We start from the raw sequence: 40919 nt of genomic DNA on the forward strand, positions 1-40919 counted from the left end.
CCACACCCTATTCTCATTCCTATGCCGATTATACAACCAAAAGTCCTTTGAATTCTCCTGTTCAATAGATCCCCACTTCTGCAACAGCTTCTGCTATCCAACTTACGCCTTCTGGTCTCTGTTCTATGTTCTATGTTATGTCCTTAACCACTGGCTTCTGATCCCTGGTCTTTGTAATACCTTCTGACCTCTGTTACGCCTTCTGACCTCTGGCTTCTGCCTTCCGATCGCTGGTAAGCTTTGTCTCCCTTCGAAACGCCATCCAGATCAAGATCAAGGACATTAACAAAATGACCATAAAATATGAAGCCACTAAGGCATTCGCCAAGTGACCATCCACCTTCTGTAATTTATACAAGTAGATCTGAATGGTCTCATAGTTATCTCCCACTAACAGATTAGCTAGGACAAATTCTCCAAACAAGACGGACACTGAAATCAACGCCGCAGAAATAACTCCCCTCAGTACATTAGGAAAGATTATCTTAACAAACGTCTCCAACTTGCCACACCCCAACATTAGCGCAGCTTCAGTCAGGGCTTTGACGTTGATTGTCCGGAAGCTGTTTTTCGTAGCCTGATACATGAACGGCAAAATTAAGACAAAATAGGAACCAATTAGGATCCAAGGAGTATTCGTGATTCGTATTGGACCTCTGGAATACATCTGAATCATCCCGATGGCTAGAATAACTCCAGGCATCGCAAACGGTAAAATTGACAATAGTTCAAAGAGTTTCTCTAAACGCGGGTAATAAACGATCGCTAAGTACATCGACGGAATAATGATCAGAATTGACAGGATAATAGTTGCAAAGCTCACATTGACGGTCCTCAATAAGGCTTGCATGAACTCTGGACTGCTGAATAGTTGTTGATAATAGGATAGAGTATACCCTTCAGGCAAGATGGTTGTACTCCACCTTGTCGCAACTGAGAATAGAAGGGTAGCCACGATCGGGAAAAATAGATAGGCGAAGATAATCACCAGAACCAGTTTAGAAACAATCCCTCGTTTCATTGTCCCACCCCTCCGCCGTTTTTCTTAAGCCTCTCATTAATAATAATGGACGCTACCAAAAAGCCAGCCATAATGACTGCTAAGGCACTTGCCAAAGAAGGATCCGGGAAAATATCCCCTGTGACTAGGTTAGCGATTGTTATTGAAACAAGGCTGTTGTTCGAGCTTGTCAAGGCGTAAGCTGTGGCATAAGCTCCTAGGGAATTGGCAAAAAGCAGCGTAAAACTGCCCAACATGGAAGGTAACAAGATAGGTATCCCAATCTTACGCCAGAAATGAAAACGGCTGGCCCCTAAAATTCGAGCCGCTTCTTGAATATCCTGCCTAAGGGCATAGACTGCAGGATACATCAGCATAAAGGCCAAAGGTACGCTAAAATAAATATAAACTAGGACGATCCCCGTCCAGCTGAACAGGTTAAAACCCATGCCATACAGGTCCAGCCCCATTTTTTCCTTCATTAAGACCGTTACAAGGCCATTGACTCCCAAGAGAACGATATAGGCAAAGGCCAAAGGCACTCCAGAAAAATTCGAGGTCATATTAACCAACGTCAAAAGTTTTTCTCGCCAGGCTTCTCCTATTGAACGCAAAGATAGTGCGCCAATTGTACCAATGACCAAGCCGATAACTCCTACGGCCACGGATACTAATAAACTGTTTTTCAAGGAAACCACGTAATATTTACTCTGAAAAACTTGGGCATAGCTTTGAAAACTAATTCCAGTCGAGGTATGTACACTGCTGTAAATAATATATCCCATAGGGAGGATTTCGAAGGCTAAAGCGAAGATAATCAAGGGAATAAGGGGAACCCAAAGGATTCCACCTCGCCGCAACTCTTGGCCGAGCCGTTTAACTAAGTTATTCTTCATTTTATAAGGCCTCCTCGCCGCAAACGACTTTGGAACAGTTTAAATACTGAGGAAAAGCCTGACTTGATAACAATCTGTATAAAGACCGATGTCCCGTCAGGCTTTTCCCTATAGTAAGGAGCAGAGAGAGTGAGTGAACATTATTGCGAGACTATTACATTATTTCTCCACAGATCGGGGATTGTTTTCATATTCTTTTCCCAAGCCGCGAAGTCCTTAATTGGTTTAGCTGATACATATTGTTCTTTCGGTACCATCGTTTTCGCGATATCCGCAGGAATTTGTACTTTGTCTCGAATTGGGCGAGCAAACCCTTTGGCTAAAAGAACTTGTCCTTCGTCACTTAAGAGGTAATCTTGGAAAGCTTTAGCCGCATTGGGATGTGGCGCGTATTTATTAATGATCGAGACATAAGCACTTGCTACAGTACCATCCGCAGGGATAACAACCTGGTAATTTTCTTTATCCGCCAAGCGAGAGCGATAACCAAGCGCGTTGAAATCCCAAAGGATCCCTACAGGAACTTCACCCTTTTGGAAGATGCTGAAAATATTATCACTGGGTTTGAGATTACCAGCTTTGGCTAACTTCGCGAAATAGTCAATCCCTGGCTTTAAGTTGTTTTCATCCCCACCGTTAGCAAACGCGGCTGCCAGAATTGCAGCTTGTGATTGGGCAGCTTTTAAAACATCCCCCGTGACAACGGCACCTTTATATTCTGGTTTAAGTAAATCAGCCCAGCTCTTGGGAACCTCTTTAACCAGCTTGGTGTTCACTAAGAAAGCAATTGTCCCAACGTATTCCCCTGTCCAAAGACCATCTTTATTCTTGGCCCAATCTGGAATTTCGCTCCAAGTCGGTCCCTTGTGTGCTTGGACGACATCGCGGGCTACAGCAACATTACCGAACGTAATGCCTACATCCCCAATATCAGCGACAGGGCTGCCTTTCTCAGCGTCGAACTTAGCAATTTCCTCGGCACTCGTCATATCTGTGTCAGAGTGAGTAACCTCATTTGACTTGGTGAAATTACCCCAAATCTCGCCTAGATTTGCCCAGGCATCTGGCATGCCATAGGAAACAACCTTTCCTTCTTTTTTCGCAGCGTCTTTTAGCGCTTGCCCGGTCAATTCACCGGCAGGCTTCGCCTCTTTAACCGGATCAGCTGCAGGTTTCGTTCCACACCCAGTCAAAAGGCTGCTCATTAAGAATGCGCCAATCATAACGCACGTAAGGGATTTCCTTGTCCTATTTAACATTGTCGTTCCTCCTCATAAACAATATTCTTGTGAAGTTCCTAAGTACATGACTTGTCCAATCTTTCACAGACCTAGTGAGAAAGCCTCTCACCTCCTCCGCAACGTTTGTTTACAATGTTATTTACGTATATCCATTCACTGTCCCTGAAGTCAAATCCCAGTATAGTTTTGTTCTCGGTCTAACCTCAGAGTCATGATGAAGGCCAACGAAAGGAAAACTGAGGAATCGATGCCTGCTCATCCGAAGTATAGTTACTTAATCCGGCACTTTTCTAAATAAAGCGCTCTGGGTAATTTGTGATCGCCATATCAGCACCGGAAATTGCAACACGTTCCATCTCCCAGGCCTCGTCCACTGTCCAAGTATGGATACCGATTCCCCGCAAATGACTTTCTCGTACTAATTCTGGGCTGACAAAGGCATAGTGGGGGTGCAAATGGCTTGCCCCTAAATTCTGAGCATAAAGCCAAGGCGAGATTAACCCGCAGTCATAAATTAAGCCAGTTTTCAGATGCGGATAATTTTCAATTACTTCTACTATTGTCTTATGTTCAAACGAAGAAATTATACTTTGGGAAGTCACTCGATACTTTTCTAATAAGCCCACCACTTGCCCGACAATTCCCGGGTATTCGATCAAGCCCGTTTTAATCTCAACATTAAGGATCAGTGGCCTTCCTTTCAGCATTTCCAGCAGTTCCGCTAAAGTCGGAATTGGTGCGTACATCCTAAATCCAACTCCAAAATTTAGTTTCTTAAGTTCCTTAAGCGTAAAGTCCTTAACCCAACCAATCCCATCACTGGTCCGATCGACACGTTCGTCATGACAGATGACGACTTCTCTGTCTCGTGACAATTGTACATCAAACTCAAAGCCATCCACCCCAAATTCAAGGCCCTTGGCAAAGGAAAGCAACGTATTTTCTGGAGATGTACCCGCAGCTCCCCGATGGCCCAAAATTTTCATACTATCTCTCCTCAACCTCTCTAACCTAATGGTTTGTAGATTTTCGTAATCTCTGAATAATCCCTCATTTTATCATAACACTAAACTCTTACTTTTGCTCATTTCAAAAAACCATTTAATGCCGCTGTTTCGCCCAAACGTTACACCTCCGTAATCTTAAACAATTCCCATGACTACCTTGGCAATATTTACTGTGTGCTCATCTACTTGATATAAGAGATTAATTAAGTCTAACGTAAAATAACGGAATTTCTCTTCAATCTTCAGATTGCTTTCTAGTCCGCTTTGCTGAGGGCCTTGAGCAAGAAAACCGAACTGCAAGTCTCTCTGTACACGAGCAGTCTCAGGATGTTCACGAATCACTTCTGCTGCCCTTTGGGAATCCCACTGAGTTAAGGCCTCCAGCACGGTCGCAAAATGACCCATTACCTGCTGATATAAATCATCGAGATGCTCCCAATTTTCAGCTGGAACCCTCAAATTCTCACGATGCAATTTGTTGGTTAATTGCACCATAGCCATAATTGCATCCCCAATATATTCAAATTCTTTGGCAATAAACTGAAGGTTCATGCTTTCTTCTGCTTGCTCATCTGTCAGTCCTTTCTGAGATAGGACCGCTAGAAAACGCATAGTGTGTCGATAATACCAATCCACACCCTCTTCAACCTCAGCCACCTTATCGGCCAAATCTTCACTACTCGATAAGAGAGCTTCTGGAACTTTTTGTAACATCTTCGTAAGGATGAACTTGCCCAAGGCACATATCTCTCCGTGAGCTTGTTTAAGGGCAACAGCCGGAACCTCCAAGGAAACTTCATCAATGACTTGGAACTTCAAGGGAGTATCTTTGCCGGCACGATCCGGAACCACACGTTTTAGTCCTTGGGCAATAATGTGGTTCAGGGGGAAAAATAAGATAACCATTAAAACCGCAAAGAGCAAATGGGCATTGGCGACCTGTCGTTGTACATTACCCGTTGTCCATTGGATAAGCTGTGCGAATTGTGCCAAAAATGGATACACTAGAACCGCTGCTACTACTTTATACCCTGTATTTGCTATCGCCGTTCGTTTAGCATCCGTCTTTTGCGCAGTTAAACTTGTAAGTAATGTGGTAACTGTACCTCCAATATGAGCTCCAAGAACCAACGGAACAATAGCTGAGAGACCCAATAAATGTTGCCCCGCCAGAGACATCATAATTGCGAAAACTGCCGTGCTACTCTGAATTACGGTGGTTAAGATAAGCCCCACGATGATCGCCAGAAAAGGCTGGCTTCCCAATTGAGAGAGAAAGATATAAACTTCAGGAATATTACGAAGGGGAGCCGTAGCGTTCGACATATTAGCCATCCCAACAAAGATTAATCCAAAGCCAATTAAAGAATGTCCTAAATGCTTCCACTGTTTCTTACCAGAAAAATAAAGAATGACACCCATAAATATGGCCCCTAATGCCACATCCAGAATTTGAAAAGCGATGAGTTGAATGGAGATCGACGTCCCCACTGCCGAGCCTAAAACAATGCCTAATGCCTGCCCAAGATTCATCATTCCTGCATTGACAAACTCTACAACCAAAACAGTTGTTGCAGCACTGCTTTGAAAAGCAACGGTGATGACCATCCCCAACAAAACAGCCATAAAGGGTTTCTTGGTAAGCGATTGGAGAATTTGTTTAAGACGATGTGCAGCAAACTTTTGCAGGGCATCTGACGTTGTTTGAACGCCATACATAAAGAGACCCAACCCGCCCAAAAACACTAAAACAGTCCCGACCACTTATCTGCATTCAACTCCTTTTGGCCCCAAAAAGTCTGGCAATGAAAAGTAGAAAAAAGCCGCAAACAAACCTGTTAAAAACAGATAAATTTGCGGCTTTCTCTATAACTCCAGCCTTAAATATCAACTTTTGAGTGATTAATTTATACCTATTATAGTTATGACTATAATATACGCATTTTCAGAATTAAGCAATTACTTTTTAGTCTGAACCACCAAATCCAGCAACTCCCTGAGAAGTCTCGAAACAGAGCGAAACCTTTACGAGCGTTCCCCGCCAAACTTGTCTTGACCTGCGACTTCTCGCTCTCCCCTAATACCTCTTCCTAACCGACGTCGCCGAAATCCCTAACTCATCCCGGTACTTGGCAACGGTACGCCTGGAAATCTCCATATCTCTGGCCTTTAGTAGGTCTGCCAATTTTTGATCCGAATAAGGGTTCTTGGGATTTTCCGTAGCAATAATATCTTTAAGAACCAGTTTGATGACATCGGTCGTTATCCCTGAGTCGTTTTGATTTCCTCGCCCCATACTATTGGCAAAGAAGAACTTGAACTCGAAAATCCCCTTAGGGGTTTGAACATATTTATGGGCAGTGGCTCGGCTGACGGTGGATTCATGAACTCCGATTTCTTCCGCAATATCTCTTAATGTGAGTGGTCTGAGATGGCGTATCCCGTGGCGGAGAAATTCAGTTTGCCACTTTACAATGGCATTAGCTACTTTATAAAGGGTGAGACGCCGTTGTTCAATACTACGAATCAGCCAAGCTGCTGCGTTCAACTTCTGCTCGACAAATTTACGGGTTTCTGTTCCCTCGTCTTGACCTAACGCATCGCGGTACACTTTGTTGATTCCTAGGCGGGGTACCGTAATATCGTTAACCAGGATTATAAACTCCCCTTGAATCTCTTCAATCACCACATCGGGGACGACATAGCGCACTTCTCCCGGGCTGGAAAATCTCAGGCCTGGTTTAGGGTCTAACTTTCGCACCATATCTGCCAGTTCCTGAACCCGATTTAAGGAGATTTTAAGCATATGAGCAATTCTTTGTAAACGTCCGGCTGCCAAGTCCTCTAGATACTTCAAAAACTCTGTTAATTCTGGTGGATTATCTGGAAGGAGAGGCAATTGTAAGCGAAGACATTCCTCTAAATTCCGAGCCCCTACTCCCAATGGATCAAGAGTCTGAACTAGTGACAAGGCTTCTTCGGCCGTTTCAAGCGAGACCTTCATTTCATCGGCAATCTCTTTTGTGGATAGTGCGAGATATCCATTATCATTTAAATTCCCCACTATATATTCTGCCACGGATAAAGAAGCCGTGGCCTTTTGAACATGAAGTTGTTCCAGTAAATAGTCTAGAAGCGTAGGTGCTGCGGCAGTAAACGGGTCAAATCGTTGATTGTCCTCCAGCGTCACACGTTCCTGGCGCACACGATTTTCATCCTGGTCCTGAAAATACTCTTGCCAATCCACTTCCCATTTTTCATCGGGAGCCTTCTCTTCCACCACAGGAGGCTCTACTTCTCCCTTGGTTTCTGGATTTTCCTCAAGATTTTCTAGTAAAGGATTTTCTAAGAGCTGCTCCTCAACATACGTGGATAGGTCAAGTGCGGACAGCTGTAAAATTGTAATTGCTTGGCGTAATTCCGGAGTCATAATTAGTTTCTGAGTTTGCTCTAGATTCAAACCATACCCTAACCGCACCTTTTTCCCCCCATATCTCCAAATTTTAGGTTCCTGTCATGGTTTTTACTTTAAAGTTCCCATCTTTGGCCCCGCATACGCTCAGCAAACTCATCTATTTTTCGCATGCGATGATTAACGCCGGATTTCCCGACCTTTGGACGGAGCATTTCTCCAAGCTCTTTTAAACTGGCGTCTGGGTATTGAAGCCTAAGCTCCGCCATGTTCCGCAAAGTGTCTGGCAAAGCCTGCAGACCCGTTTTCTCCTGAATATATTGAATATTCTCCAATTGGCGCACTGCAGCATCCACAATTTTATCGAGATTCGCGGTCTCACAATTTACTAAGCGATTGACCTGATTACGAACATCTTTGAGTACACGAGCATTCTCAAACTCTAAAAGAGCATGATGTGCGCCCATAAACCCGAGAAAATCTACGATATGTTCACTTTCTTTGAGATATATTACATACCAATGCTTGCGCATGCTAACTTTAGCGCCTAATTTAAAACGATTGATCAATTGGCATAATGCTTTAGCATGTTCGGGGTCATTGCTAACAATTTCGAGGTGATATGTACCTTCAGGATTATTCATCGACCCCCCAGCCAAAAAGGCGCCTCTTAAATACGCTTTTTGGTCACAACGCTTTTTGATAAGATTGGGGGCGATGCCGGGATAGATTTGCCCCTCTTCGTCTACCAAACCGATGTTTTTTAGATCTTCTAATCCACGAAGGTAGATTTTAACTAAGTAGGAGTTATTCTTACGTAATCTAAGTTTACGTCGAACCACGATTTCCAGCGGGCGCTTAAGCACATCCTTTGCAAGACGATAAATCTTGCGAGCCACTGGAGCACTTTCTGTCATAACATTTAAGGTATACTGCTGGTTGGTACTGATTTGGAGTGTGCCGTCCATCCGGATTAGAGCCGCCAGTTCAGATAACTCACAACAAGCTTTTTGATTGCTCAAACGAGCTAATTCTTCTTTTGTAATCGCACTAAAAGACAATTCCCCACCCCCTTCTCGTGGTTCGAGGTTCGAAGTTCGTGGTTCGAATAACTCAAATCGTACTCCGTACCTCACGCTTCGCGTTTAATCTTAGCGGAGCTTCTGAGTGAGCAGATAAGCATCGACTAAGGCAATGCGCTCTCCCATGGGTTTCAAACGGAAAAGCAAGCGTATAAGTTCTTTTGCCAACCGATCCGAATCGTGGCGCACAACATTTCCCTCTTGCACTAAATTTGCCTCAAAATACTTGGCACCCAATTGCTGAACGACCTTAGGATCCGCAATCACCGGAACGGCTTCTTCCACGATGTAGCGCTTGAGAAGTGTATCCGTAATCTCTCCCTTAGTAGCCAGTACCGCATCGACGAAGCCCGCTCCGCAGTGGTCCAGAATCGCTCTAAGGTGATCAGACACTCGATAACCGTCCGTCTCACCTTTTTCTGTCATGACATTACATACATAGACACAAGGGGCGTTCACTTCTCGAATTTTATCTCTAAGACCTTTGACGAGTAAATTCGGCAGAACGCTTGTATAAAGGCTACCCGGACCTAAAACAATAAGATCAGCTTCCTCAAGTGCCCGCATAGCATCTGGTAATGGTTTGCAATCACTCGGTTCAAGGTAAACTTTATTGATTTTTCCCTCGGTCAACCGAATTGAAGTCTCTCCTGTTACTCGAGTCCCATCCTCTAAATCTGCCATAAGTACCACTTGGTCTAACGTCGAGGGGAATACCTTACCACGTAGAGCAAACACTTTGCTAACCTGTTCAATCCCTTTCTGAAAATCTCCAAAGGTATCAGTTAGCCCTGCCAAAAGCAGGTTACCCAAGCTATGCCCTTTAAGCTCACCGCTATCAAAACGGTAAGAGAAGAGAGTGTCCATAATATCTTCAGTATCAGCCAAGGCCACCAGACAACTGCGTACATCTCCGGGGGGTTGGATACCCATTTCATCCCGTAATTTCCCTGAGCTACCACCATCATCCGAAACAGTGACAATCGCTGTCAGATTACATGTATAGTGCTTAAGTCCGCTCAGAAGGGCTGAGAGCCCAGTCCCACCACCTACTACGACAATCTTTGGTCCTCTCTTTAAATAATGACGAGCATATATTACATCTACAATTCTTCCTTCGTTTTCAGGAAGCACCGACGAAATAATAGAGTAAAGCATTCGTTTAAAACCTATAATAATTAAGAGGATCCCAAAAAGACTGACAACAACACCCGTTGGTACGGCTATATGCCTAGTGCTACCCGTTATACGATATATGACTTCACGGAACTGTAACTCAGCATAGCCAATGGCTACCCCATCATTCATAACAGAAAACCCTGTTGCGAAAAGGAAAATTCCAAGAACTGCCAGCATAAACCAACGTTTTACCCTTAAATTAGGGTAGAGCCATTTTAAAAATCTTGAAAACCTCTCACGATTTTCAGTTTTCATCGCGCCGTTCCACCCTTTTGATTTATTGTGGCGTCCCGATGTTTAACGGTGATGGCGTAATTCCGCTCCCTAAGAAATTGCCCCACTCTATCCGCAATAGCTACCGAGCGATGTTGTCCTCCTGTACAGCCAATTCCAATTACTAAGTGGGTTTTACCCTCTTTGATATAGTTAGGGAGGATATATTCAAGCAGGGCCAAGTATTTTTCCATAAATTCTTGGGCCATTTGATTGCCAAAGACATAGTCTCTCACTAACGCGTGCTCACCAGTCAGGGAACGTAACGTTTCAACATAATAGGGATTCGGAAGAAAGCGTACATCCATAACCAGGTCCGCGTCCATCGGGATGCCATACTTAAAACCAAAGGATATCACAGAGACAGCCATTTGATCGAGCCCCTGAGACTTACAAAAAAGTTCTGCTACTTGAGTCCGAAGTTGCTGGGCACTTAAGCAAGACGTGTCGATTATATTGTCAGCCCGGATTCTCAGCTCCTCAAGCTGCTGTCGTTCGGCTTGAATTCCATCTAATACTCGTCCATGTGGAGACAAAGGATGACGCCGACGGGATTCTTTATAACGACGAATTAATGTTTCATCGGATGCATCGAGAAAGAGAACTTCGAGACGAAAGCCTTCCTTTTCAAGATTGGCTAAGGCCTCACTCAATGAGGAAAAGAATTCCCCTCCACGCAAATCACAAACAATCGCGGCTTTAGAAACTTTTCCTCGGGACTGGGCACAAAGCTCAGCAAATTTCACCAGAAACGTAGGGGGTAAATTATCAACACAGAAAAATCCTTGGTCTTCAAGACTTTGCATGGCCTGAGTCCTTCCCGCTCCTGATAACCCTGTGATGACAATGAGTTCCAATCCTTGTTTATTCACTAGTATCACCTCCTACTTTAGTCGATTATGGCAGTTCGCTTTTGGCTAAAATCTTTCCAGCCTGTTCTTGGGCACTGACCAGAGCCTCTAAAGGAGCTACGTTGCCAGTTAAGGCATTACTCCACGCCGAATCTTGTAGTGGAATCAGCTTCCATTCTAGAGCATCTCCGTCTAAGGCCCATGCCTTGCTAAAGGCCAACTTCGCCTGCGGAAAAACCCCTTTCTGTGCTTCTGGCCGTTGGTAGAACCCTGTATTGGCAGGAAGAAGACGTCCTGCTTCCTGCATTGCCCCTTCGACCTCTGGTGTGAGCAAAGCTTTTTCCACGATTTGAATTGCCGCCGTCATCGTTTCATTCGTTTTAATGGCCGAATTCGCGATCCCGAGGGTCGTTCCAAGCAGTGGCTGTCCCTGTCCATTGACTAAATCAGAAAGCAGAATACATCCCCATGGGACATTCAGTTGAGTCAACGATTTTGCAACACTTGCCCCTGCTAGCATATAAGGAGTTTGACCACTGGAAAACGCAGAAAGCGCTGCCGGATCAATCCGCAGAGCATTAGCACTCTTCCAGGTCAAAAGCTGTTGAAGAAATGCTACATTGCTAGGATCATCTAAGACTGGAACTCCTCCATTCATCAACCTTCCACCCTGACCATTCCACCATGCTGAAAGTGTGGCAGTATTTGAGGCAGCGACGGAAACCCCTCCTTTCGCGGAGAATAAGTCCGTCAAATTGACTGGAACCCCAACTGTATCTGTCCTGAAAAAAAGCAAAGGAACATCGGTTAACCAAGGAAGGCCATACCCCTTCCCACCAAATCGAAAACCTTGCGAAGCTGCAGGAAACCCCTCTTGATCCTGGTACGCAGCGGGTGCCAAGGCCCCCTTTTCATAGAGCTGATGGATAATCTCCCGAGAGGCAATGAATAGTTCCGGACCTTCTCCTCCCGCTTCTGCTTGATAGGAAGTGGCAACAAAATTTTGCTCTGGAACGTAGCTAAGTTTAATGATCACCTCAGGATGGGCCTGCGCAATCATTTGAGCTTGAGCTTGTAACGCCTGGGCTTCTGTTCCTTGCAAGGAATGCCAGACGTCCACCACGTCAGGCGCCGGCCCACCTGGTTGTCCTGTCTGAGGTGCCCTTGTACACCCCGCAACCAAAAGGGCTATAACCAATATACAAAACCAGCGCATGATCGTCTGGTATAAACTAGTTTGGGTTGTCATTGTACTGCACTCCATTCAACCTTTGTACTGGTAAGCCTTTACGTTCCCCTGTTGATAGTAGAAAAGATACCAGCATGGTCTTGAGGATTGACCGACATGCACTATATCAGTCGTGAAATAGGCGACTGCCGTGTTGCGGATCCACTGCCGCCGGTCCATTTGACCGAGCTCCGGAATTACTGTTTTCCAATAAGCATCTCTTCGAATCTCTTCCTGAATTATTCTCCAGGAATCTGCCGTATCTCCCCACTCCAGACTGTATTCTAGGTCAAGATAGTCGGGAATGAGGTTCGGACGTTCCCACAGATAGTAATCAAATCGTAGGGCATCTCGAATTTTAGACCAAGAAAGGCCTTCACAAGGATCTTTTTGAGTTTGGAATTTCTGAAGAAATTCCCAAAGTTTATCAAAGAGGGCTTTGCCCTGCCACTGACGCTTAAACCAACCACGTTGCTGCCAAAGTTCTGCAAACTCATGATAAAAGTCAAACGGTGTTGGGAATAGCTCAGTGATTTCGCGTAAGGCGTGTAAAAACTTCCCTGAATTATAATATTTATCGAGGACCTCTTCGATGCGATGTAATTGAAGTATTTCGCTATGTGACAAAACCGAGGTCTCTAAAATTGTATAAGGTGGATCTGGTGTAAATACGAGACCATAGCGCTCGCTTTGCTGACGTAGCCCAGATCCTTTAAGTACTTTTAAAAATCCTAGCTGAAGCATATCTGGCTTAACTGTGTAAACATCGTTAAACGAGGTTCGGAAGTTTGTCCAGTTTTCGAGGGGCAACCCAGCAATCAAATCAAGGTGAAGCGGAATCCCCATGGTTTGAATTTTGGGGATGAATTTGTTCCATTTTTCAAAGTTTTGAGGTCGTGATACAATCTCCAAAGTCGGTGGGTAGGTTGACTGTACGCCAATCTCTAATTGGAGCAATCCTGGCGGGTAGTTTCTAAAATAATCCAGCCATTCTTCATTTAATAGATCCCCTGCCATCTCACAGTGAACCCTTATTTTTAGGGCATCCGGGTGCTTCTCACTCTCTTCTCGTACAATGTCCAAAATGTGCATAGCATGATGTTGATGCGCATTAAACGTTCGATCTACAAACTTAATAATACGGGCGCCCTTTTCCAGCAAGTGCCGAAACATCCAGCGGAACCTCTCGGGTTCCAAAAATCGAACCCCCCGGAAGGTTGAGGACAAGCAGTACTGACAGTTAAAAGGACATCCTCTCGTTGTTTCAACATAGACAAGCCGTCCTGTAAAATCTTCTACCTCCGCATAGGGAAAGGGTAGCTCGTTTAGATCGAGAGGATTTGCACAGGTAGCATTAACAACAACTTTCTCAGGCTCTCTCCATGCTATGCCTAGAACACTAGAAAGATCACGACCCTCTTGCCATGTCTTTAGTAACTCTAAAAAAGCTCGTTCCCCTTCTCCGAGAACAAGGGCATCCACCTCGGAATGCATGGATAGAAACTCTTCGGCCCCGAACGAAACTTCCGGGCCACCCATCACAAACTTTACATCTGAACAGACCGGGCGGAGTTTCCTAACGACCGCCATGATTTCCTTCAGATTCCAAATATAACATGAAAAGCCAACGACATCGGCCTTGGCTTCATAGATTTCCCCTGCAATTCGATCTAAATGATCGTTAATGCTAAATTCCATGAGCAAACTATCAGGAAAATCAGCGCGTATCCCTTCCCGCAAATAGCGAAGGGCTAGATTTGTATGGACATATTTTGCATTGAGGGCCACCAAGAGAATACGCAATAACAAAAACCCCCTTCTCCTTAAGTATAGCGGTTTAGCGCCTCTAATGCAATTCTTGTGCCAGTTAGCACAAGTGAAGCAACTTTCCTGTTTCCTATAACCTAGATGATCATAGTCTAGCAGTGCACTTCGGAAGAACTACCCTTATCCAATTATTGTATATAACTTTGAATAGTTATATACAATGCAGGTGCTTCCCCCATTAAAAAGATACCTATAGAATCTATAGATATCTTTTTAAAGAGATACAATTGCAGACAACTTAGCTATTAAATCCACCCGGAAAAAGGATCGGAGCAACCTTTTGTGTAATTACCCCGAAGGAAAAACCCTGCTGTTTGAGGTAATCAACAATCTTTGGTAGAGCATCAACGGTAGTGGTCTTAACTCCGGCATCATGCATCAAGATAATGACCCTCGATTTACCAGGCACTTGGGTTTGGATATTTTGAATAAGTTGGTCTGCCGGGACGAGAGGGGCTGCTGCATCTCCACTGCTAACATTCCAGTCATAGACTAAGTAATCTGCAGCATCGAGTGTGTTGTAATAATTCACATGGAAATGCCCTTGTGTTCCTCCAGGCGCGCGAACAATTCGTGGGCGAACTCCAATCGTCTTAAAAATAACTTCTTCCGATTGTTTAATTTCTGCTAGGAAAGTTTCCGGACTACGATAAACCGAGTGATAATCATGGCTGTAGCTATGGTTACCAATTCCCTGTCCTTGCTCATATTCTGCTTTCAAGAGGTCAGGATGCCGCGCTACTTGACTTCCCAATACAAAAAATGTTGCTTTGATATCCTCATCCTTTAGAATCTTAAGGATGCGGGGGGTCGTTTCTGGATAAGGACCGTCATCAAACGTTAAGTAAGCAATTTTTTCTGGCTCGACATCAAACACTCTCAAACGCATAGCTAGCCCTGGTGCACTCGGCGGAGTTCCATCTAAACCATAAAACGGATGAATTGGAGTATCGGGAGGGGACTTAGGAGGCACGGGGAAGGTCGGGGTTTCATCAGCCTTTTTCTCTGTTATTGGTTCTGTTGTTGGGGCTGGTGCTGTTGTTGGTGCTAAAGATTCAGGAATAGCTGTATCCTTCCCCTCATTTGTTATCCCTGGCTCTTGGGGAGATTTAGCAGCCTTTCCTAAAGAGGGAACTGAATCCATAGTAAGATAATCCTGTTGGCAACCACTAAGAAATAGACTCATTAAAATCATCAGCATCACGAGGGTTACGTGCCACACTCGCCAATGTATTGTCAGCACTTTTCGTTCCCACTTTCTCGATATTCGAGGTTCGTTGTTCGTTTACGTGGTTCAACTTTCGAATATAGCGTCATCGTGCATCTAACCCTAATTAGGGCAACCTATATTCCATGGTGTACGGCTGACGTGAATAGCTTCCTCTAATTCTATTCTGTCATTCGCGAATAGTGCTTGGACCGATATTTTTTATTATTAGATCAATACAGCACATCCATGTTAATATCATCAAGCGTTGAACAACCCGTAAGAATCATGGCCTGTTTTAGTTCATTGGACATTCTCCTAAGAACTAAGGAGACTCCCTCTGCGCCTCCACCATACCCAGCAATAACTAGAGGTCTTCCGATCATAACTGCATCTGCGCCTAATGCTAACATCTTTAAAATATCAACACCCGTTCGGACTCCCCCGTCAACGATTACCGGAATTCGTCCATCCAAAGCCGCAGCGATTTCTGGCAGAACTTCAGCAGTTCCAGGAGTATGATCGAGTACCCTTCCACCATGATTAGAGACTACAATCGCCGCAGCTCCGACTTCAAGTGCTATTTCCGCTTCGCTCACCGTCATGATTCCCTTAATGATAAACGGCAAAGAGGTACTGGAAATAATTTCTTTCATTTCTTCTTTACTCTTTGGGCCAACTTTAATAGTGACTAGGCCGGCAGCATCTATATCCATGCCCACAGCCAAAGCTCCTGCCTCCTCAGCTCGACGGAGAGAGTTAAGAATCTCATCCTGATTCCGCGGTTTCATGAAGGGGATGCCTTGTCCTTGAGCTTTTGCAATAACATCAACCCCTGCCAGATACATCGCCGGATCTGGTGCATCTCCAGTACACCCCAACGCTCCTGATGTTAAACAACCCTGAATCATAGCTTCAGCCCATTCATCTTCGTTTAGGGCTCCACCCATGTTGAAATTATTCCCAGTAATAGGTGCCCCGAGAATTGGAGTTTTAAGTTCTTGACCAAAGAGTCTGATCTGTGTATCGGGATGTGTGGCACTATGCAACGTCCTCATATTAATGCGAAAAGCTGCTAAAGCCTCAACATTGTTTCTAAACGATGCCCCCGTTCCCATTCCGCCCATGCCTGGCACCTCCCCAGCACAGGCCTTACCATTACACTCTGGACAAACCCGACAATATCCCTTGAGCTTTTCCCGTGCTGTTTGGCGAAGAGTTTTTATATTCATCCGATAATCCTCCGATCAATTTCGATGTTCGATATTCGAGGTTCGAAGTTCGATTTTACTAACTCACTACTTATAAACCTTCAACCATCCATTCCGAGCACATATCGTTCAATGGCCTCTGCCACTCCATCTTCTTCATTTGAAGCAGTAACGATATCCGCCAGCTCTTTTATTTCGACGCGAGCATTTCCCATTGCTACACCCATACCCGCATATTGAATCATTTCTAAATCATTAAAGCTATCCCCAATTGCCATAACCTCCTCTTGAACGATTCCGAACTGTTTTGCCAAAGCGGCTAAAGCAACGCCTTTATTGACTGAGCACTCGGTTATTTCTAGAAAATGGGGTTTCGATTTTGTGATATGGACCTTTTTACCGTAGCCTTGCTTCAAATAAAGAGCCAACTGGTCAAGCACGGCTTCCTCTCCAATCAGAAGAATCTTCTCCACACCTTCGGGTTCTTGGGAAAGCAAAACTGATAGATCCCTCTCTTCAATGTGGACACTTGCGATCTTAGCATACTCGCGAGACCATTCATTCAGTTGTGACGCAACAACACGGTCTTTGAGGTACACTTGACCATAAATACCACGTTTTGCAACATCCTCGACGATTTCAGCAGCGAGTGCACTTGGAATAACTCTCCTAAACAGGATTTCACCACTTAAAACCTGCTGGATCATCGCCCCGTGGTAGGTGATGACTGGAACATCGACCCCTAGTTGCAGAGCGTAAGGGCGTGTAGAAATGGGCATTCGCCCGGTAGCAATCGTCATTTTAACCCCTCGTGCTTGAGCTTTTTGAATGGCTTTTACTACTCTTGGGGAAATTGTCCAATCATCCCTAAGCAATGTGTCATCAAGATCCATGGCGACTAAACGAATCGTCAAAACTCTTTCACTCCTTAAGTAATACCGAAGAACGGCAATTATTTCACGAGTCTAGGTGTACAAACCTTACCTATCCACTAATCTAAATAACGTTTTAAATACTGCCCTGTATAAGATGCTGGGAAAGCAGCGACATCCTCTGGGGTCCCCACTGCCAATACCTCTCCCCCCCGATTTCCGCCCTCAGGACCGAGGTCAATCAGCCAGTCCGCTGTTTTTATTACATCAAGATTATGCTCAATCACGAGCACAGTATCTCCCCCATCAACTAGACGGTGCAACACATGGAGGAGTTTATCAATATCAGCCGTGTGCAGGCCTGTTGTAGGTTCATCAAGAATATAAATCGTCTTCCCCGTACTGCGTCGGCTTAACTCCGAAGCCAGCTTAATGCGCTGAGCTTCTCCTCCAGATAAGGTAGTTGCGGGTTGACCCAGACGGATATAACCAAGCCCTACATCTTGGAGAGTCTGGAGTTTCCGAGCAATCTTCTGAACTACTTGGAAGAACTCCACCGCTTCGTCCACGGTCATATCAAGAACTTGGGCAATGGTTTTCCCTTTATAGTGTACTTCCAAGGTCTCCCGATTATAGCGTTTTCCCTCACAAACTTCACAGGGAACATAAACATCTGGCAAAAAATGCATCTCAATCTTGATGATTCCGTCCCCACGACAGGCCTCGCACCGACCGCCTTTGACATTAAAGCTAAACCGCCCTTGCTTGTACCCCCGCATTTTTGATTCCGGAGTTATAGAAAAAAGCTCTCTAATAAAATCAAAAACACCTGTATAAGTTGCAGGATTGGAACGAGGAGTCCGCCCGATGGGAGACTGATCAATATCAATCACTTTTTCTAGATGCTCTAGCCCTTTCATGTGCCCAAATGCCCCAGGCCGAACCCGAGCACGATTGAGATTGGAGGCAAGGCTCTTATAGATAATTTCATTGACCAAGGTACTTTTGCCTGAACCCGAGACTCCTGTCACACACGTAAATAAGCCCAAAGGTATCTGCACGTGGACATTTTTGAGGTTATTTTCTCGTGCATCAAAAACCTCAAGCCACTTTCCATTCGGTTGCCTACGCTCTTTGGGAACAGCAATCTCTTTAGTACCGTTCAGATATTGTCCAGTTATTGATTCCTTATTGGCCTTGATTTCCTCAATAGGTCCTTCAGCAACGACTTGCCCCCCATGAGCCCCAGCTCCAGGTCCGATATCAATAATATGGTCTGCGGCAACCATCGTATCTTCATCATGCTCTACAACGATCAGAGTGTTCCCGAGGTCCCGTAAGCGTTTTAGCGTAGAGAGCAAACGGGCATTATCCCGTTGATGAAGTCCAATACTCGGTTCATCTAAAACATAGAGTACCCCCATCAGACTTGACCCAATCTGAGTCGCCAAGCGAATCCGCTGGGCCTCCCCTCCTGAGAGCGAACCAGCTGCCCGTGCCATAGTCAGGTAGTCCAATCCCACATTCATTAAGAAGCCAAGTCTCTCTCTGATTTCCTTGATAATTTGGTGAGCAATCGTTTCCTCTTTAGGCGTGAGAATGAGTGAATTGACAAAGTTTATGGCTTCTGAAATCGATAGGCGGGATAAATCATCGATCGAGATCCCACCTACCTTGACTGCTAACGCTTCAGGTTTCAGACGTTTCCCCTGACAGTCCGGACAAGGGTGTTCGCTCATATAGCCTTCGATTTCAGTTCGAACCATATCTGAAGTTGACTCCCGATACCGGCGGCCGAAATAGGGAATTAGGCCTTCGAAGTTGGTGTTATAGGTTTTTAGCTGATCAAAAATATTTTGATATTGAAAGCGTATCGGGGTCTCGGTTCCATAGAGCAACCCCTTCCATTGGCGTTCATTCAAATCTTCTAAGGGGGTATCCATATCAAAGTTAAGATTTTGGGCCACGGCTTCCATCATTCTCGGATAATAACTAGACGTTGATTTAGCCCATGGCGCAATGGCTCCTGCCCCTAGAGACAGGGCACGATTCGGGATCATCAGGTCAATGTCTACGACGAGATTTGCTCCTAAGCCTGTACACGCCGGGCAAGCCCCATAAGGACTATTAAAGGAAAATAGACGTGGGGAGATCTCTTCAAGGGCGATCCCACAATCCGGGCAGGCAAAGTTTTCACTAAAGCGTAACTCCTCACCCTCCGTAATATCGGCAATGACATTCCCCTCTCCAAGTTTAAGCGCTGTTTCCAGGGAATCTGCCAAACGTTCAGCACTCCCTGGTTTTAGAGAAATGCGGTCAATCACAACTTCAATAGAGTGTTTTTTAGTTTTTACGAGTTCAATCTCCTCATTGAGATCCCTTGTCTCTCCGTCCACTCGAACCCGCACATATCCCGCCTTACGGGCATCTTCAAAAACCTTTTGATGTTCTCCCTTTTTCCCTTTAATAAGCGGAGCTAATATTTGGAGTTTAGTCCGTTCCGGAAAACTCATTAATTGATCCACCATTTGCTGAACAGTTTGCTGAGAAATTTTCCGACCACACTTTGGGCAATGAGGATGTCCGATCCGAGCATAAAGCAAACGAAGATAATCGGAAACCTCCGTCGCGGTACCGACCGTTGAGCGAGGGTTGCGGTTAGTTGTCTTTTGGTCTATAGAAATCGCTGGGGAAAGCCCTTCGATGGAATCCACATCTGGTTTATCCATCTGCCCTAAGAACTGCCGTGCATAAGCTGAGAGAGATTCTACATAACGCCGCTGTCCCTCAGCATAAATTGTATCGAACGCAAGGGACGATTTTCCTGAGCCAGAAAGTCCTGTGATGACCACTAATTTGTTACGAGGAATATCAATATCGATGTTTTTTAAATTATGAGCGCGTGCTCCACGCACGCGTAAGTAATCTTGGGTCATGGTTGGCCTCCTAAGTGTAATGGGGATCAAGTTTCGACTTGAGTCGAGCATTTACGGTATAATGATATATCTACTATCATTATACAACTGTTCCTCGTTTATTGCACCGTTTGGTATCCTCAAAGGAAAAGCTCCCCATACTTACTTAAGGGAGCTATCCACTGTTCTTCTTCGAAGATTGACCGCACGGGTGATTTCCTTAAACCCGTTTTTTCTGGCCCTTATGATCATACCGAGTATTTCTTTTACTCTTGCCTTGCTGAGTTGTCATTTTATATTTATTTTCTTCCCCCTTTAGCTCAATCATGGCATCCCGGATTTCGGCTGCTCGCTCAAAATCCAGATCTCGTGCGGCTAAGCGCATTTCATCCTCTAAGCTCTTAATAAGTTGTGCAAGCTCTTCAGGTGGGAGTTTTGTGCCATAGGCTTGTTTCAATTCTGCTACTTTCGTAGCCTCTGGGGCTTCATGAACAGCCTTACGAATCGTTTGAGGAACAATCCCCATTTTTTCGTTATGGGCCATTTGTATTGCACGACGTCGGTTCGTCTCATCAAGGGCGTTCTGCATTGAATGGGTGATCTTATCTCCATACATGATCACCTTACCTTGGGCGTGGCGTGCAGCTCGACCGATGGTTTGAATTAGAGAACGATCAGACCTGAGGAATCCCTCTTTATCGGCATCCAGAATTGCCACTAGGGAAACTTCTGGTAAGTCTAATCCTTCCCGCAAGAGGTTAATGCCAACCACGACATCAATATCCCCTAGGCGAAGTTCTCTTAGGATTTCTACCCGTTCAAGTGTTTTAATATCTGAATGGAGATACTTAACCTTTATTTCTAGGTTTTTAAAATACTCTGTGAGATCTTCAGCCATCTTCTTCGTGAGCGTTGTAACAAGGATCCGTTCATCTCTTGCGATCCGTACCCTAAGTTCTCCCAGCAAATCATCGATCTGGCCTTTCGTTGAACGGACAATAACCTCAGGATCCAACAACCCTGTAGGTCGGATGATCTGCTCTACAACTGTTGGGCAGTGGGCCATTTCATACGGCCCCGGTGTAGCACTAACGTAAACACTTTGCTTAATCGTCTGCTCAAATTCAGCAAATTTCAGGGGGCGGTTATCTAGCGCAGAAGGAAGACGGAAGCCATAGTCTACAAGGGTAGTTTTACGTGACCGATCCCCTTCAAACATCCCTCTGACTTGGGGAAGAGATACATGGGATTCATCAACAAAAAGGATAAAATCCTCAGGAAAATAATCCAGTAAGGTGTAGGGGGTTTCACCAGGCTCTCGAAACGTTAAGTGACGAGAATAATTTTCAATCCCGTTGCAAAAGCCCATTTCTCTGAGCATTTCTAAATCATAGCGGGTTCGTTGTTCAAGTCGCTGCATCTCTAAAAGTTTATTCTCAGCTTCCAAAACTTTCAGTCGTTCGTCTAATTCTTTCTCAATATTTTCTGCAGCTTCCATAACCTTTTCCTGTGCCGTTACATAATGTGAATTTGGGAAAATTGAGACATGATACCGCTCCCCTAAGATCTCCCCAGTGAGCATATTGATCTCATAGATGTGTTCAATTTCATCTCCGAACATATCCACTCGAATTACTCGTTCACTAGAGGCAGCTGGATAAATCTCGACGACATCCCCTCGAACACGAAACGTTCCTCGAGTAAACGCAATATCATTTCGATCATATTGAATGGCGATTAGTTTTCGCAGAATCTCGTTACGATCAATAACTTGTCCTTGGCGTAACGAAAGGACAAGGTCGCGGTAATCCTCCGGAGAACCTAAACCGTAAATGCAAGAAACACTGGCCACTACAATCACATCACGACGTTCGAGCAGTGAAGCGGTCGCCGAATGGCGTAATTTCTCGATTTCTTCATTGATCGAGGCATCTTTTTCAATAAAGGTATCACTGGAAGGCACATAAGCCTCCGGTTGGTAATAATCATAGTAACTCACAAAATATTCCACAGCATTCTCCGGAAAATACTCTTTGAATTCACTATAAAGTTGGGCTGCTAAGGTTTTGTTATGGGCAAGAATCAGGGTTGGTCTTTGTAATTTCATAATAATATTCGCCATCGTGTATGTTTTACCTGATCCTGTAACTCCCAGTAATGTTTGGTGGTTCTGGCCTCTACTCAGCCCAGCAGCCAAAGCTTCAATGGCTTGAGGCTGATCCCCGGCAGGTTGGTAGGGGGCATGTATGCGAAATTCCATGCTCCGCCCTTCCTTTCGATTAATAAATTAATTGATTGATTGATTTTATTTTACATCTATGACCTTATTTATACAAATTATAAATAGTTCAACTGTTAATAAGTTTAATAAAGAAAACCTGGCTGGCGCCCACGAAGACACTGTCTTCGCGCGAATTAACCTTCTCGCAGACACTGTCTTCGCACGAATTAGCCTTCTAGTTAGCCTTGGCGAAGGCGGCCGGTCGAATGCTAAGCCATCCATGGCGCATTCGACACTAGACACGTCCTGTGTCGTCGCCTTAGTTGCCCTTATGCGCTGGCCATGACTCGAACAGGACGTTCGAGATTAGAGCGCCGCCAAGGATGGCAAGGCGCCGTGATGGCGGGAAGGGACCTTCCAGAAAGTATATAACGAAGTTATACTTTCTGCCTAGTACAAAAAAGCCGAAACTATTTTTCGGCTTATTACCCAGAGTTTATTCTACCTCTTTTTACTCTTTTTGATCCTTTGCTTTATCCTTTGCTTTATCCTTTGTTTCCCCTCCTTGATCTGATGTTTTGTCTTTTGACTGCTCCATTTGTTGTTTTATCATATCCGATGGCACTGTCTTGACTTGTTCATTAACAGCTTTTTCTGTCCCAATAACTTTGCCTTGGGTATCTAGATATTCTCGGGTCGTTTCTGTTTTTACCCGTTCCGTAACTTTATCTGCTCCTGCAGGGATAGTACTTGAAGCTTTTTTATCTTCGGAACTTCCCTGAGCCTGCTTAGCAGTGCCCTGGTCTTTAGCTTCTGTGCCTTTATCAGTCCCTTTGTCAGTCCCTTTGTCGGTCCCTTTGTCTTTGCTTTGAGAAGCTCCAGCTGACTCTTTTTGCTTTTTATCCTGTTCTGCACTTTTCATGGTTTGGGTGTAACTCTTTTGGATAATTGCAATATTATCAGGAGTAACCGCCTTAACAGGAATAATTTTGGCTGGAATTTCTCCTTGCTCACCAGTAATGGAGTTATTCACCTCTATGGGTTCCTTTTTAATAATCTTTTGGGCCCATTGATAAGCGTTCGCACCCTGTAAATAGGGTGACGTATCAATATCTCCCATTTGTGAACCACTAGACATTCGTTCTAAAGATGTGAGACTGGCTTGTCCTCCTACGAGACTTATTTTTTTGTCTAATTGGGCCTGTTTTAAGACTTCATTTGCTTGAGCCGCTAATTTTTCCGTATGGGCCAAAATTCCTTGAACCTTGTCAGGGTTTTTCTGAAGGAAATCCACTAGGCCTGTTCGAGTTGCCGATTCAGAACCAGGAGTACTTGCAATGGTGTGAACTGAAATTTTGGGGTACTTGCTCAAGACCGCTTTATTCCCGGCTAAGCGCTCTTGAGATCCGCTTTCACTGGGATCTCCTTGCAAAATTACAACTTGCCCTTCCGTTACTTTAGTAACCAATGTCTGGGCCATAATCTCACCTGTTTTTTCCTGATCCGGAATAATAATTCCTTCGGGCTTTACTCCCGAAGGAAGTTGAGATAAGGCTAAAATTGGGATTTTTTCCGTTTGAGATTCCTGTAAAACACTCGAATCTCCCCCTTGATAAATCAGAACCTTTGCCCCCTGCAAAGGAGATTTGGTTCCGGATTTTTCATCCATATATATCACTTTTGCGTTTTCTTTCTTAGCAAGATCTTCGATCCCTTTGGAGATTAGCAATTTGTTGGGATCGTCTTCCTTTAGCGAAACTGCAATAACAGTTTGATTTTCCGCCTTTTTTGTTGACGTTTTGCTTTTATTTTTTCCTAAAAGGTCTTGTAGACCACAGCCAGTTACGGTTAAACTAAGACAAAGAGTTATAATTAATAAGAATTGTAATTTCTTAAACATATTTCACGCTCCTTTCCGAACTTGGTGTTTATTCTTTAAGTTAGTTTTCCCTCATTGCCTTAAAAAATGCGGATAAGAAATGCATGTTTTGACGTGATTAATCTGTCCTTACTCAAATCATTGATTAAATAAAGGAGGGCCTTATTTGCCTATCAAGCTTGAACAAATCTTAAAGCGGGTTCAATCTCTGCCCCCTCTGCCAACGTCTGCTTTGCGAGTTATTGCTTTAACCAAAAATCCTAGTACTTCCGTAAAAGACCTTGAGTCTGTAATTGCTCAAGATCCAGCTCTTACAGCCGGTATGCTACGCCAAGCAAATTCTGCCTATTACGGCTATGCGCGGCGAATCTCTTCTCTTCAGGAAGCCATTGTCTTGCTTGGTTTCCAGGTAACCCAAGGTTTAGCAATGGCTTCCGCAGTCGCCCCCTTACTGAGGACTGACCTTGTAGGGTACGGGATCGAACAAGAAGGTCTCTGGAAGCATTCCATGCTAACTGCTATGACAGCGAAACGTCTATGTCAACACCGGAAACTTCCATACGGGGATGTTGCCTTCACGGCAGGCTTACTTCATGATATTGGCAAGCTCGTTATCTCTATCTACGTCCAAGAAATAGGTGACTTTCTTTTAGAAAAAGTGAACGAAGCCAAGTTTACTTATGTAGAGCTTGAGGAAAAAGTGATCGGTTTCAATCATGCAACCGTTGGTGGATTTCTAGCTAAAACATGGTTCCTACCTGAGATTCTCGTGTCTGCTATTTCCAACCACCATGCCCCTTCCAACGCACAAAGTTATGGGGAACTCTCTTGCGTTATTCACGTTGCTAACGGCCTGGCCAGTTTACTTGGGATTGGGGGCGGTGTGGATAGTTTTCTAAATCCTATACAGCAAGACGCTCTCGATCGATTATCCCTCAACGAAAACGACCTTGAACTACTCATGGCAGAGCTCGGAGAATTTATTGTCGATCCAACCCTATTTAATTGATGGATTTCGTCATTAAGTTTTCTTTTGTAAATTGCCCAAAATTTGATTTAATATAGTTTCCCTATAGCTATCTAATTGATCAAAATTTACTGTCTCCATATAGTGCCCTTTTAATTCAGCCCTATGCGTTTGCCAAGACGCTAAGGTCTCAACTAATTTTTTGCTGAAAGGTCGATCTAATCCTTGGTCTTTTAAGTTTTCTGGATTACCTTGCCAAATTGCCAGATGCCTTTCAGGGAATACTATTCCAATTACTTCATCTGGATTAAGCGGATGCAAAACAATATCAATTCTCTGTCCTAATTGCTGGGCTTCACGCAAAACCCAATCTAGGGCATCTAACGTTTCTTCTCCCTCCAACCGGATTTGATCAAAATCCGCCAAGAAGTAGGGTGCGAGATTAAGCCACCCTTCTGCTGTTAAACCGTGTAAAAAATAAGGATTTACGACGCTTTTTTGCAAGAGCCTAAGTGCATTTTTGGCAAGAGGCCAAGGACCAGTGTGCTCCTTCTTTACTTTAAGATGGGCAGAATTCCCCAATATCCAAGAAAGGTCTTCTCTTTCTAGTGGGAGCTTTCCTGGCCTATTCCCGATCAATACTCCCAGCTCTGCCGCCAACTCTTCTTCCAAAATCATTTGAAGCTCCTGAAGTTGATTTTCAAGCCTTAAAATCGTGGTACGCTGCTTCTCTAAGTTTAATTCGCTGCAAAAAACATTAAAATCAATAAAATTCTCGACAACGCCTGGCGCACGCCAACGTAGAGGAGAAACCTCCATTGCATCCAGCATGGCTAAGCCTTTCCTCGGCATGATAAACCCTGCCATTGAATCCGGATCTCGAGCTGAACGCAAAAAATCAATGTCATACCCGCGGTCCAATAATTCCAAACCAATAACCTTGATTAGCGTAGATTTTCCGGTTCCTGGACCACCTAGTAAGATATAAGCCCGTTGCCAGCTTGGCATCATGTTTGGTAATAGAGATATATAGCCCCTTGTGGTGATTCCTTCGGCGAAGTAATGTCGCACCCCGGTCTTACTTCTCATGCTGGTTACCCCCGTCGCTTTTTAATGATCAGCGTAGTCTATGCAACAACGCTTGCGACGGCTACTAAAATCGAGATTCGAGGTTCGAGGTTCGATATTCGAATAAAGAAAACTTGGCTGGCGCCCACGAAGACACTGTCTTCGTACGAATTAACCTTCTCGCAGACACTGTCTTCGCACGTATTAGTCATTCTGTCAGCCTTGGCGAAGATGACCGCCTTAGTTGCACAATATGCGCTGGCCATGGATGGCCGAGTGTCCCTGTAGCCATGGACGGCGAGAAGGGACCGCTGGCCATGGATGGCTGTAGCCATGGACGGCGAGAAGGGACCTTACCAGACGTTTATACTTTGATGTACAAGAAAAAAGACACGCTCAGTTTGCTTGAGCGTGTCTTCCTTAGTTTAATTATTTAAGTTTTCCTTGTAAGGTTTGAAGAGCTTTCTGAAGTTGTGGATCGAAATTCGTATCCTGGGGGGAGATTGTGGCTGGTTGACCTTTGTTAAGTTCAACTTTAATATCCGGTTCAATCCCCTTTTTGTGAATATCCACCTTATTAGGCGTCAAGTATTTGGCGGTTGTCAATTTGACGCCAGTCCCCATATCTAAGGGGAATATAGTCTGTACAATCCCTTTGCCAAATGTTTTAACTCCGACAAGAGTAGCCGTCCCTTTGTCTTTAATAGCACCAGCTACGATCTCAGCAGCTGAAGCGCTTTCTTCATTGACCAGTACGACCATTGGCATTCCCAAATAGGTTCCTGTCGACATTTTAGTATCAACGTTGCCTTGTTTATCCACGATATAGACCACTGGGCCCTCTGGGATAAAGTAACTGGCGACTTGAACAGCTGCATTGAGTTCTCCGCCATGGTTATATCTCATATCCAGGATAAGCCCTTTGAATTTCTTGATGTCCATAGTGTTCAAGGTGTCTTTGAGCTCAGTCCCAGTTTCTGAACCAAATTGAGAAATGCTAATATAGGCGATATCCGAATGCCCTGGTAAAGCCTGCCCATCAACGGTCGGAACGGTAATATTTTCTCTCGTCAAACTTACCGTGAAGGTCTTATTGGTACTCTCCCTATATAACGCCAAATTAACTTTTGTTCCAGGATCCCCTCGCATTAAACCCACTGCTTTATCTTGCTCCATTCCGGCAGTCTCAGTATCATCTATCTTACTGACAACGTCACCTGATTGGATACCTGCCTTGCTAGCCGGGGAATTCTTGATAGGGCGTAGAACGACAAGTTTCTTGGGGTCTTTTAGGCTTAGGACAATGCCAATGCCGCCAAATTTACCCTCCAATATTTGGAATAGTTCTGTGTATTCCTTGGTATTCATATATGTCGAGTATGGATCACCTAGTACTTCGACTATACCCTTTGTCGCGCCCTCTACCAGCTGAGTTGTTGTCGCGTTTTCTAAGTAATCATGGCGAATTAGCTGAACGACTCGCACTAAGCGCCCCAAATTATCTACGTTAGCGATAACTACTCCACCGACTAACGTAGTAAACAGTACGGAAAAGATTAGAAATACAACCCCGACGTGTTTAGCTACTCTTTTTATGTTCCACTCCTGCAATCCAGTAACTCCTCTCCTTCTTGCACTATTGCACTAGTCAAAAAGTTTAACTTTCTGACTCCATAAGTACAACTAGACAACCCTTCGCAAAGGGTCCCTTCTCGCCGTCCTTGGCCAGCGGTCCCTTCTCGCCGTCACGGCGCCTTGCCATCCATGGCGGCGCTCTAATCTCGAACATCCTTGTTCGAGTCTTGGCTTCAGGGACACTCGGCCATGTTTTTTTTGACTTGTCTATTATATGCTTAATTCTTCGTAGAAATACTGCTTATCCGTCAGTTTGGAAAATACTGCAAAGGATCCGTAGGATTTCCGCTAACCCGAACTTCAAAATGCAGGTGTGCGCCTGTACTCCACCCTGTTGACCCAACAGCCCCAATGACTTGATCCGCTTTGACGGAGTCCCCTTCACTGACATCCAAGCGCGACTGATGCCCATAGAGTGTCGATATCCCACTGCCATGATCAATGATCGTCATATTTCCATAGGCAGTATTCCAACCGGCCATAATCACGACACCTGCTCCTGCTGCATGAATCTGTGTCCCTGTTGAAGCAACTATATCCGTTCCAGTATGTAAACTTTTTTTATGAGTGATGGGGTGAGTACGCCAACCAAAGGGACTACTAATTTCATAATGATCTGGCAATGGCCAAGTGGGTATTGCTCCATTCCCCTTCCCTGACTGTCCAGCTTGTAATTTGCGGATTTTCTCTGTCAAAGCTTTAGACTCAGCTTCCAAGCGGTCAATGTCCTCAAAGGCTGCTTGTTGAGCCTTCTCATTTTGATCTAAAGCCTCACGTTGTTGGGATTTCTTCTTTTCGAGTTCTGCACTGGCTGAGGCGGCCTGATTTTGGAGTTCTGCGGCAAGGTCTCTTTGGCGTTGCAAATCTCGTGTTTTTTGTTCGATATCGATTTTCTGCGACTCAATATCTGTCAAGAGCTGCCGATCATTAGAGACTAATTTTGAGAAATACTCCATTCGCGTAATAAAATCGCTAAGGTCAGAGGACTGAAAGAGTAGTTCCAATTGGCTAATCTGACCACTTTCATAGATTCCACGTGCTCGTTTGCCCAACGCTAGACGTCGGTTCTCCAGTTCCTTTTGTTTTTGTTCCAACTCAATCTGCACTGCAGCCACCTGCTTTTGTGCTTGGGCATAAGCAACCTGCCTCCGACCTAAATCCGCTTGCACTTGAGCAACTTGTGTTTCGATTTTAGTCAGCTGGGCCTTCATATTATCAGAAGAATAGGTTAGCTTGTTGAGCTGCTTTCGTGCTTGATCTTTCTGATCTTGAACCTCTTTCTGCTGTTGAAGATTTTCTCCTAGTTGATCGGCACGGGAAGGCAGTGCCCACGTCCCAAGCAAAAGAAGGCTAACTACAACAGTTGGTATGACTTTCTTCCCGAACAAACGACCCCTCCGTTCTTAAGGTTCCTATAACCTTTTTAACACAAGAGCATTACATCAAAAGGCCTAAAATAGTTCCCCAAAAAGTACCTAACTTGTTCTAAACTCGCCCACCCTAAGCCCGAAGGAATTTCTGCAAGGAAATCGCGCTTCCTAGGGCACCCATGGCCATTCCCGAAAGCAAAAGCCCGAACGTTACTTGGCGAAAGAGGACAGCATTCTGGACAACAGGTAAAAAGGTCAACTTGGATAGTACATACATTGCTATAGAATTATAGCCCATACCCACTATACCAGCAGCCATTGCTCCTCCAACAAGGCCTAATGCCAAGCCTTCGATCAGAAAGGGCCACCGAATAAAGCCGTTACTGGCGCCCACCAATTTCATAATCTGTATTTCACGGCGTCGGGAAAAGACATTCATTTTAACGTTAATGGAAATAAGCACAATTGCCGCGACGCTAAAAGCGGCAACCACACCAAAGCCAATCCATCTTAGCCATTGGGTGAATTTCAAGAGTTGATCGACAAATCCCTGTCCATAGCGCACTTTATCAACCTCAGGTAGTGCGGCAACAACTTCAGCAAGTGCAACGACATTTTGCGGATCAGTTGCTTTAACCGTCAGCTTATCCGGAAAAGGGTTGCGTCCTCCTAGATCAGCCAAGAGATTACTTTGGGTACCGCCCAATGTTTTGCCGAAATCTTGGAGTGCTTCTTCCTTTGTCACAAGGGTCACTGAAGCAACACCAGGCATCTCTAAAATCTGGTTTCTCAAAGCATCTACTTGGGAAGAAGTAGCATTGTCTTGCACAAATGTGGCAATTTCCAGTTCAGATTCAAATGATTCCGCCATATTTGAAGCGTTAGCAAGGAAAAATATCGAGAAACCAAGGATGACCAACGAAACCATGACGGTTATAACTGAGGCAATGCTCAGCCAAGGATTGCGTTTCATGGAGTTAACTGTCTCACGAAGAATGTAACGAGAGGAATTAAGTGTCATAGCCGTACCCTCCCTTTTCCTCGTCACGAGCAACCTTTCCATTTTCTATGGCAATAACCCGTTTTTGCATTTTATTGACAATCGACTTAGCATGGGTAGCCATGACTATAGTTGTCCCTCGTTTATTAATATTATAAAGCAAATCCATAATATCCCACGCAGTATCTGGGTCGAGATTACCCGTTGGTTCATCGGCCACTAAGAGAGCCGGATTATTAATAATTGCCCGGGCAACACAAACACGTTGTTGTTCTCCACCAGACAGCTCATGCGGATAAGAAGTCTCTTTAGACGCCAGACCCACCAGTTCTAACGTGGCACGTGTACGACTTCGCACCTCACGCTTGACCACACCGATCACTTCAAGTGCGAAAGCAACATTTTCAAAGACGGTTTTATTGGGTAATAACTTAAAGTCCTGAAAGATCACGCCAATATTACGTCTTAAATAAGGTACTTCCCGTTCTTTCATGCGCACCAGATTTTTGCTATTAATCTGGACTTGTCCTCTTGTCGGGCTTTCTTCGCGATACAGTAATCTTATCAGCGTCGATTTACCAGCCCCACTGGGACCTACCAGAAAAACAAAGTCCCCTTTGCCAATTTTAAGGTTGACATCGACAAGGGCTCTGGCACCGTTCGGATAAATCTTGGACACATTTGTCAATTGAATCATACTGTCCTCCTTGATTTTCGCACGCTCCGCCCTTATTTCCCCATAACCCTTATTTAATTCGACACGAGCCGTGGATTTCCTCTCTGTAAATTCAAACATTCGTTGTTTTGTATAAGGCTAAAGGCAGAGTCTTTTTGGATATAGCAACAAAGAAGGAACCGGCATTATCCAAAAATGCTGGTTCCTTCTTATTAGATCGAACTAGTCAAAAGTCTCTGAGGAAATTAACGCTGCTTTTTAGCAAGGACTTCATGCACAGCTTTAACTAACTCCGCCTTTGTTAAACCGTATTTTTCAAGGAGCTCCAATGGTCGCCCTGACTCTCCGAATGTGTCTTTAAGTCCGACGCGCACTATGGGTGTAGGCTGTTTTTCCCCTAGTAACTCTGCAACCGCACTTCCCAATCCACCGATAATGTTGTGTTCCTCCGCTGTCACGACGGCCTTGGTTGTTTTCGCAATCCGTACAATCGTTTCTTCATCCAGTGGTTTCACCGAAGCGACATTGACCACACTGACACTTACCCCCTGGTCAGCAAGCTCAGCGGCTGCTTCCAAGGCCATAGACACCATCACTCCGTTGGCCATGATAGCGACATCTGTCCCCTCTTTAAGGACATTCGCCTTTCCAATCTCGAACCGATATTCTTCCCCGAAAAGTAACGGAACATCTAAGCGTCCCATCCGAATGTAAACAGGACCCTTGTATTGGGCAGCAGCCAAAACCACTTGACGAGTTTCCTCTCCGTCAGCGGGGACAAGAACCACCATGTTTGGAACTGCACGCATTATAGCCACGTCTTCGATAGCTTGGTGAGATCCACCGTCCTCCCCGACTGTTATTCCAGAGTGGGTAGCCGCAATTTTAACATTTAATTTAGGATAAGCAATTGAATTGCGAATTTGTTCAAAGGCCCGTCCAACTGCAAAAATTGCAAACGTGCTGGCAAAAGGAATTTTGCCTGCTGCAGCAAGGCCTGCTGCTGTCCCTAAAAGATTTGCCTCAGCAATACCCATATTAAAAAAACGTTCAGGATATTTTTTGGCAAAGTCAGCCGTTTTAGTTGACTTCGACAAATCGGCATCTAATACTACGACGTTAGGGTTTTCAGCCCCCAAAACCAGAAGGGCCTTACCATACGCTTCGCGGGTCGCTACTTTATTAGCCAAGGTTCGTCGCCTCCTCCCGTAATTCTTTAAGCGCTTGTTCGCCTTGTTCAACAGAAGGAGCATTTCCGTGCCAACCTGCTTGGTCTTCCATGAAGGAAACCCCTTTGCCTTTCACTGTCTTAGCAATGATAATAGTCGGTCTTCCCTTAACCGTTTTTGCCTCAGCAAAGGCTGCTAGTAAAGCATCGATATCATGTCCATCAACTTCAATAACATGCCAACAAAAGGCCCGCCACTTTTCTGTCAGCGGAGCGGAACACATGACACTGTCTGTTGCACCATCAATTTGTAAGCCGTTAAAATCTAAAACGGCGGTCACATTATCTAGCTTATAGTGAGCAGCTGCCATAGCAGCTTCCCAAATTTGACCCTCTGCCATTTCACCATCACCAAGCAAAGCAAACACTCGATAATCTTTGCCATCTAACTTTCCAGCCAAAGCCATTCCATTGGCAGCTGAAAGCCCTTGTCCTAAGGAACCCGTGGACATGTCCACCCCTGGGGTCTTTCTCATATCCGGATGTCCCTGGAGCATATGCCCCGTTTGGCGAAGCCCTTGTAGCTCCTCCTTTGGAAAATAGCCCTTCTCTGCGAGTGCGGAATAAAGTACGGGAGCTGCATGCCCTTTGGAAAGGACAAAGCGGTCCCGATCTGCCCAGCGCGGATCCTTGGGGTTAATTCGCATTTCGTTAAAGAATAACGTTGCCACGATATCTGCAGCAGATAAACTTCCACCGGGATGCCCTGATTTGGCAGTTACAAGCATGGAAATAATGTCTTGACGAATAACATTGGCCACTCGCTTCAGTTCAATTGTGGTCAAGTGATCCCCTCCTTAAGCTTATATGATTTGTCTATGTCACTAGGTATTTAATCCCCACTTCATAAGTATAGAGTCAACGTATACTTTAACCATTTCACTGCACAATTTTTGTTTTTTGCAGGAAAGCAGCAATAAAAGCGTCAATTTCACCATCCATCACGGCCGATACATTTCCAGTTTCCACATTAGTGCGATGGTCTTTGACTAGGCTGTAAGGATGAAAAACATAAGACCGGATTTGGCTTCCCCAGGCAATCTCTTGTTGCTCACCGCGAATTTCGGAAATCTCAGCCTCTTGTTCCCTGCGTTTGAGTTCCAGTAACTTCGCCTGTAAAACCCGCATAGCCGCGGCTTTATTTTGGGGTTTGTGAACGCTCACTCTGACACTGAACCACGGTCCCAGATGGCAAATGCGTAATCCGTATGGCAGAATCGGTCTTATTGACGTGTTGTCCACCTGCTCCGCCGGATCGATATGTATCAATCCTTAAGTCTTCAACATCAATGGTTATCTCGTTATCCTCAGTTACTTCTGGTATTACATCAACGGAAGCAAATGAGGTGTGACGGCGTCCTGACGCATCAAAGGGTGAAATTCGCACTAACCGGTGCACGCCCTTTTCGGACTTTGCATATCCGTACGCATTTTCTCCGTTGAAGGACAGTGTAGCACTCTTTATTCCCGCTTCCTCACCCGGTAAAAAGTCCAAGGTCTCCACTTTATAGCCGTGACGTTCTCCCCAACGAATATACAACCGGTAGAGCATTTGCACCCAATCTTGAGCCTCCGTGCCCCCTGCTCCAGCATGAAGGGTTAAAATAGCATTGTTTCGATCATAGGGACCTGCCAACAGTAATTCCAGTTCCAAATCCTCAAACCGCTGTTGCAGCTTCCTTACCCCTTGTTCAATCTCTGGTTCAAGGTTTACATCATCTTCCTCAGTCGCCAAAAGCCAAAGAGTAGCGGTCTCTTCAAGTTCATCCTCTAACACCTGAAAAATCTTGACCTTACTTTGATGAAAGGCTAGTTCTTGCATAATTTTTTGAGCATTGACTGGGTCATCCCACAAATTAGGACGATGAAACTCCCCCTCTAGAAGACTAATTTTCTCGATACGCTGAGCAACGTCAAAGGGAATCCCTCAAATCTGCCAAGCTCAATGATAACGTTTCCAGTTCCTTTTTCCAATCAGAAAGCACTCTATTCACCCTTCCAAAACCTATTCACGTTGAAAAACTCTATTCCCAAACCAGTGCCCACAATCCAGCGTTCACAAAGCTTAGGTGAACGCTCCTTACATAAGCGGAGCGGAACACATGGAGCGTGTTCCGCCAAACCTGGACTACTTTTTAGTTGCTCCACAACACTTTTTATATTTTTTCCCGCTTCCACACTCACAGAGATCATTGCGGCCAACCTGGTCTCCTGCGTGTACAGGTTGACTGGGTTCTCCTTCATAGCGGTTCTCAGTTACGTTTCGCGGCTGTTCAGCGACTTCTTCTCGGACTTGGGGAGTCACACGCATAACATAGCGAATAATGTCTTCCTGGATAGAGTCAATCATCGCTTGGAACATTTCAAAGCCTTCGCGTCGATATTCTACGAGCGGATTCTTTTGTCCGTATGCGCGTAGTCCAATGCCCTCACGTAACATATCCATGGCATCAAGATGATCCATCCATTTGCTGTCCACAACTTGCAGCATGACGGCACGTTCAATTTCTCGCATCAGGTCAGCACCAAACAGCTCTTCTCGATTCTTATAAAGCGCTTCGGCCTGCTCCATCAGCATTTCTTCAATTTCTTCCACAGACAGATCTACGAACTGCTCAGCCGTTAAATGAATTCCCGGCAAGAAAAAGTTCTCGATATAATCAGCTAAGCTCGCTAAATCCCACTCTTCTGGGAATTGACTTTCCCCACTAAACATACTAATACTATCTGTGACTGCTTTTTTAAGCATATCCATTATATTATCGTGGAGATTTTCCCCCATGAGCACTGCACGACGCTGAGCATAGATAACTTCACGCTGTTGATTCATGACATCATCATAGTCTAGGACGTGTTTACGAATGTCAAAATTCCGATTCTCAACACGCCGCTGAGCAGTTTCTATAGAACGGGAAATCATTTTCGAAGTGATTGGTATGGAGTCATCCATTCCTAACTTATCCATGATACCCATAATATTCTCCGCACCAAATAAGCGCATTAAGTCATCTTCTAGTGAAATAAAGAATTGGGTTGATCCAGGGTCCCCTTGACGTCCAGCACGTCCACGCAATTGGTTATCGATGCGTCGAGACTCGTGCCGTTCTGTCCCAATAATGTGCAAACCACCGAGATCAGGTACACCGTCACCCAAAATAATATCGGTTCCCCGACCAGCCATGTTCGTTGCAATTGTAACCATTCCAGGCTGGCCTGCTTGGGCAACGATCTGAGCTTCTTTTTCATGGAATTTAGCGTTGAGGACTTGGTGAGGAACACCACGACGACTCAATAGGCTGCTCAAATGCTCGGACTTCTCGACTGAAACTGTCCCAACAAGCAGGGGTTGCCCTTTGGCATGGCTTTCAATCACACTATCTACGACCGCCAAAAATTTACCTTCCTCAGTACGATAGATAACATCTGGCTGGTCGGTCCGTAACATAGGTCTATTCGTTGGAATTTCCACAACATCCAACTTATAAATCTTCCGAAACTCTGGTTCTTCTGTCATAGCCGTTCCGGTCATACCCGAGAGTTTTTTATACATACGGAAGTAATTCTGGAAGGTAATCGTAGCTAAAGTCTGAGATTCCTTTTCAATCTTAACGCCCTCTTTAGCTTCAATTGCTTGGTGCAATCCTTCACTATAACGACGTCCAAACATTAAACGTCCCGTAAATTCGTCAACAATAATGACTTCACCGTCTTTAACAACGTAATCACGGTCGCGTTTGAAAAGTGTATGTGCTTTTAAGGCTTGATTAACATGATGCGCTAATTCAGTATGAATATCCTCATAAAGATTATCTACTCCGAGCATACTCTCCACCCGACTGACACCCTTCTCTGTTAGTGTCACAACACGCTCTTTTTCAATAACTTTGTAATCCTCTTCAGTTTTTAAGCGTGGAATAATCATCGCAACCCTTAAATACAGTTCCGTGGGCTTGTCCGCTTCACCAGAAATAATTAGCGGAGTTCGAGCTTCGTCAACTAGGATCGAATCCACTTCGTCAACGATCGCATAGTTCACTTCACGTTGAACTAAAGCCTCAGGCCTTGTTACCATATTATCACGCAAGTAATCGAAGCCGAATTCATTATTCGTGCCATAGGTAATGTCTGAAGCATAACTGTTCCTGCGTTGTTCATAATTTAAGCCATGAACTATAAGTCCAACTGAAAGACCTAGGAACTGGTGAATTTGACCCATCCATTCACTATCCCGACGAGCCAAGTAATCATTAACCGTTACAACATGAACTCCTTTACCTGTCAGGGCATTCAAATAGGATGGCAAAGTTGCCACGAGGGTTTTTCCTTCCCCTGTACGCATCTCAGCTATCCGGCCATCGTGAAGTACCATTCCACCAATCAGCTGCACATCATAATGTCGCTGATTTATCACCCTTCGGCTAGCCTCACGAACCACCGCAAAAGCCTCAGGCAAAAGACTGTCTAAACTGTCTCCCTGTTCCAAACGTCCTCGGAATTCAACGGTCTTGCCACGCAATTCATCATCGCTCAGGGCCTGAATTGTCGGTTCAAAGTTATTAATTACTACAACGCGCTTTTGGTATTTTCGAATTTCACGCGCATTATCATCAAATATACTTAAAAAACCCATTATGTCCACCTTTCTTAATCCTTGTGTTCACTAATTTTAACATCCTTATGAACCGACTGCAACCAAAGCGTGGGATTTACTCGTGGGACATTTTTCCTTTTCAACTAAAACTTTAGTAAAACCTAGTTTACCTCTAACCAATATGTAATCTTAATCTATCTCAAAATTTGACAAAAGGCCCGCCAAGGCGGGCCTTTTGCGTTGATTTAAAAGCTCAAATCTGTCTAAGTCTGAGGTTGGAGTAATCCGTAATCTCCATTGTTACGAAGGTAGACTACGTTCATTTCTTGACTTTCCGAATTTGTAAATACAAAGAAAGTATGACCGATTAGATTCATTTGCATAATTGCTTCTTCCACAGACATGGGCTTGGCAGGGAACTTCTTATTTCGAACTACCTCTTCACGCGGTTCCTCATTTAATACTGATTGCTTAGTCTCATGATCCTTAAGGACTTTTGAACGCATACGTTTATTGATTCGAGTCCGATATTTATCGATTTGGCGCTCCAATTTTTCAACGACCATGTCGATTGAAGAATACATATCTTCGGTTTCTTCTTCACCGCGTAAAATCATGCCATTAAGTGGGGCTGTTACTTCCACACGATGCCGACCGCGCTCGACGAGTAAGGTGACTTGAACGTCCACAAACTCATCCGAGTATTTAGCTAGTTTACCCACTCGTTTCATAACATACTCTTTAAGGGCGTCAGTTAGTTCGATATGTTTACCGCGAATGTTAATGTTCATTATTTCAACCCCCTTCTATGTTGCTACATTAGTAATATTCCCGCTTTACACAAAAAATCCTGCAAAATTTAATGTTTTAACGCTTATATTTTTTTACTAATACCCAAAGAGAGAACCGTTCTTAGTTTCCAACGATTCTCTCTTTAGCAAAAACCTTTAATAACTCCAGTTAGCGAACCGTCACATTCGAAGCTTGTTCCCCTCGCGGACCTTGAATAATATCGAATTCAACAGACTGTCCTTCTTCGAGTGTTCGAAATCCATCTCCAATGACCGATTGAAAATGCACAAAAATATCTTGCCCACTTTCCTGCTCAATGAATCCATAACCCTTTTGTTTACTAAACCATTTGACTTTACCTACCACCTAAAAAAAACCTCCTTGAAAATGATAAATTGTTAGCCTATAACTAAACGCTTTAAGCCCATGAATTAACTGCTACTTAGGAGGATAACCATCATTGATAAACTTTAAACGTTTTAACCCCAGAAGCGCCTTTCTACAAAGCGCCCACTTCAACTCTCCCTTAAACCCGCCCCAAAGGAGCGCTTTTCCGCAGTGTTAACCCGTGCGAAGACGGTGTCTTCGTTCTGCTAAGCGGATGCTTTAGTGAAGCCGCGCTCCAGACGAGCGCCGACGGTTCGCGTCCCCTCGTCAGCGCGCCGTAGGGACTTGTCCATGGATGGACTGATGCCGCGGTGCCAAGGATGGCAAGGAGCGGCGCACATGCAGATTGCCCAGAGGTTCGGACGCGCTCGCGAACCGTCCAGCTCGTCAGCGGCGCAACGTGCAGACGCGTGCAGAACGACGAAGACACTGTCTTCGCACGGGTTAAACATTCTTGCAGCACCGTCTTCGCACGGGTTAACACAGCAGAAAAGCGCTCCTCGGGCCTATCCCAAAAGAGCGCTTTCATACAAAAAGCTTATAATATTTTACTTAAAAACGCCTGCGTCCTAGGATTCTTAGGATGAGCAAACACTTCGTTCGGTTCTCCCTCTTCCATAATGATCCCCTCATCCATGAAGATCACTCGATCCCCAACTTCACGAGCAAACCCCATCTCGTGAGTTACAACCACCATAGTCATCCCTTCACGAGCAAGATCTTTCATGACCGCTAGAACCTCGCCTACCATTTCCGGATCCAAAGCTGAGGTGGTTTCATCAAAAAGCATAATCTTAGGTTTCATCGCTAAGGCTCGTGCAATCGCAACCCTCTGTTGTTGCCCTCCAGAAAGGCGGTCCGGATACTCATCCGCTTTGTCGGATAAACCGACCTTATCTAAAAGCTCCAAGCCGATCTTTCGTGCTTCTGCCTTACTCGTTTTACGAACTACCTCTTGAGCGAGAATTATATTTTGAATTGCTGTCATATGAGGAAAGAGATTAAACCGTTGAAAGACCATGCCCACTTCTCGCCGTATCGCATTAACATTCACTTCAGAGTTGAGCGGAATTCCATCGACAATAATTTCTCCGCTCGTTGGTTCTTCAAGTTTATTAAGGCAACGCAGAAAAGTGCTTTTCCCTGATCCACTAGGGCCAATGACAACCACGACTTCTTTCTCACGAATATGACAATCAATCCCTTTAAGAACTTCTAGTTTGCCGAAATATTTATGCAGATTCTTAACGAAGATCATTCTTACCCAACCTCCTCTCCATATAGGCAACCCATTGGGCAATTAACTGAGTCATAACAAGGTAATACAAGGCAGCTGCAATATACATGGGGATTGGTTGATAAGTTCGTCCGGCAATAATTTTCGCGCTATAAAACAGTTCTTGGATCGCTATAATCGATAAAAGAGATGAATCTTTGAGTAAGGCAATAAACTCATTGCCCAAAGGCGGTATAACCCGCTTAAACGCTTGAGGTAGGATTACATATCTTAATGACTGACCTTGAGTCATTCCTAACGAACGTGCCGCCTCCGATTGCCCACGGTCAATAGATTGAATTCCAGCCCTAAATATTTCGGCAATATATGCGCCGGAATTAAGGCCCATTGCCAAGACCCCTGCTATATATTGATAGTTATCTGGCAAGGTATCCCAATTAAGGAGTTTGGGAACTAAAAAATAAACTAGGAAAATTTGCACCAGCAATGGGGTTCCTCTAAAAAAGTCTATATAGGCAATCGAACCTGCGCGCAACAACTTGTTCTTGGACAAACGCGCCAAAGCCATAAAAAGTCCAATCACAAGTCCAATGGCGACTGCACCAGCGGTCAGCTCCAATGTAAGTAATGCGGCTTTATTCAGAATGGGGATGCTATCTATGGCTGCCTTCCAGTTTAGACCCACAAAAAATCCTCCTTCTTCATAGTAAATTAGTTTAGCTAAAATTTAATATCTGGGACTTCATGACGTAGCCTCCAATGACGTTAGTCCCTTAACAAATACTATCACGCTGTTGTTCCGGTTTCGCCGAAGCAGAAAAGTGGAACTCCCACTTAAAGAAGTTGGGAGCTTTAGAATTAATGTAAACTATGCCCGACTATTAGATGCTATTGTCTGCATAAAATTATACATTTTACTGTTAATTTATACAAGGAAAAAGTTATTCTCAGAGGTACAATTCATTTTGAATGAATATACACAACAAGGACTAATTATACACATAGGAAACAATTATTTCAACGTCCAATTTCCTCCATCATCCCCTAATCTTGATAACCTCAATGAACTCTCCAGTTGGTAAAAAAATAAAGGAGGGCACATTTAGCGCCTTCCTTTATCATTTAGTTTTATACTTTAAGTTATTGATTCAAATGGGTTCTTTAGAACTTTGGTGCATCTCTTTTGAACCACTTCTTGTAAATATTGTTGTATTCTCCATTGTCCATGAGTTTCTTCAGGGAGGCATTCATTTTGCCGCCTAATTCTTTATTGTCTTTCTTCATAGCTATGCCATAAAACTCTTGGTCAACATTTGCTTCTACCGAGGTGATTTCAGCTTTTTCATTTTGAGCTTGGAACCAGAGTACAACAGGACCATCGGCGACAACAGCTTCAACTCCGCCGTTGAGAAGATCGTTCATGGCATCAGGAGTTGTATCAAACTTTCTTGGTTCGATTCCGGCTTTTTCAACGACTTCTTGCCCGGTCGTACTTAGTTGAACCCCAACCTTTTTACCTTTTAAGTCAGCCAATACTTTAAAGCTGGAACCCTTTTTCATGGCTATATATTGAATAGCTCTAAAATACTTATCACTAAATTGAACACTTTCGGCCCGCTTCGGGGTGATTGTCATAGCGGAAATCACCGCATCGTATTTTCCAGCTT

The 40919-nt window shown here is 44.5% G+C and carries 32 protein-coding genes and 1 pseudogene; 2 read left to right on the forward strand and 31 right to left on the reverse strand.

The genetic code is table 11. From position 1 onward, the window contains the following. Nucleotides 1-193 precede the first annotated feature (193 nt). The 17 genes from UF75_RS08595 to UF75_RS08675 all read right to left on the reverse strand — a co-directional run bounded on the left by UF75_RS08595 (nucleotide 194) and on the right by UF75_RS08675 (nucleotide 24322). Nucleotides 194-1021 carry an ABC transporter permease subunit gene (locus UF75_RS08595; protein WP_045574198.1) on the reverse strand — a complete coding sequence of 276 codons (828 nt, stop codon included), beginning with the start codon at nucleotides 1019-1021 and terminating at the stop codon, nucleotides 194-196. Beyond that, nucleotides 1018-1896: an ABC transporter permease subunit gene (locus tag UF75_RS08600; RefSeq protein ID WP_045574199.1), complete on the reverse strand. Its 879-nt coding sequence runs from the start codon at nucleotides 1894-1896 to the stop codon at nucleotides 1018-1020. Before UF75_RS08600 ends, UF75_RS08595 begins: the two co-directional genes overlap by 4 nt. A 140-nt stretch (nucleotides 1897-2036) precedes the next feature. After that, the gene (locus tag UF75_RS08605) at nucleotides 2037-3155 is read right to left on the reverse strand and encodes an extracellular solute-binding protein (RefSeq protein ID WP_045574200.1); all 1119 of its coding nucleotides are present in this window, start codon (nucleotides 3153-3155) and stop codon (nucleotides 2037-2039) included. A gap of 272 nt (nucleotides 3156-3427) precedes the next feature. Then, entirely contained in the window at nucleotides 3428-4123 is a 696-nt protein-coding gene (locus tag UF75_RS08610; protein WP_045574201.1) for a glycerophosphodiester phosphodiesterase, read from the reverse strand. Between the two features lie 156 nt (nucleotides 4124-4279). After that, on the reverse strand, nucleotides 4280-5908 hold the full coding sequence (locus UF75_RS08615; protein ID WP_242860169.1) for a Na/Pi cotransporter family protein: 1629 nt from the start codon (nucleotides 5906-5908) through the stop codon (nucleotides 4280-4282). Nucleotides 5909-6221: 313 nt separating this feature from the next. Further along, nucleotides 6222-7622, reverse strand: a complete 1401-nt coding sequence (gene rpoN, locus UF75_RS08620; RefSeq protein WP_045574202.1) for an RNA polymerase factor sigma-54 — start codon at nucleotides 7620-7622, stop codon at nucleotides 6222-6224. Between the two features lie 50 nt (nucleotides 7623-7672). After that, entirely contained in the window at nucleotides 7673-8617 is a 945-nt protein-coding gene (gene whiA / locus UF75_RS08625) for a DNA-binding protein WhiA (RefSeq protein ID WP_045574203.1), read from the reverse strand. A gap of 90 nt (nucleotides 8618-8707) precedes the next feature. Further along, entirely contained in the window at nucleotides 8708-10072 is a 1365-nt protein-coding gene (locus UF75_RS08630; protein ID WP_045574204.1) for a gluconeogenesis factor YvcK family protein, read from the reverse strand. Further along, a complete protein-coding gene (gene rapZ, locus UF75_RS08635) occupies nucleotides 10069-10962 on the reverse strand; it encodes an RNase adapter RapZ (protein ID WP_045574205.1) in 894 nt (297 codons plus the stop codon). Before rapZ ends, UF75_RS08630 begins: the two co-directional genes overlap by 4 nt. 25 nt (nucleotides 10963-10987) lie before the next feature. After that, nucleotides 10988-12190: an extracellular solute-binding protein gene (locus tag UF75_RS08640; RefSeq protein ID WP_045574206.1), complete on the reverse strand. Its 1203-nt coding sequence runs from the start codon at nucleotides 12188-12190 to the stop codon at nucleotides 10988-10990. A 15-nt stretch (nucleotides 12191-12205) separates the two neighbouring features. Further along, nucleotides 12206-13972, reverse strand: a complete 1767-nt coding sequence (locus tag UF75_RS08645; RefSeq protein WP_045574207.1) for a B12-binding domain-containing radical SAM protein — start codon at nucleotides 13970-13972, stop codon at nucleotides 12206-12208. Nucleotides 13973-14234: 262 nt separating this feature from the next. Then, nucleotides 14235-15239, reverse strand: a complete 1005-nt coding sequence (locus tag UF75_RS08650) for a polysaccharide deacetylase family protein (protein WP_242860170.1) — start codon at nucleotides 15237-15239, stop codon at nucleotides 14235-14237. A 197-nt stretch (nucleotides 15240-15436) separates the two neighbouring features. Beyond that, nucleotides 15437-16435 carry an alpha-hydroxy-acid oxidizing protein gene (locus UF75_RS08655; RefSeq protein WP_045574208.1) on the reverse strand — a complete coding sequence of 333 codons (999 nt, stop codon included), beginning with the start codon at nucleotides 16433-16435 and terminating at the stop codon, nucleotides 15437-15439. Between the two features lie 80 nt (nucleotides 16436-16515). Continuing rightward, complete coding sequence (locus UF75_RS08660) at nucleotides 16516-17328, reverse strand: Cof-type HAD-IIB family hydrolase (protein WP_045574209.1); 813 nt, start codon at nucleotides 17326-17328, stop codon at nucleotides 16516-16518. Between the two features lie 77 nt (nucleotides 17329-17405). Continuing rightward, nucleotides 17406-20222, reverse strand: a complete 2817-nt coding sequence (gene uvrA / locus UF75_RS08665) for an excinuclease ABC subunit UvrA (RefSeq protein WP_045574210.1) — start codon at nucleotides 20220-20222, stop codon at nucleotides 17406-17408. Nucleotides 20223-20421: 199 nt separating this feature from the next. After that, nucleotides 20422-22461, reverse strand: coding sequence for an excinuclease ABC subunit UvrB (gene uvrB, locus UF75_RS08670; protein WP_045574211.1), 2040 nt, complete (start codon nucleotides 22459-22461; stop codon nucleotides 20422-20424). Between the two features lie 472 nt (nucleotides 22462-22933). Continuing rightward, nucleotides 22934-24322 (reverse strand): sugar ABC transporter substrate-binding protein, encoded by a 1389-nt coding sequence (locus UF75_RS08675; RefSeq protein ID WP_045574212.1) that lies wholly within the window; start codon nucleotides 24320-24322, stop codon nucleotides 22934-22936. Nucleotides 24323-24467: 145 nt separating this feature from the next. Here UF75_RS08675 and UF75_RS08680 point away from each other — a divergent pair, with 145 nt between their 5' ends. Beyond that, nucleotides 24468-25310 carry an HDOD domain-containing protein gene (locus tag UF75_RS08680; RefSeq protein ID WP_045574213.1) on the forward strand — a complete coding sequence of 281 codons (843 nt, stop codon included), beginning with the start codon at nucleotides 24468-24470 and terminating at the stop codon, nucleotides 25308-25310. Nucleotides 25311-25322: 12 nt separating this feature from the next. Here the strand turns inward: UF75_RS08680 and UF75_RS08685 are convergent, their stop codons facing one another. Continuing rightward, nucleotides 25323-26357 (reverse strand): hypothetical protein, encoded by a 1035-nt coding sequence (locus UF75_RS08685; protein ID WP_045574214.1) that lies wholly within the window; start codon nucleotides 26355-26357, stop codon nucleotides 25323-25325. A gap of 113 nt (nucleotides 26358-26470) precedes the next feature. Between UF75_RS08685 and UF75_RS08690 the strand changes: the two genes are divergently transcribed. Further along, nucleotides 26471-26773 (forward strand): hypothetical protein, encoded by a 303-nt coding sequence (locus UF75_RS08690; RefSeq protein WP_045574215.1) that lies wholly within the window; start codon nucleotides 26471-26473, stop codon nucleotides 26771-26773. On the opposite strand, the gene UF75_RS08695 is transcribed toward UF75_RS08690, so the two are convergent. From UF75_RS08695 to UF75_RS08755, 13 genes and pseudogenes are all read right to left on the reverse strand, one after another. Continuing rightward, nucleotides 26766-27947, reverse strand: coding sequence for a S41 family peptidase (locus UF75_RS08695; RefSeq protein WP_045574216.1), 1182 nt, complete (start codon nucleotides 27945-27947; stop codon nucleotides 26766-26768). The genes UF75_RS08690 and UF75_RS08695 overlap by 8 nt on opposite strands. A 272-nt stretch (nucleotides 27948-28219) precedes the next feature. Continuing rightward, nucleotides 28220-29359 carry a M23 family metallopeptidase gene (locus UF75_RS08700; RefSeq protein WP_045574217.1) on the reverse strand — a complete coding sequence of 380 codons (1140 nt, stop codon included), beginning with the start codon at nucleotides 29357-29359 and terminating at the stop codon, nucleotides 28220-28222. Between the two features lie 112 nt (nucleotides 29360-29471). Continuing rightward, nucleotides 29472-30362: a permease-like cell division protein FtsX gene (ftsX, locus tag UF75_RS08705; RefSeq protein ID WP_045574218.1), complete on the reverse strand. Its 891-nt coding sequence runs from the start codon at nucleotides 30360-30362 to the stop codon at nucleotides 29472-29474. Beyond that, nucleotides 30352-31038, reverse strand: a complete 687-nt coding sequence (ftsE, locus tag UF75_RS08710) for a cell division ATP-binding protein FtsE (protein WP_045574219.1) — start codon at nucleotides 31036-31038, stop codon at nucleotides 30352-30354. The genes ftsX and ftsE overlap by 11 nt, the downstream gene beginning before the upstream one ends. Before the next feature lie 224 nt (nucleotides 31039-31262). After that, nucleotides 31263-32207 carry a transketolase C-terminal domain-containing protein gene (locus tag UF75_RS08715; RefSeq protein WP_045574220.1) on the reverse strand — a complete coding sequence of 315 codons (945 nt, stop codon included), beginning with the start codon at nucleotides 32205-32207 and terminating at the stop codon, nucleotides 31263-31265. Continuing rightward, nucleotides 32200-33030, reverse strand: a complete 831-nt coding sequence (locus UF75_RS08720; protein ID WP_045574221.1) for a transketolase — start codon at nucleotides 33028-33030, stop codon at nucleotides 32200-32202. Before UF75_RS08720 ends, UF75_RS08715 begins: the two co-directional genes overlap by 8 nt. 94 nt (nucleotides 33031-33124) lie before the next feature. Continuing rightward, nucleotides 33125-34230: pseudogene (prfB, locus tag UF75_RS08725) on the reverse strand (peptide chain release factor 2). Between the two features lie 143 nt (nucleotides 34231-34373). Then, entirely contained in the window at nucleotides 34374-36875 is a 2502-nt protein-coding gene (secA, locus tag UF75_RS08730; RefSeq protein WP_045574222.1) for a preprotein translocase subunit SecA, read from the reverse strand. Nucleotides 36876-37099: 224 nt separating this feature from the next. After that, nucleotides 37100-37627, reverse strand: coding sequence for a ribosome-associated translation inhibitor RaiA (gene raiA, locus UF75_RS08735; protein ID WP_045574223.1), 528 nt, complete (start codon nucleotides 37625-37627; stop codon nucleotides 37100-37102). 169 nt (nucleotides 37628-37796) lie between these two features. Then, entirely contained in the window at nucleotides 37797-37994 is a 198-nt protein-coding gene (locus UF75_RS08740) for a cold shock domain-containing protein (RefSeq protein WP_045574224.1), read from the reverse strand. Nucleotides 37995-38553: 559 nt separating this feature from the next. Continuing rightward, a complete protein-coding gene (locus UF75_RS08745; RefSeq protein WP_045574225.1) occupies nucleotides 38554-39273 on the reverse strand; it encodes an amino acid ABC transporter ATP-binding protein in 720 nt (239 codons plus the stop codon). Beyond that, on the reverse strand, nucleotides 39260-39937 hold the full coding sequence (locus tag UF75_RS08750) for an amino acid ABC transporter permease (protein WP_045574226.1): 678 nt from the start codon (nucleotides 39935-39937) through the stop codon (nucleotides 39260-39262). Before UF75_RS08750 ends, UF75_RS08745 begins: the two co-directional genes overlap by 14 nt. A gap of 476 nt (nucleotides 39938-40413) precedes the next feature. Further along, on the reverse strand, nucleotides 40414-40919 hold a 506-nt coding region (locus tag UF75_RS08755; protein ID WP_045574227.1), incomplete at its 5' end, for a transporter substrate-binding domain-containing protein.

Origin of the sequence: Desulfosporosinus sp. I2, assembly GCF_000960765.1 — a bacterium.
GTDB lineage: Bacteria > Bacillota > Desulfitobacteriia > Desulfitobacteriales > Desulfitobacteriaceae > Desulfosporosinus.

Coding starts and splice junctions, on each gene's coding strand:
- secA (WP_045574222.1), bottom strand. CDS start 36,875: ATGGGTTTTTTAAGTATATTTGATGATAATGCGCGTGAAATTCGAAAA.
- UF75_RS08605 (WP_045574200.1), bottom strand. CDS start 3,155: ATGTTAAATAGGACAAGGAAATCCCTTACGTGCGTTATGATTGGCGCA.
- raiA (WP_045574223.1), bottom strand. CDS start 37,627: ATGAACATTAACATTCGCGGTAAACATATCGAACTAACTGACGCCCTT.
- UF75_RS08595 (WP_045574198.1), bottom strand. CDS start 1,021: ATGAAACGAGGGATTGTTTCTAAACTGGTTCTGGTGATTATCTTCGCC.
- UF75_RS08675 (WP_045574212.1), bottom strand. CDS start 24,322: ATGTTTAAGAAATTACAATTCTTATTAATTATAACTCTTTGTCTTAGT.
- uvrA (WP_045574210.1), bottom strand. CDS start 20,222: ATGACCCAAGATTACTTACGCGTGCGTGGAGCACGCGCTCATAATTTA.
- ftsE (WP_045574219.1), bottom strand. CDS start 31,038: ATGATTCAATTGACAAATGTGTCCAAGATTTATCCGAACGGTGCCAGA.
- ftsX (WP_045574218.1), bottom strand. CDS start 30,362: ATGACACTTAATTCCTCTCGTTACATTCTTCGTGAGACAGTTAACTCC.
- UF75_RS08600 (WP_045574199.1), bottom strand. CDS start 1,896: ATGAAGAATAACTTAGTTAAACGGCTCGGCCAAGAGTTGCGGCGAGGT.
- UF75_RS08685 (WP_045574214.1), bottom strand. CDS start 26,357: ATGAGAAGTAAGACCGGGGTGCGACATTACTTCGCCGAAGGAATCACC.
- UF75_RS08640 (WP_045574206.1), bottom strand. CDS start 12,190: ATGACAACCCAAACTAGTTTATACCAGACGATCATGCGCTGGTTTTGT.
- UF75_RS08630 (WP_045574204.1), bottom strand. CDS start 10,072: ATGAAAACTGAAAATCGTGAGAGGTTTTCAAGATTTTTAAAATGGCTC.
- UF75_RS08655 (WP_045574208.1), bottom strand. CDS start 16,435: ATGAATATAAAAACTCTTCGCCAAACAGCACGGGAAAAGCTCAAGGGA.
- uvrB (WP_045574211.1), bottom strand. CDS start 22,461: ATGGAATTTCGCATACATGCCCCCTACCAACCTGCCGGGGATCAGCCT.
- UF75_RS08745 (WP_045574225.1), bottom strand. CDS start 39,273: ATGATCTTCGTTAAGAATCTGCATAAATATTTCGGCAAACTAGAAGTT.
- UF75_RS08610 (WP_045574201.1), bottom strand. CDS start 4,123: ATGAAAATTTTGGGCCATCGGGGAGCTGCGGGTACATCTCCAGAAAAT.